Raw genomic sequence first — 57,671 nt, 5'->3', positions numbered from 1 at the left:
TTTATAAGTTCAGCCTTCTGAACTGTAGTATAGCCTTTATAGCTGTATGTCTTTAATAACTTTCTATTTGTTTTAAGTTGGCGATCTACTTCTAAATAGAACACTTCTTTGGATTGTCTTCTTTCGTATTGACAAATTGATTTGCATTTTACAGAGCAAAATATTTTATCAATTCTACCAGCTATAACTGAATCACAAACCGGACAAGTTCTCATAGGCAATCCTTTTAAAAAAGTATATTATACGACTAATATACCTCTTAAAATTTGATTCTATTGTAGTATTGAAACCGTGAGTGCTCTAAAAAATATTACGTTATACAATATCATGATCAACAATCAGAAAATGATAGGGATAAAATTTGCGCCTGATAAAAAAATTCAGGCATTGGTAAAAAATCTTGATTCGCCAAAATGGAGCACTACCTATAACTTAGTATACATAATTAATTCTAAAACTAATCTTGCTCAAATCTATAAAACATTTAATGGTATAGCCTGGATTAATTACAACAGATTTCTAGCGAATAAACCTGTAAATAAGAAAAATGTTATAATTTACGTAGATTATTATCGCAATAGAAACCTTCCAAAAGATTACAAGCGATGCCCCGAAGAGTATCTCCTAAAACTTGAGCTTAAGCGCTATGCACTTAATACTGTGCGTACCTATATTCAATTTTTTGAACATTATATTAATTACTACTTCGATAAAGAAATATCAACTCTTAATGAAATGCACGTACGCAGATACCTTCAAGCATTAATACGTAGTGATAAATCTAATTCATACATAAACCAAGCTATAAATGCTATAAAATTTTATTATGAAAGTGTATTAGGAATGCCTAATCGTTTCTATGAACTAGAAAGACCTAGAAAAGAAAAGAAATTACCTACTGTTATCTCTAAAGAAGAAATACTAAGTCTTATTGACGCTACCACTAACGTGAAGCACAAATGTGTTATACAACTTCTGTATAGTTCTGGGTTGAGGCGTAGCGAGCTTCTTAACTTGAAAATTGCAGATATAGATAGTAAGCGAATGCTTATACGCGTGATTCAAGCTAAGTGTAAAAAAGATCGTTATACATTATTATCACATACTGTATTAAAAAATTTACGCATTTATTATAAATGTCATAAACCACAAAAATTTCTTTTTGAAGGACAAAATGGAAACCAATACAGCAGTACAAGTATTGTGAAAATTATAAACCGCTCTGCAAGCAAAGCAGGGATTTCTCAAAAAATAAGCGCACACACTTTACGTCATAATTTTGCTACGCATCTATTGGAAGCCGGAATAGACTTACGACAAATACAAGTTTTACTAGGTCACCAGAGTACAAAAACTACTGAAATATATACTCATGTAGCAACAAATACTTTTTTAAAGATCAAAAATCCCTTAGATTAGCTACTGAAACTAAAATAAATATATGTGTACATGTACACATATCCAATTGTTAGCCACAATACGAAAAAAACTCACGATTAAAAATTGGAAATTGATTTAAAAACCTTTACTGCGTTAAAAGAATTGCATCTACTCAATTCTGTCCCTGCGACTTTTGAAAGTTTGGAATTACTTGCGAAAGCAAGTACTGAATTAATCCAATCGATATACGATTCAAAACCTGAACTCGGAGAAGGCGAAGTGTTTATTGAAACATTGTCAATAAAGATTTTACTGACTACTAAAAGCATTATTGAACTAGGAAAAGGAACAAAAGTTTCTGCTTTGACTAAAGACAGTAACGTGAAATTATTAGATTTTTCTTCAATCAACATATTAACACGCTCAATAATTGAAGCGTTTTTAACCTTAGAATACTTATTTTTCAATAACTTAAGTATTGAGGAACGAAATTTCAGATTCTATATTTGGCAGATTTCTGGTTATAAAGCAAGACAAGGATTTTTTAATGAAAGAGGTCAATTAAAGGAAAACGTTAACGAGAAACTTCAAACGGAATTAGCTGAGATTAAAAGATTAAAAACAATTATAGAAAAGTCACCTTATTACAAAAATTTGAATAAACAGAATTTGTGGAAATTAGACACTTTCGGACTGCCAAGATTAGTAAGTTGGAGTAAGTTAATTGAGCAAAGTATTTTAAAGACATCAATGTTTGAATTGTCATATAAATTATATTCAAATTATGCTCATTCTAAATTCATTTCTCTAATCCAAATGAACGGAGCGAAAACTCTAAACAAAGGTTCAGAAGAAAACGATTTATCAATTTTAAATTCATTAAGAGTTGTTAAAATGATAAATTGTATTGCAATTGTTGGACTGAAAAATAAATTTGATTTTGCGTCAAAAGTGTTTGAGCAATATGATGAAGAAATAAAGTCAACAATCTTATTCTGGAATGAATTTGGAACGGAATAAGTACTGTAGCTAACAATGTATAAAATTAATTGCTTGGTAATAGCCTACTTACGAAAATCCTCTAGGATTTTCTATTCAGTTTTTATTTGCTAAATTAGTAACTAAACCACGCAACTAATCTTATACGAAACCGTTGGCGGTCATTGCAAGCAAGACAAAGAAGAAATACAAAAAAATAAATATTATGAATAATAATAAAAAACGAAATGTCGGAAACGGAATTGGAATCGGTGCTGCACTTGGAGTAGCATTTGGAGCGGCTTACGGTTATCAAGCTGGAAGTGTTTCACAAAGTATTGCATTAGGACTTGCGATTGGTGTTGCACTTGGAGCAATATTCGACTTTGCAATTAGGAAAAAAAAGAGCTAGGCAAAACAACAACGAACCGCCAACAATGGCTATAAGTAATTGCTTGTTCTCGCCTACTTCTGAAAATCCTGCGGAATTTCCAAGTTGGTGTGTACTTGCAAAGTTTAGTGCTAACCCACGCAACTACTCATAGCCGTAGCCGTTGCCCACAATTAGAAAAAACAGTTCCCTAATTGAAATGAACAGTTCGCTCATTATAGATTTTTACTATTAAAAAAGGAATGTAGTTTTGAATAAACTACCAAACTATGAATAGAATAATTATTGTAATACTTCTTTTTCCGACTTTATTATTAAGTCAAAATAATTGCGAAAAATACGTTGAGAAATATATTCCAACTGATTTGAATGACGCAATTTCCTTTTTTGAATGTAAGTGGTCAGAAGATGACCTTATTGGATTTAAAAACAAAGAAGAACAAAGTGCGACTTCAGAATTACATTTTGGAACAGGAATGTCGTTAAGGAATAATTGGAAACTTTGGGCTGGAACATCTGAAATTTCAAAATTTTTCAGAGATTTAGGAATTCATCATCCAGACGATATGTCAAGTATAATTTTGACTTCGTTACACCGAAAACTGAACGAAAAGCCTATCGAATTAGAAAAGCAAATTAAATATTACAAAGATTATTGGGCAGAATCTGAACGGAAAGAAAACGTACGAAAAAAAGAAGAGTTTAATGAATTTAAAATTGGAGACATTGTTGAATTTCTATATGACTATGATTTCGTATTAAAACGTCAGGAAAGAAAATATATGGACGATAAGTGTTTCGCTACAGGAAAAATAATTGACCTAAATAAAGAAAAATTTGAACTAAAAATCAAACTAATAAAGAGTTGCGACAGAAAAGGAATTATTATTCTTGAATATGATGTTTGGGACAAAGTAGATGGAGAATATAAAAAGATTGAGGAGGATAAAATTGAGATTATGAAAAAAGGAGAAACTCGATGGACTTCATATAATTTATGGGAAATAGTGGAATAATAACTGTGGGCAACACCGTATATAATTTATTGCTGGTTCTAGCCTACTTACGAAAATCCTCGCGGATTTTCTATTCGGTTTTTATTTGCTAAATTAGTTGCTTATACACGCAACGTATCATATACAAAACCGTTGTGTTTAATTTAACAATCGATTACGAAAAACATCATATTATGTCTTCTGACTTTTTTGACATTTCAAGCATTTGGACAAAACGAAGACGATAAAAACGGATTGAAAGACTTAAGTTATGAAGACAAAATAGCAGAAAAAGCCTGCATATATCTTTCTGAACTGGACTCTATTTCTGACCCTCAACAGGCAGTAATAAAATGTATCATTAAAGCAAAAAACAAAGTCCACGAAGAAGACGTTGACAAAAAATATAAACGTGATTTCACGGTAGAAGGAATAAGAGGACTGAATAAAAAAGTGACTGATTTATTGATTGAAAATTGTGAAATAATATCAAAATCTGAATAAAAGAAAAAACTACACACAACACAGTATATAAAAAATTGCTGTTTTGTGCTTAATCAATGTTAGTTGCTTTGTTTGCTAGCTTCTGATTTTCCTTCGGAAAATCCTCGCACACAAACACGCAACTTTCCATATACATAAACGTTGTCAACCATAGCTCCTGACCAAAATTAAAATGAAAAAAATGAAGATCAACAAAGTAGGTTACTATATTTTAAACGCCATCTTATTTATATCGATAATTCTTGGGTTTTACGAAATAATAGATATTCAAACCTTGGTAGGAGTTTTTATAACTCCAGCTTTTATAATATCCGCTTCTTTGCAATATAAAAGTAAAAAAGAGAAACAGTAGATTCCGCTTAAAATGGGATTTTTACTCAGCCGCTTAAACTTAAAAGAAACTGATTTCTCACTCAGCCGCGGATTTTAATTTATCACACTTCCGGACAAAAATTTTAAAAGAGAAAAAAGAACTTTAAAGATTAAATTGAGGAAGCGAGATTATTAACGTTACGGATTTCACTCAGCCGCAAAGAGAATTTTATCACTCTTGCGGATTAAAAGTTGGAACTATAAAAGATAAATAGTTACTCGAAAAGAATTTGGGATACGAAAACGCAGCGGCAAATCTTTAGTTCTCACTCGGCTGTGTCGTTACGGATTGACAACAATGTATAAAAACAATGCTATCTTAGTGTCAAATCGAAAGTCTGTGTGTACTTGCTACGTCTGATTTTCCTGCGGAAAATCAACGCGGGCAATCGTCGCACTGTTTTTATACGAGACGTTAACGGCAATAAGCTCTTAAAAAATTAGAGCAACTTCAACCCAACTCCTTTTTTGCTTTTTACCCTATATTTTCTTCTCAATTCGCAAGTAGTGACGTTTATCAGAAAAGCAAAAAATCTACGGTTTTTGTATTTTAAGCATATCTAAATCGTTTGGTTTGGGCTCAAAAAAAGAGCAGCTTTCGGGGTTTTCCTTTTGCCGCCAGCACGCAATCTCAGCGCAATAGCTATGCAGACGGACTTTTGGTTCGTCATTATTTGTTTAAGTTCAATAACCCTTCTAACCTATATTTATGTCTGCCAAAGTTTGTCGGTGGATTGAAAAAGCGGCAAAACTAAGGGGATTATCCGTTTGGCTTGTCCACAGGGTTTGGCATACGCTGCTTAATGCCGCTAACAATACCTATAAGTAATGCGTGGCTTGGGGTTTTATAAAATGGTTTGGCTATATTTATAAGGTCGCTAAATCTGTTGGATTTAGCTTTGGACAAAAAAAGAAACAAATCAAAACCAAAAGCTTTAACTCGGTGCGTATCCACAAATCCGTCGGATATCCCAAACGCACTACTCATAGCTTTAGCGTTAGCATTAAGCTGAAAAATGAACAATAAGCACGACATTGATACTTATTCTAAACTCGCCTTAGGTGCTTCATTTTACTTGGAAGAATCATTCAGATGTATATATGAATCTCTTGAATACGAATTTGCCGCGATTCTTTTTTCTCAGCTTTTGGAGAATATAGAACCCTCAGTTGAGGATAGAAAAATATTTGCAAAAACATCTTTGCCAAATGACGCAATTGGACTTCTACAATCTGAAATTCCAGATATATTGTCTGAACCGACAACTAAAATGATGTCCGATGCTTGGAAAAATGCTCAACTCCGTTCTAAAACAGAAAATCACAAGTTTGGATTGGACCATAAAATTGATTCCATTGAAATATTAGGCCATTTAAATAATTTTGGCTTTTTCATAGAAACAATAATTAATAGGCATCTTTTATTCCTTAATCAATCAGGTAAAATTGATGACTTTAGTTACTCAAGATTCTCAGTAGCAAAAGTTATGGAACGTATAATTTATATTTTCAAAGAAGATTTAAAGAACAATACTATTCACCTAAATGAAGTGCAGAATCTTTTTAGGTTGAGGAATAAGACAGTTCATTACACACCCGACAATGCAAAGGTTTTGAAGCCCAGAATTTCAGAATTAATAAAAATTTGGACTCAATGTGCTAAACTGATTGGAAAACTTGAAATTCAGGAAAATTTTAATGAAGAGAGTTTTTCGGAAAGAATATTATATCATTCTTTGAGACTCCAAAAAAAGTGGAACTAAAAAAGCCTAATGCTAACAAAACCTATAAACAATACGGGCTTCAGGCTTAATCGTAGGGTTTGTGTATTTTTATGATGTCCGCAAAATCTTATGGATTTTGCTCTGGACAAGAAAAAATAAATCAAAACAATAAGATTTCGCTATCTGCGTAGCGGAAAGCAAACGCTAGTTTGCCCCCGTACTGTTCATAGCTAAACCGTTGGCTACAATTAACAGGAAATGAGCAAAATAAATGAATTTCTGAATGAATTAGATGACTATGAATTAGCCTTTTTTGCAAAATTCAAATTGTCAACATATATGAAAGTAACTCAATCAAAAATAAAAGAATATTTGGTTGAAAGAAATCTGAATGAATCTAAAATTGAAAGATTAATTGCTGAAAATCCTAAATCAAAACTTGAAGATAAACTGAAAAGATGTCCACGCTGTTACTCTGACAAAATTCGGAAAAATAAAGTGGAATGGACAAACACAGATGGTGGAATTGGACTTGAAGATGAAATTGCAATTGCAGATGGAATTGGTGGAGAAGCAACCTATAAAAATGAAGTTGTTTGTGACGTTTGTGAATTTTGGTTAGAAGACCCAAATGAGGAAAAACCAGTTTCTTTTCCAAAAAGGATAATGAAAGGAATTTGGAAAAATATAATTGGAATATAAATTAAATAAAATGAAAGGAATATCAAAATTAATAATTGATTTAGCAAATTTAAAAATGTTTGAAAGTATAGAATCTTTAGATTACAACTCAATTAGCAAAGACCATATTGGAGAAATTCAAGTAATATTTCAAGGTGAAAAAATCCAAGAATCTGTTTACACTTTTGATGACGAATTTACAATCTCGAAAAGAATAATAGAGAAATCAAGTTTAAAATAGGAAAAAAACTGTAGCCAACACCGTACAAAATTAATTGCTTGCTTTTTTCTTACTTACGAAAATCCTCGCGGATTTTCTTTGTCAGTAATTATTTACTAACTTTATGGCTAAACCACGCAACTAACCTTGTACAAACACGTTGTATGCAAGCCGAAAAAACTTCTAGATGAAAGATAGAATAATTGAAATTGAAAAAAATCTAGATAAAAAAGTTGTGGAATTATCTATCTATAAAGAATCATTTCAGTCAATTTACTCAGTTTTATTATTCACGGCAGAAAGCATTGATTTTAAGGGAGATGTTGACACCGCAATGGATTATTTAGGTCGAACATCACTTATTTATCCAATAATCAAAAAGTATGCTCAAAATTGTTGTACAGAAACTACAACACAGTCCATTTTAAAAACAGGAAGTATTGAATATTTAGAAGATATAAATTTTCTTGTTGCCTATGCACATTTCTCTATGCTTATGCCTCAAATTCACAGAGGAACTCTTGAAGTTAAATCGATAAAAGAAAATAAGATAAAAATTGATTTTCCGAATGAATCTGTAAAAGAATCTGAACTTATAGATAAACTATATAGTACCATATCCTTACCAATCACATTTTCATATAAAGAGAATGACAAAATAAGGACTCATACCGACCTGAAAGCAAAAAACAGAGATTATACTATTTGCGATAAAGACTTCCATTTAATCAAAGAAATTTATAATTATCACATAAAATTCTCAATTAATATAGAAGTCCTGCCTGATGAATTGATTGAATCAAAAATAGGATTTTCAAATGTTGAGTTTAGAAATTTCGTTGCAGCTTTAAAATCATTTTCAGAATATTTTATTTTCCTTTCTAGAAGTTATAAAGAACAGATAAACGACAAAAATTCAGCTGAAGAAAATGACAAACTAATGTCTGAATATATGGAATGGTCTGTTTGTTGTCTGAATTATAAAACGTTGGGATGGTTTATCGCAATTTCTGGAATAGAGCAAAACAAGTTTGACTTAATATTATCATATTTCATAGATATATATTCTAATAATACTGGCGTTAATTTTAAATCTAACTCTTTCACGGGCGAAGGGTATCAGCCGCCAATTACTATAATTGATGAATCAATTTTGTTTAGTCCTCACGCTTTAAGGTATTTATTAAGTTTTAATAATGTTTTATACTCTATAAATAAAAATGACAAAAAACTCTTCAATAATGAAATCTCTGACAAACTTGAACCTGTTCTAATTAAACAACTTAAATATCTTTTTTCTCGATTTGACAAATTAGAATTGAAAGAAAACATTAACTATCCAGGAAGTGAAATTGATTTGTTAGTTTTAAGTAAGGAAGAAAAAGTCTGTCTTTCCATACAAGTAAAAACGACAATCGCCCCAGATAGTTCTAGAACCGTTGCTAGAGTTGAAGGCAGAACAAATGAAGCTTTTAAGCAAATAGAAAAATTTGAAAAGCTAACTTCTAAAGAACAGTTAAAGTTAATTAATAACGCTTTTCAAAGTGAACTTGACGAAATAAAAATAATTAGTTTAATACTAGTTCGTTCCTCAGCTGGGTCAGACAAAGGTTGGGAAATTAATAATACGTATCGGATTTTAAATTATTCTATGTTAGCTAGAATACTTTGCAGCAAACTGGAATCTGATGATAGAAAATTTTCAAATTTTGACGACCAGATATTAGAAAAACAAAAGGAATTAATTGATAACTCAAATTGGGGAGTAGATTATGAAACTTTGAAAATAGGAGAGTTTGAAATTGAATTCCCAAATATTCATTTTGAAGACAAGAAAATATTAACCGAACATATTAAAACATTCAAATGTTACCCTAAAATTGAAACAGCGAAACATTAAAAGGCCAGCATACAACAACGTGTATAATTAATTGCTTTGGTCGTTGTCTATTTGGAAAATTCCTTCGGAATTTTCTCGCGTTCGTTTTTGTTTACTAAATTAGTTGCTGAAACACGCAACTAACCATACACAAACAGTTGTGCGTCAGTTTAGAGAAAAATTCCTAAGTAAAAAAATACAATTAAAATAACCTAAAACTTAAAATTATGAAATTAGATTTGTACACTAAAAGTATCCTTACCGTTATTGCAATTTGCTTAACAATTAATGTTTTAAAAGATTTTGATATTATTCCAAAAACATACGCAAAAGAATCTCTAAAAAATGAACCAAATTTACTTCCAAACAAAAATTATGGTTTAATTCCCGTGAACGCTGACGGTACAATTGATGTAAATATCAAATCATCTTCTGAAATGGATGTTAATATAACTGGAGTGTCCACAAGCGATGAATTAGATGTAAATATTGATGAAATTGGTGGAGGCTATGTATCACACGGCGGACCAATAAGTGTTGAAATTGATTAATCAACTTTCCTAAAAACATTTTTGATAAAAACATCAACATAAATCTTAACCAACAGGTCTAAAAAAATTATAAACGTAATGGACATCAATCCTTCCGAAATAATGATTTCTGCGATAGTTGGAGTTGTCGTTGCGGAACTCTGGAATTTTATCAAAAGAAAATATGAAGAAACTCGTCCAATAAAGAAGCTGAAAAAAATTAAAGCTATCAAAGTTTTGTGGTTTATCCTGTCATATATTTTACCATTAGGAACTATTGTGTTTTTAATCATTGATAAAAACACTGAACCGACTTTTAAAAATATTTCTCTATTCATAATAATTTGCATTTCTTTAGTGTATAATCTTTTAATGAGCCATATAATCAACCTTTATAAAATGAATACAAAACTGACTAATATAAGCTCTGAGAAACTGACAAAAATTGACCAAACATTTGATAAGGTTTATCATCACATTGAAAAAACTAAATCGGACAATAACCTGAAATAAAAAACCGAACGCACAACAATGGCTATAAGTAATTGCTTGTTCTCGCCTACTTCTGAAAATCCTCGCGGATTTTCAGTTTGGTGTGTACTTGCAAAGTTAAGTGCTAAACCACGCAACTACTCATAGCCGAGACCGTTAACGGCAATAAGCTCTTAAAAAATTAGAGCAGCTTCAACCCAACTCCTTTTTTGCTTTTTACCCTATATTTTCTTCTCAATTCGCAAGTAGTGACGTTTATCAGAAAAGCAAAAAATCTACGGTTTTGTATTTTAAGCATATCTAAATCGTTTGGTTTGGGTCAAAAAAAGAGCAGCTTTCGGGATTTTTCCTTTTGCCACCAGCACGCAATCTCTGCGCAATCGTTATGCAGACGGACTTTTGGTTCGTCATTATTTGTTTAAGTTCAATAAGCCTTCTAACCTATATTTATGTCTGCCAAAGTTTGTCGGTGGATGGAAAAAGCGGCAAAACTAAGGGAATTGTCCGTTTGGCTTGTCCACAGGGTTAGGAATGCGCTACTTAATGCCGCTAACAATACCTATAAGTAATGCGTGGCTTGGGGTTTTATAAAATGGTTTGGCTATATTTATAAGGTCGCTAAATCTGTTGAATTTAGCTTTGGACAAAAAAAGAAACAAATCAAAACCAAAAGCTTTAGCTCGGTGCGTATCCACAAATCCGTCGGATATCCCAAACACACTACTCATAGCTTTAGCGTTAACGGCAATAAGCTCTTAAAAAATTAGAGCAACTTCAACCCAACTCCTTTTTTGCTTTTTACCCTATATTTTCTTCTCAATTCGCAAGTAGTGACGTTTATCAGAAAAGCAAAAAATCTACGGTTTTTGTATTTTAAGCATATCTAAATCGTTTGGTTTGGGCTCAAAAAAAGAGCAGCTTTCGGGGTTTTTCCTTTTGCCGCCAGCACGCAATCTCTGCGCAATCGTTATGCAGACGGACTTTTGGTTCGTCATTATTTGTTTAAGTTCAATAAGCCTTCTAACCTATATTTATGTCTGCCAAAGTTTGTCGGTGGATGGAAAAAGCGGCAAAACTAAGGGAATTGTCCGTTTGGCTTGTCCACAGGGTTAGGAATGCGCTACTTAATGCCGATAACAATACCTATAAGTAATGCGTGGCTTGGGGTTTTATAAAATGGTTTGGCTATATTTATAAGGTCGCTAAATCTGTTGAATTTAGCTTTGGACAAAAAAAGAAACAAATCAAAACCAAAAGCTTTAGCTCGGTACGTATCCACAAATCCGTCGGATTTCCCAAACGCACTACTCATAGCTTTGGCGTTATAGGACATTTGAGAAACGAACAAATGATAGAATTAATACTTTCGACTTTAGCTGAATTTGGACTCAATCGTTAAGATTATAAACATCAAAAACGAATAACTAAAAAAGAAAAAAAAGACGGAATTAAAAGACCGATTCAAAAATATTTTATGCAACCGAGTGCACTAATGGTAATTGCTTTTTTGGGCGTTGGAAGTTTAAGTGCTATTCTATTTCTTACTTATCAAAGAACGTCAGTTTTTCCTGAAAAAACAAAAAAGGAAATATCTGAAATGAATGACAGAATGAAAATTGGAATGAAAATCTCGGACAATACCCAATGGAACCTGAATGAATAAATCGGAAATACTCCTTTAAGACAAGATTGGAAAAAAGACGCTTGGAATCGAGAATATAAATTTACGATTATAGATAATGCAAACGGATTTTTAATTACATCTGCTGGCTCTGACGGAAAATTTGGAACTGAAAATGATATTAATCGGAATAAAATATTGAAATGAAAAAAAACTCTTTTTGGGATACGATATCAAACTCTATGAGATTTCAAATTATAGTTGCTGGAATAATACTAATTGTAGTAATAATTTTAGTTATTGGAAAAGTAATTTTTAATTAAACTGGAAAATGAAATAAATAAAAGCGTGCTACAACCGTATATAATTTATTGCTAGGTCTCGCCTACTTACGAAAATCCTCGCGGATTTTCTATTTGGTTTGTATTTGCTAAATTAGATACTTAAAACACGCAACAAACCATATACAACAACGTTAACGGCAATAAGCTCTTAAAAAATTAGAGCAACTTCAACCCAACTCCTTTTTTGCTTTTTACCCTATATTTTCTTCTCAATTCGCAAGTAGTGACGTTTATCAGAAAAGCAAAAAATCTACGGTTTTTGTATTTTAAGCATATCTAAATCGTTTGGTTTGGGCTCAAAAAAAGAGCAGCTTTTGGGGTTTTTCCTTTTGCCGCCAGCACGCAATCTCTGCGCAATCGTTATGCAGACGGACTTTTGGTTCGTCATTATTTGTTTAAGTTCAATAAGCATTCTAACCTATATTTATGTCTGCCAAAGTTTGTCGGTGGATTGAAAAATCGGCAAAACTAAGGGAATTGTCCGTTTGGCTTGTCCACAGGGTTTGGCATGCGCTGCTTAATGCCGCTAACAATACCTATAAGTAATGCGTGGCTTGGGGTTTTATAAAATGGTTTGGCTATATTTATAAGGTCGCTAAATCTGTTGGATTTAGCTTTGGACAAAAAAAGAAACAAATCAAAACCAAAAGCTTTAGCTCGGTGCGTATCCACAAATCCGTCGGATATCCCAAACGCACTACTCATAGCTTTGGCGTTAACGGCAATAAGCTCTTAAAAAATTAGAGCAACTTCAACCCATCCTCTTTTTTGCTTTTTACCCTATATTTTCTTCTCAATTCGCAAGTTGTGACGTTTATCAGAAAAGCAAAAAATCTACGGTTTTGTATTTTAAGCATATCTAAATCGTTTGGTTTGGGTCAAAAAAAGAGCAGCTTTCGGGATTTTTCCTTTTGCCGCCAGCACGCAATCTCTGCGCAATCGTTATGCAGACGGACTTTTGGTTCGTCATTATTTGTTTAAGTTCAATAAGCATTCTAACCTATATTTATGTCTGCCAAAGTTTGTCGGTGGATGGAAAAAGCGGCAAAACTATGGGAATTGTTCGTTTGGCTTGTCCAAAGGGTTTGGCATGCGCTGCTTAATGCCGCTAACAATACCTATAAGTAATGCGTGGCTTGGGGTTTTATAAAATGGTTTGGCTATATTTATAAGGTCGCTAAATCTGTTGGATTTAGCTTTGGACAAAAAAGAAACAAATCAAAACCAAAAGCTTTAGCTCGGTGCGTATCCGGAAATCCGTCGGATATCCCAAACGCACTACTCATAGCTTTGGCGTTCTACGCAATTTGACAAACTCACTAAAAATATTAATTCTGCTTATGCTTTTTGTTTCGTGTAGAACAGAAGAGAAACCACAATTGGCTAAATCGAACTTTTCAATACAAAACGATTATACAGAATTGACCAATAAAATAACTGAATTGGATACAATAAAAATTTGGGTTGGCTTAAGTCAATGTTTGTTCCAAGGTGTAGAAAAACTAACAATCACGCGAGAAAAGGACTCACTGAAGGTACAACCGGAATTTGCCGAGTCAATGGTAGTTGGTGCTAAGTTTAAGAAAATTAAACCCGTTTTTATTTCTGTAAATGACACCACTTGGAAATTTAATGAGTTCTTAAAAAGGAATAAAAATAGACTGAATCTAGACAGCCTAAAATATGGTAGATTACAGATTACCTATAAAAAAAAGAGGTTAAACTTTATGACTGATGGATTGGGAGATAATGCAAAATTTCTGATTGATTACTGCAAAACAATGAAAAATATAATGCCTGACAGCGATTATCATATCTACACAGGAATTGAAATAGAAGATCCAGAATTAATAACGCAATAAGAAACTGCGTAGAACAATGGCTATAAACCATAGCTTCTTCCCTGCACTTTTAGAAAATCCTACGGACTTGCTCCCGTCAGTTTCTTTTTGCTATCTTAGTTACAAAACCACGCTAAGGCACATAGCCTAAAACGTTGTAGTGCATTTGAGAGCAACCTAATGAAAATCAAGAAACTGATATTAATAATGGGAATTTTAAGTAGCGTTTTCGGATTTAGTCAAAACAAAAATCTAATTGAACTGACTTCAAATCAAGACGCTGAAGAAGGTTGGCAAGATTTAATTTTCACAATCACTAAAAAGGAAAAAATAGACAATGGATTTTGGAGTTTGACCTGTAAAGCAAAATATGAAAATCAGATTGTTGGACTAAAAATCAATATTGCGGACGGAATTCCAGCCGGAATCGTGAATAATGAGCTTGACAATACAAGATTTGTAGAAAAAGGAATTGAAATACAATCAATCGGAACTGAAAGCGATAAGCTAATAGGTGTAATTTCTAAACTTTACGGACAACCTAAACAAACAAAATTCTCGACTGAAAAACTGACTTTCACAATATTTCCTTTAAACCGAGACAACGCAACTTTAGAAAATGGTCGATATAAATTTAAGCTGTTTTTTGACGACAACAATGAGCAAAATCTATACGCTGAATTCTATATAAATCCTGACTTAAAAAACGGAACTGTCGAATTGAATGAAAAAGATGAGGAATATCGCCAGAATATTGTAAAACTGTTATCTGAAAAATGAAAAAACGCACTACAACAATGTATAACCGCAATTACGGCGGATTCGACTACGTCCAAATCCACTCGTAATTGCTAACGCCAGTTCTAAACCGAAAATTAACGCATATAAACCCGTAACTGACGGTTATACGAGACCGTTGGGCGCAATTATTCACAAAATTTCTGCTGACCTAATTATATTGAAATTTATGAAAAAATATTTAGGATTTATATTCATTTTAATCTGTGCATTAAATTGTAACGCACAAAAATTAAATACTTCTCAAGATAGCACCAAAGTCTTTTATGATGAGCTGTTTTCTATTATGGAAAACGAATATTTATATAAAGACAATGTAAATTGGAAAGAAATAGAACCAAAAGTTCGGAAAAATTTAAAAGAATATATAGATTTCAATAGTTCATTAGAGGAAGTCACAACTTTATTTAATCTTCTAAATGCAGACCATTGTAAAGTTTATTACAATCAAAACACATATTCTGGTAATTTTAAAACACCAACTCAAAAAGATTTTAGTGAACAATGGGTAAAAAAATACTCGACTAAACCAAATTTTGAAGTCAAAGTATTAGATAATGAATATGGATATATTCTGATGCCAGGAATAATGTTTGAGGATGTTAGCTCGAAAAACATTCATAAACTATCACAACCGATGTATGATGAAATTTATAATATCAAGAGTTCAAAAAATATAAAAGGTTGGATTATAGATTTACGATTTAATACGGGTGGGAATATTACACCTATGCTTTTAGCATTATATGATTTTCTAGGTGATAATGATGTTTGGGGTGTACTTGATATTAATAAAAAGAAAGTTACGAACGTAAAATTATCAAAAGGAAAATATATAAATAATTCTAAGAAAAGCTCTTACATAAAGCCAAAAGGAATGTTGCTTGATGAAGCTAAGGTTGCAATCATAACCAATTTAGCTACAGGTAGTTCAGGTGAAGTAACGGCATTAGCTTTTAAAGGAAGAAAAAATGTGAATTTCATAGGAGAAAAAACGAATGGTAAAACAACAACGAATACGCTTGCTAATTTACCATTTGGGGCATATATGGCTTTAACCGTGGGGTATGATTGCGATAGAAATGGGAATTTTTATGAGCAAATCATTCCAGATGTCAAAGTTTCAAAACAAGACAATTTTGAAAATTTACTTCTAGATAGAAATATTCAAGAAGCAATAAAATTTATATCAAAAGGAGAATAACTTCGCCCAACAACGTATAAAAATAATAGCGGTTTAATCGCTAAAACCAAAGTAAGTAAATATAAAACAAGGTCTGTGTTTAACCGAAAAGTTAGTGTGTGTAAATCCGCTACTATTCTTATACTAGACCATTAACGGCAATAAGCTCTTAAAAAATTAGAGCAACTTCAACCCAACTCCTTTTTTGCTTTTTACCCTATATTTTCTTCTCAATTCGCAAGTAGTGACGTTTATCAGAAAAGCAAAAAATCTACGGTTTTGTATTTTAAGCATATCTAAATCGTTTGGTTTGAGCTCAAAAAAAGAGCAGCTTTCGGGGTTTTTCCTTTTGCCGCCAGCACGCAATCTCTGCGCAATCGTTATGCAGACGGACTTTTGGTTCGTCATTATTTGTTTAAGTTCAATAAGCCTTCTAACCTATATTTATGTCTGCCAAAGTTTGTCGGTGGATGGAAAAAGCGGCAAAACTAAGGGAATTGTCCGTTTGGCTTGTCCACAGGGTTAGGAATACGCTACTTAATGCCGCTAACAATACCTATAAGTAATGCGTGGCTTGGGGTTTTATAAAATGGTTTGGCTATATTTATAAGGTCGCTAAATCTGTTGAATTTAGCTTTGGACAAAAAAAGAAACAAATCAAAACCAAAAGCTTTAGCTCGGCGCGTATCCGGATCCGTCGGATTTCCCAAACGCACTACTCATAGCTTTGGCGTTGTGTGCAATATCGAAAATGAAAAATCCTTACAAAGAACATCTTGATATTTTTTTTGAAACTGTTACTGATTTAAAACATACAGCTAACAGACTCAATAAAGTTCTATTAAAAGATGTAGAAAAATATACAAAGGAACAGGCTAAATATTTCTCTGGAACCGCTTTAATTATTGGAGATTGGACAGGACCAACTGATAATGGATGGAAAATTAATTTTCATACAGGAATTTCAAAATCGACATTTAAAGAAAATTATGCTTCAGAAATTGAGAAAGTCTTATCGAGAGAATTCGGAATTGCATTCGCTCAATCTTTCGAAGCATTTGAAAAACTATTAAAAGATTTTGTCTTTATAAAAATACAAACCGACACTACTTTCAAAATGAATTTGAAACCGAATAAAGATTATTCCAGAAACAAACTCAATGGCGGAGACGAAATTTTCAAGTTAATAAAAAAAGCTTGCGGAAAAGAATTTACAAAATGTTCAAAACATAATAATAACAACTTTATGTTCAGTGAATTTTTCAAAATAATTTCAGAAATCCGACATTCTTTTGTTCACTCTCAAGGCGAACTAATGACCTCAAAAATTCCTAAAGACAAATATTACAAATCTCTTTTTGAAAATTTATTACCACTTAATAAACTGGTAAATGAGAGAATAGAATTAAAATTTAATTATAAAATTTTAGATAAACTTTTAATTTACATCTCAGAATTGGGATTTCAATTCTTTAAAATTTTGAGCAAAGCGGACAATTATGAATGGAAAATCTAAAATACTACACACAACAATGTATAACCGCAATTACGGCGGATTCGACTACGCCCGAATCCACTCGGAATTGCTAAAGTCAGTGCCAAACCGAAAATTAACGCATATTAACCCGTAACTGACGGTTATACGAGACCGTTGTGTGCCATATCTCAAATTTGCGAATGGAGAAGGAAAAAATAATTGAATTAATTAATAAAGCTAAAAATCTTACTCCCAAAAAAATGGATAAGGACTTGAGTCCGATGGAGGGATTTCCTGAAGTACCGAATTGGCACAAATACGAAAGGGAAATTTGGGAGATTGGAGAAAAAATCAGACAAATCATTTACACCAAAAAGTCATTGAGAAAGGACAAAGAAATCAATGACCTTGTTATGGAAGTTTGTATTGACAAAAAATCCAAACGAGGTAGACAGTCATTTATTTTGCTTTTAGGTTATAAACATTTATCAAGGTACGCTCCCAAATTAATTACTATGATAAATGACAAATTTGTGAACGGACAAATAATTGATACAATTTATAAAATGCAAGCAACCGGATTTGAAAAAGACATCAAACCTTTTGAAACGGATAAACTCACTTGGATTAGAAAGTTGGCGGAAAAATACGTGAAAAAATACGGCACACAACAAAACCTATAAACAATACGGGTTTCGAGCTTAAACGAAAGGTTTGTGTATTTTTATAAAGTCCGCAAAATCTTTGGGATTTTGCTTTGGACAAAAAAAGAAAAAACAAAACACAAAGATTTCGCTATGTGCGTGGAGGAAAGTAAACGCTAGTTTGCTCCCGTACTGTTCATAGCTAAACCGTTGTAGCACCTTTGAGAAAAACAGAAATCTTAAAAATAAAAGTAAATGAATGAAACAAACACACACGGATACAAATTAGCTTCTAAAGGAAAGAGATTTATAGCCTCATTAATAGAAGGCATAATATTTATTCTCTTAACTATGGGGATTTATTTAATATTAGGAAAATCAATTTCTGAATATTGGAATAGTGATTTTGAATTAATTGAAATTGTTTATTCTGCAATTGCTGGATTAATTGTCGGAGCAATATTTTATCCAATTTTTATTGGGAATTTAGGACATCGAATATTTAATCTAAAAGTGATTTCACAAGAAACAGGAGAAGATTATAATAAAGCGGAAAAAGGAGCAATTAGAGAATGTATAAAATACGTTTTAGGATATTTATTAATTCCAATAATTTGGATATTATGGGATAAAAAAAATCAAAATTTATACGATAAACTGACTAAAACATTGGTGGTTGAAAAAAATACGAACAAATAAAAACGTGCTACAACAATGTATAACCGCAATTACGGCGGATTCGACTACGTCCGAATCCACGCGGAATTGCTAACGTCAGTGCTAAACCGAAAAGTCTGCGTATATTAACCCATAACTGACGGTTATACGAGACCGTTTCCAGTAATTTGAGAAAAGTGAAAATCATAAAACATTTATCAATATTATTAAGTTTAGTTCTCTTTATAAACTGTTCAAAAACGAAAAACACCGTAACTTTAATACCAGAAGGTTATACAGGAACAATAAGAATCTTGTTTGACCAAAAAAACGGAAATGACAAAAAGTACGAAGGAGAAAAAAGAATATATGAAATTCCTGAAAAAGGAATCTTAAAAACTAAATTTAGCCCACAATTCGGATATCATTTTCCAGAATATTATTACGTTTCGAAAAACGGAAAACGGACTAAAATAGAACGGATTTCGGACTTGAATAAAAGCATTCTTGATACTATTGACAAGAACAAAGTTTATGCTTACCGATTTATGTTTGGCGGAGAAGCTGTGAGAGTTGACTCACTTGGAAACGTAACTGAGAAGAAAGAATCTGAAATAATATTCACAGTTGGAAAACCAAGGGAATGAAAAGGATAAAACTACACACAACAATGTATAACCGCAATTACGGCGGATTCGACTACGTCCGAATCCACTCGGAATGGCTAACGTCTGTGCTAAACCGAAAATTAACGCATATTAACCCGTAACTGACGGTTATACGAGACCGTTGCCAAAAACACCGCTGATAAACAGAACGTAAATATTCAATTCAAAATATTATGAAATTTTTGCCTTACTTGAAGTATATATTTTTAGCAGTTAGTATTATAATTTTCACCTTTTACATTTTTGGCAATAATTCTATAAATAAATACACGCTTGTTTTTGGTTTTGTTTTAATTTTCAGTGTACCCATTTTACACAGATATGAAAAGCAGCGGAATTCTCACTCAAGCGAAGAAAAAAAGAAGCATTAAAAATATCATTTTCGAGAGGTAAGAAAATTTAAACTTTCAAAGCAAAACGCAACGGATTGAAAAGCGAAGCGGCTCACTCCGGCGGGCGGTGCATTTTCTTCAACAATGTATAAAAACAATGCTATCTTAGCATCGAATCGAAAGTCTATAGATATTTGCTGCATTTGATATTACACTGGATGTTGTAACCAATTATGAAAGAAACTTCAGAACATATTATTTTACCTATCGAATCAATCCAAGAAAGAGATGTGGATTTAATTTTGTTGGAGGAATTATCGACTGAAAATTCATTTTGTAATTGGTTTATTAAGAAACTGAATTTACCTGAATTTTCTTCCTCAAATGGAGCTTGGAGAAGTATAACCGATTTTGGATTAGGAGAAACTGATTTACTTTTTTCTTACAACTCGAATAGCGAAAAAATATTCGTGCTGATTGAAAATAAGCTTGACGCAATATTTCAAGAAGAACAGTTTATTCGTTACGAAAAAAGAGCAAATGAATATATAAATAAAGTCCATTGCAATAGAGCATATTGTGTTTTAGTTGCACCAATTCTATATTGTGAAAATCAAAATGACTTTGAGAATTTCATTTCATACGAAACTCTTTCAGAGTTATTTAAGAAACAAAATACAAAAAGAGGATTCTTTAAGAGCCAATTAATGCAAATCGCAACCGAAAAATTACGCAGAGGTTATCAACCTGTGAATTCTGAACCTGTTCAAAGATTTTGGTACAACTATTGGAATTTTAAAAACGACAAAATTCCGAGTTTGACAATGAAAAAACCGCGTATTGTTCCACATAATAGCGATTGGCCAATGCTTTATGACAGCGAATTAAAAGGCATCATTTTTTATCACAAATTAGCTCAAGGAAATTCAGATGCAACATTTCAAAGTCCGACAGAAGATATTGAGTTAAAAGTTAAAGAAAATTTACCGAAGGATTTTAAGTTTGTAAAACACAGTAAAACTTTTTCAGTACGGATTTCATCAGAAAAAATTGACCGAACAAAAGATTTTAACGAACAAATAAACAAAGTAGAAATCGGAATAAAAAATCTTGAAAAAATAAGAGATTGGATAAAAGAAATCGGAATAAATAACTGGTTAGAACAACGTGTGTAATTAATTGCTAGTTCACTGCCGACTTACGAAAATTCCGCTGGAATTTTCTATCTGTGATTTCTTTGCTAAATTAGTTGCTAATCCCGCAACTAACCATACACAACAATATTGTACACCATTTGAAAAATGAAAAAACTATTTTTAGATGATATTAGAACTATTGAAATGATATATGATAAATCAAGAGAATCTGAATTTGATATTGTTCGCACCTACTCTCATTTTGTCGATTACATTAAAACTAATGGTCTTCCGAACTACATAAGTTTTGACAATGACCTTGGACTTGGAGAAGATGGAAAAGTAGCGCCTGATGGATTGGCTGCTGCTAAATGGTTAGTTTATGAATCTGGACTTGATTTACGAAATTTAGAATTTAAAGTTCATTCTGCTAATCCTGTTGCTGCTGAACAAATAAGAGGACTTTTAAATAATTATATAAAACATTTAAAAACAACCGAATAAAAAACTGTAGCCAACAATGCATAACCGCATTTACGGCGGATTCTACTACGTCCTAATCCACTCAGAATTGCTTAACCGAAAAATTATTGAGCTTTAATTCTCCTCTGCTACGTCGAGAAGTTATTACGCATCTCAATTAGATTTCCTTAATAAACTGTGAAAGTTATTTATCTCTTATATTACTCAAGAGTCATAATTACCAATAATAAATAAAAATTACGATATTACACATTTTATAAAATTTGAAATTACTTAGGATACCCCTTATTAGTGAAAATTGGTATTAAGATGTAATTAAAAAAACTTTTAAAAATGTTGAAAAGTACTTCTCCTGCACTGTTACTAGTATTGTTACTTGCAATAAACGTAAACGCTCAGTTTACAAAATGTAGTGATTATAATGACACAGATGCAATCAATTCTTCACTTTGTACCTCAGTAAAAGTTCCATTAAATCATAATGCACCAGACAACGATTCCATTGATATATTTATCAGGAAATTTCCAGCATTAAAAAAAAGAGCTGGTTCCATTTGGTTAATTCCAGGAGGTCCTGGGGAATCTGGAGCTAGTTTATATCCGTTAATCATGTTATTTTCAGAAACTTTTCCTCATTTAGATATTTATATTCCAGATCATAGGGGTACTGGACTTTCGGGAAAAATTTGCCCTAAAGAAGAATCTGTAGATTCACCTAATGGTATCGCCCTTGCAAATGATGAATGGGGATCGTGCTTTAACCACATGTATACAAATACTCCTTATGTACAAGCCTTCTCGATCACAAATGCAGCAAAAGATCTGAGCTTTTTAATCAATGATCTAAGTGGCAGTGGCAAGCGCTATGTATACGGCGTATCGTACGGAACACAACTTATAATGCGTTTACTTCAACTGGACAATACGAGCTTAGATGGTGTAATATTAGATTCTTTTGTGCCCTTGCAGGATGATACCAATTATGATTTGAGCCACAGATCGTTTATTGTAAATGAGGTAGGAAATTCTGTTTTGAAACGTTTTGATACGCTGATTTCTCAAGATGACAACTCATTAACTTCCCAATTAAATAGCATAATTGAGAAATCTAAAACTGAACCTGATTTTGCCGAAAAATTACCAAAACAAGAACTGTCTATACTTTTTGGGATGATGCTCGATATCCCAAAAGTCAGAAATAAAATTCCTTTAATTATTGATGCTTTGAGTCATGAAAATTTTGAACCTCTAAATGATGCATTAAAAGAAATCGAAGAATTTTATAAAGACTATAGCAACAATTACAAATCGTCTCCCAGCTCTATACCACTTGTTCAAATAATATCTTCTTCAGAAAATAATTTGAGACCAACATTAAAACCAAATGAGGTTGTTGCAGAATCAGAAAATCTTCTGTTTACAAGTATATTGCCTAAAATTATGGCAGATAATGCAATGCCTACCTATCAGAAAGACAATTACTTCGCAAATGTGCCCAAGAGCATGCCACCCACTTTAATTTTACACGGAACGCTAGATCCAAAAACTCCTATTTATGGAGCTATCAATCACTTTAATAAACTACCAAAGGATAATCCTTTATATTTAATCAAAATTAAAGATGCTCCACACTTCATTGCGTTGTTTGCTCCTGAAAGCTTCAGCTCTTTAGCTTCTAAATTTGTAAATGGAGAATCGATTAAAAGCACTTTAATAAGCGATAAAGACACACTTTTAAAATAATTAATAATTGAAACTATGGAAAATCAGAAAAACAAATCATCCAATATGTACACTAAATTTTTATTAATGTTAGGCTGCTCATTCGTTGCGATGTACATAACAATGTATCTTAACACGTATGATATAAATCACGTTTACTTTAGTCTTACACGCTTTTATATGACGTGCCTTGGAGTTTCTACAATGGCTGTAATTATGTGGTTTTTTATGCGCGGTATGTACACCGATAAAAAGAAAAATATCGCAATTATTGCTGGTAGCTTTTTATTATTCGTATCTGCCTTATTTCTCGTAAGAACTCAAAAACCCATCGTAGGAGATAAATTATGGATGGAAGCTATGATACCACATCATTCTATCGCTATTTTGACTAGTGAAAGAGCTAACCTAACTGATCCTGAAGTAAAGGAACTATCTGAAGATATTATAAAAACTCAAAAGGAGGAAATTCAGAAAATGAAAGATATGCTTGAACGATTAAAGAACGAATAGTCAATATCTATATATTTTTTAGGTATAGTTATAAATAATAAATTGATGCTAAATATATCTTAAAATTATTATTAGTTATATTCAGCCGAATTATATTCATTAACTTTTCGGGATCAAAAAGCCCCAAATGATGATGAATTCTGAACGCCTAGATAATATTGAAAAACGCATAGAATCTATTGAAAGAAAACTTGAAACTATAAATAGGAAATACAGAGAAATGTTACAGTTTTTAAAAGAACTAATTTCAGATAAAAATTAGAATCAACTTAACCTTATGTATTTTTAGCTATTAATCACTAATCAATTTATTTAATAGTATTAAGCCATTCCACAATTAACCTTTACTTGCTATCTTGTCAAATAAGTTTCATTAATGATTTCTTATACTAGTTTAGTTACTAGATCATTTGAAGAAAATACAATAATGACAAGCGTTAAAGAATCCTTTGAAAATAGAACTAATGACAACGTTAAGAGAGCAAACAGATGCAAAAATAGCTGCAGGTAGAAAGGCTAAGCCAGAATTTATGGAAGGTGTTGATGAAATCATCAATGAAGCCAAGGCAAAAGATCTGGGCAATAAGGCAATACAAATTAATCAACAAGCTCCTCATTTTGAACTGCCAAATCAGGAAGGAAAACAAATACTTCTAGATGATCTGCTAGCTAAAGGACCTGTGGTTATAACATTTTATCGCGGTGACTGGTGCCCCTATTGCAATTTGCAACTTAGAGCGCTTCAAGCACGATTAAATGATATTCATCAGTTAGGTGCTACGTTAGTTGCCATTAGTCCGCAAGTGCCGGATGGCTCTTTAACAGAAAGTGAAATTGCTAAAATGGAATTTATGGTATTGTCAGATCAGGATGCAAAAATTGCTTCAGAATATGGCGTCACTTGGAAGGTCCCAGAATTTTTACTCGATCATATGCGCATAGATCGACAACTCGATTTAGTACAAATTAATAATGGAAACGGCCTCATATTATCTATACCTGCTACTTTTGTAATTGGGAAAGACGGACTCGTAAAATGGAGTTATGTAAATGTTGATTACAGAACGCGTTCCGAACCAGATGATATTATAAAAGCTTTAGAAGCTATATCTTAAATCACGTATTTAGTTGACTCGTAAGATTGTCTAAGACTTAAATATTTCTGTAAATTTCAAATTATTAAATAAATAGAATCTAATTTATATGAGTAAGCTTTCAAATATTTTGCTAGAAATAGAAAAATATAAATCTGAATCTAATCTCACGGAATATCAAATTATTGATAAACTGAAAGATTATTACTTTAATAAAGATGTAAATGAAAATCTTAAGCTCTATAAAAAAGGGAAGAAAAAGGTAAGTGATATAACAAAAGATTTAAAAATTTCACCACGGAAATTCTATGCGATTTTAGAGAAGAAAAAAATTCAGCATAAAAAATATAAAAAGGATCAACCTGAAAGTAATTAACATCTAGAAATACGTTTATGAATACACTACAACTAAAAGGGATATCCATTATAGTTCTATCCATAATTGGTTATTTTCTATTAGATAACAATCTTATGCAAACTGTAGCTGGAATATTATGTGCGCTAGGAGTTGCATATGTTTTCAAGTGGCTTCCTCTAAAAAGGAAACCCTATAATTACAAATTCTGGATCATAAAAAAAGGCCCTTATTTAAAATAAGGACCTTTTTACTATATACTTAAATACTAGAATTGCTTAATTGCATCTTCTATTCGCTCTTCACCTTCAGTCATCTCAAACACTGCATTTTGAGCAATGTCATCATTGAGTACATGAACTAGAGTATATGCGACATCGTCTCTGGTAATTTTACCGTGTTCGACTTTATGAGCGGCATTTATTTTTCGCGTTCCTTCTTCATCCTTTAACGTTCCGGGTCTAACAATACTGTATAATAATGCGCTTTGCTTTAAATGATCATCGGCATTTTTCTTAGCTTCTAGATAATGCTGTAGCTCTCCTCCACTCTCTGGCTTATCTGCATTAATAGAACTTAACATTACAAACTTTTTAATGCCTGCATTTTTAGAAACGTCTATTAAACTTTTAGCTCCTTCCTGATCTACAGCTGTCGTTTTTTCTGGACCTGTTTTGCCGCCAGAACCTGCAGCAAAAATTACTTTATCTATACCTTCTACAACATGTGAAAGATCTTCTTCTAAATCGCCTAAAACCGTATCTATATCCTGTATTTTAAATTGCTCACGTTGCTCTTCTTTGCGCACCATTGCAACCGGATTATAATATTGTGATTCCTTTAGATAACTCACAATTTTCTTACCCGTGGTACCATTTGCTCCTGCTACTAATATATTTTCTTTACTTGTATTCATTATAGGTATAATTATTTAAAGTCTCTAAGAGACATTTATTTAGATTATTCATTTGCAAATTACCTTAAATGCTTAGGCATCAAAACTTTCTTAACGCCCTTTAACGCTAGCTTTAGGATAGTATTAAGATGTAGTTAAAGCATTTTGTGAATTAAAATAAACTCCTAGCTTTGCAAGTATGAAAACAACCTTTGGTAACTTAACCGAATCATCAACGCCTGTTTTGATTGATTTTTATGCAACGTGGTGTGGCCCTTGCCAGACCCTTGCTCCTATTCTTGAAGATGTGAAAAAAGATCTTGGTGAAAAAGTTAAGATCATAAAAGTAGATGTAGATAAGAATCAAGCACTTGCCCAAAAATTTCAAGTACGAGGTGTTCCTACGCTTATGTTATTTAAAAACGGAAAACAACTTTGGCGACAAAGTGGTGTTTTAAGCAGATCTGATTTAAAACGTGTGATCGAAAACCACTAATCCAGTGCCGTCGCATAAGCGAATAAAATTGCAGTCTATTAAAAATAATTAAGTCTGCTCATTACAGATTAGTAAAAACAAAAAAGGAGTTTCTTAAATGAAACTCCTTTTTTGTTTTACTTATTACTGGTTTACTTGCTCTTTAATTCACCAAAACCTATTTGCAACGATTTCTCATAACCTCTCAAAATTCGCAGTTCTTTAGTAGTTACTAAAGCAAGTGAAAGACCTTCTTTGCCGGCTCTTGCAGTTCTTCCGCTACGGTGTGTATAATATTCCTCCTGATCGGGCATTTGATAATGAACCACAAAAGTCAAATCCTGAACGTCAAGACCACGAGCTGCAATATCTGTAGCTACCAATAAACGTAAACTTTCGTTTTTAAAGGCGCGCATAACTTTATCGCGCTCTTTTTGAAGCATATCTCCCTGAAGCGCTTCCGCAGCAATATTTTTTGCTATCAACTGTTTAGAAAGTTTAGTAGCAGCTGCTTTCGTTTTGCAAAAAATGATTCCTCGCTCCTCTTGTCTTGACCTTAAAAAGTCTAACAGAATTGGCAATTTATCGGTTTCCTCACACTGTAAAAATTTGTGATCTATATTTTTATTTACAACGTCTTTGCTTATTTGAATACGGTGTGCCTCAGCAGACATATGCTCATTTACAATTTGTCGTATTCCGTGTGGCATAGTAGCAGAAAACAACCACTTATTATCTACATTTTTTACCGTGTTAAGTATCTCATCTAATTGCTGTTTGAAACCCATACTCAGCATCTCATCTGCCTCATCCAGAACAACTGTATTTACGCTAGAAAGATCAATTACTTTTCGATTTAAAAGATCGATAAGTCTTCCTGGGGTAGCAACAATTATATGTGTGGGTCGCATTAAATTTTTTATCTGAATATCTATTTTCTCGCCTCCATAAATAGCTTCAGTAAAAATTTTATCTGTGTATTTTGTGTATCTAAACAACTGTTTTGCTACTTGTTGACACAGTTCACGTGTAGGACAAAGTATGAGTGCCTGGATATATTTTTTCTTGGGATTTACCTGTTGAAGTATTGGCAATCCATAGGCTGCAGTTTTTCCGGTTCCTGTTTGTGCCTGTCCTACAAGATGTGTTTTTTCCTGTAACAAAATAGGAATAACTTCTTGCTGAATAGGTGTAGGAATTACAATACCTAATTCTGAAAGCCCTTTAACTATATCGGCTTTGATGCCTAACTCTTTAAACGTGTTTACCATGGTAAAAATTTGAAACGCAAATATAGTCAACCCTAAGTCTAAAAACTTCAATTAGAAATTAAGATTGAAAAGGAATAACACATATTTAATTCATATATTTTTAACTTAAAAAATTACAATGCGTATTTTATTAATTCTCTCTCTGATTTCTATTTTTTTAAGCTCCTCTTCTCAAGCTCAGCACAAACCTGCATACGCTCTTTTTGATGCCACGGGTAATCAAGTTGAGTACTCAACTATGATAGACTCACTAATCACAAACGAAATTGTACTATTTGGAGAATTGCACGATAACCCTATCATACATTGGTTAGAACTTGAGATAACAAAAGATCTTGGCCTCAGAAAAAGTCTTACGCTAGGTGCAGAAATGATTGAGGCAGATAATCAGGAGGTGCTTCAAGCATATTTAAAGGATAGTATTACTATAAAAGAATTTACAAGTTCAGCTAGACTGTGGGTAAATCATAAAACCGATTATCAACCGCTTATAGATTACGCAAAATCTCAAAATTTTGATTTTATAGCAACCAATATTCCGCGTAAATATGCCTCGCTTGTTTATAAAAATGGATTTGAAGTTCTAGATACTCTTTCAGTTTCTGAAAAGAATTTTATTGCACCGCTACCTATCCTCTTCAAACCTGAATTACCGCGATATCAAGAAATTTTAAAAATGATGGGAGATCACGGAAGTCCAAAGTTAGTTATGGCGCAAGCGATTAAAGATGCTACAATGGCGCACTTTATTATTAAAAATCGCAAAAATCAAAACCTCTTTATACACTATAATGGTTCTTTTCATAGTGATTTTCACGAAGGTATCGGCTGGTATTTAAAACAACTTGATAGCACACTTAAATGGGTAACGATATCCAGTGTTTCACAAAAGGAATTAGACTCCCTCGAAAATCAATACATCAATCAAGCCGATTTTATAATCGTAGTCGATGATGATATGACGACCACATATTAATTAAGCTGTTTTCTTAACTTAAAAACCTAAATCAAATAGCACGAACTGTTTAGGAGTTAAATAAGTGTGAAACATTCTAAATTAATAGTATTACTATTATATTTGCAATCAAAATAATTTTTATGAATGAGTTGCTTAAGAATATAAAGATCACCATTAACGAAGGTATCTATCTCAAGGATCCGGAATCTTCAAATCTGGGTAAGCGTATAATTCAAGATGGTATTATTCTTATTGACGAACTAGGGTTTGATAATTTTACATTTAAAAAGCTCGGAGAACGTATAGGTTCTAACGAAAGTTCTATATATAGATATTTTGAAAATAAGCATAAGCTGCTGGTTTATTTGACCTCTTGGTATTGGGGCTGGAAAGAATATCAACTGGTATTTGCCACAATCAATATGAAAGACACTTCAGAAAAATTGAATAAAGCAATCGAAATTCTTACCCGTGAAGTAGAACAAGATCAATTATTCTCCCATATTAATGAGGTTGCTCTGAATAAAATTGTGGTTAATGAATATTCAAAATCCTATCTCACTAAAGAGGTTGATGATGAAAATAAGGAAGGATATTTTGTAATTTATAAACGTTTATCTGGAAGATTAAAAGAGCTTATAAGTGCTGTAAATTCAGACTATCAATATCCCGCAAGTTTGGCAAGTACCATACTTTCTGGCTCTTTGCACCAGCATTTTTTAAAAGATCATTTTAAATCTTTGACAGATTGTAGCGCAAGCACAACTCCTACTCAATACTTTATACATCTTACCACAAAACTTTTAAATTCATAATTCCCTACCTATGGATAAGAATACATACACGCCCTGGCAACGCTTTATAGGGCTATTAAAATTAGAGCGTAAAGATTTTTTACAAATCCTATATTATGCAATCTTCGCAGGGATTGTGAGCCTCTCGTTACCATTAGGAATTCAAGCGATTGTAAACCTAATACAAGGTGCACAGATAAGTACTTCCTGGATTGTTCTTGTAGTATTAGTAACATTAGGTGTTGCTTTTGTAGGAGCCTTACAGTTGATGCAAATACGAATTGTTGAAAATATTCAGCAAAAAATATTTACACGTGCTTCATTTGAATTTACATACCGCTTTCCTAAGATTAAAATGAGCGAGCTAAGAGATTATTATCCGCCTGAATTAGCTAATCGGTTTTTTGACGTGCTTACCATTCAGAAAGGTTTGTACAAGCTTGTGCTCGATTTTCCGGCAGCGATGGTTCAGATCATATTTGGGTTAATTCTCTTATCATTTTATCATCCTTTTTTTATTTTCTACGGAATTTTACTCGTACTTCTTATTTATCTGGTTTTTAAATTTACAGGAAATACAGGATTACAAACCAGCCTCTCGGAGTCTAAGTATAAATACAAAATTGCTCACTGGATTCAGGAAATTGCCCGCACCTTGTTAAGCTTCAAGCTTTCAGGAAAATCAAGTCTGGCTTTGAATAAAAATGACACGTTAGTAAGTGATTATATTGATTCGCGTGAGAGTCACTTTAGAATTTTACGCATTCAGTTTATTCAAATGATAGGTTTTAAGGTTCTGGTAACTGCCGGTTTATTACTTATAGGTGGGATTCTCGTTCTTAATCAACAAATGAATATAGGCCAGTTTGTAGCTGCCGAAATCATTATTCTTCTCATTATTAACTCCGTTGAAAAATTAATACTTGGTCTTGAAAATTTTTATGATTTACTTACTGCTTTAGAAAAAATAGGCCAGGTTGTAGATAAAGAATTAGAGCCTCAGGATTTAGCAACTCCCTTTAATGATGATACCGCACTTACCCTAGAACTCAATAAAATAAGTTATATAGATAATCGCGATAATATCTCCATTTTAAAAGACATCTCGTTCACTTTAAAACCTGGAGAGCATTTGCTAATTAACGGACCCAATGGGTCTGGAAAATCGACTTTATTAAAAATTATTGCAGGAATTTTAGAGCCTACCGGCGGTGATTTATATGTGAATAACAAATCTCTAAAAGGTATAAATCTCAATCATTATCGCGCACTATTGGGACAATCATTTCCAGATGAGACTCCGTTTGAAGGTACACTTTTAGAAAATCTCACTTTTGGAGATACAACCATTCCGCAAGAAGATATTGATTGGGCAATAACTAATGTGGGCTTATCAGATTATATCAAGAATCAACCATTGGGAATAAATACCGCTTTAAAGCCTGAAGGAAAATTCTTGTCAGAAACAATCTCAAATAAAATTGTACTCGCCCGAAGTATTGTTCGTAAGCCTAAGGTGCTCATTTTGAAAGAACCCTTGACGCGTTTTTCCACAGAGGAGAAAACACGTATAATAGAGTTTCTCTTTGATAAATCTAATAGCTGGTCCATTATCATTTCTAGTCAAAATCCACTCTGGAAAGAATACTGTGAACGTGTTATATGGCTTGAAAATGGAACATCTTCAACTTCAAATTAAACTGCTATGCTCAATATATCACACAATAAATTAAATAAAAAGGTGGATCTCTCGAGCTATAAATCTTCGAAAAAGGTTTTAGAGAAAGAGCACTACGCTTACTTTAATAGATTTTTAGCTGTTTTTGCAATTATACTTATTGTTATCGTATTCCTTCCGTGGACACAGACGATCTCATCTGTGGGTTATGTCACAACTTTAACCCCAGAACAACGTCCTCAAACTATACAATCCCCTATTCCCGGCAAGGTCGAAAAATGGTATGTACGTGAAGGTGATTTTGTAGAAAAAGGAGATACCATACTTTTTATTTCAGAAATTAAAAATGAATATTTTGACCCCGATTTGGTTGCCCGTACAGATTTACAAGTTCGAGCTAAAGCAAATTCTGTCGAGTCTTACAGTCAAAAAGTGGCAGCCCTAGGCAATCAAATTGCGGCTCTTAATAATGAACGGATTTTAAAATTAAAACAGGCAGAGAATAAACGTATTCAAGCCGGTTTAAAAATTAAAAGTGACAGTATAGATTATGAAGCCTCGAAAACTAATTTAAGTATTGTGCAACGTCAATATGAGCGTACACTAAGCTTACAACAAGAAGGCTTAAAAGCAGTCACAGATGTAGAAGAAAAACGACTTAAATTACAGGAAACAGAAGCAAAACTAATCTCGCAAGAAAATAAACTATTGGCTTCCAGAAATGAGTTACTTAACGCACAAATTGAGTTGAGTCGACTCGAAGCTACTTATGCAGATAAAATATCAAAAGCGCAAAGTGATAGAGCAACAGCACAATCTGCACAGTACGATTCTGAGGCTGCAGTAAGCAAACTTGAGAATAGCCGTACTAATTATGAAATACGTAATGATATGTATTACATACGCGCTCCTCAAGCCGGTTACATTAATAAAGCGATTATTGGAGGTATTGGAGAGACTTTTAAAGAAGGTCAAAAACTAGTAGGTATAACACCTTCAAACTATGACATAGCTGTAGAAACTTACGTAAAACCTATAGACTTACCTCTTATACACCTAGATGAAAAGGTTAGAGTTCAGTTTGATGGATGGCCTTCAATTGTATTTAGCGGTTGGCCAAATAATTCTCTTGGTACCTTTGGAGCGCGCGTGGTAGCAATAGAAAATTATATTAGCCCTAACGGAAAATATAGAATTTTACTTGCTCCAGATAAAGATGAGCAGTCCTGGCCGGAGGCTTTGCGCGTGGGCTCTGGAGCAAATACAATGGCACTATTAGAAGATGTTCCTATCTGGTATGAGCTTTGGAGAAAACTTAATGGATTTCCTCCAGATTATTACACCCCAGAAGCTGATGCCGAAACTACTAAGAAATGATGAAGAGATTTATACCCTACTTATTTATTTTTCTGGGGATGGCAGTAAATGCTCAGGAAGATTCTCTGGAAACGTTGACATTTAGAGATTTTCTAATTCTTGTAAAAGAAAATCATCCCATCGTAAAACAAGCTAATCTCCTAACTGAAACCGGGGCGGCTAAATTATTAAAAGCGCGGGGCGGTTTTGACCCTAAAATTGAAGTTGACTTTGACCAAAAGGTGTTTAAAGAGACCGAATATTACAATTTGCTTAATGCCACCTTTAAAATACCCACGTGGTATGGCATCGATTTAAAAGCGCAGTTTGAAGATAATGACGGATATTATCTAAATCCGCAAAATACGGTGCCTGAAAATGGTTTATATACTGCCGGAATATCTGCATCATTAGGTCAAGGTTTGTGGATAAACGATCGTATGACTACTTTAAGACAAGCAAAAATTTATAGTCGTCAAGCTGAAGCTGATTTACAGATTGCAGTAAATACGGTTCTTTATCAAGCATCTATAACTTATTTTGAATGGCTTCAGGCTTATAAAAAAACGAAGCTTTATGAGCGTTTTCTTGAAAATTCTCAAGTACGGTTTAGGGGGATCAAAAGTAGCGCACTAGCTGGCGACAAACCGCTTATAGATACAACGGAAGCAACAATAAGTGTGCAAAGTAGAGCACTCAATCTGAGAGAAGCTCAATTAGATTATTTAAAAAGCAAACTAGAGCTTTCTAATTTTTTATGGGTAGGAAATAATATTCCTGTCGAACTTCAAGATGGTATTTTTCCGCAGGACGATTTAGATCTTATTATTGATGAAGTTTTAAATACAACAGGTTTTGATTTGCAAAATTTTCAACTCGAAGAGCATCCTAAAATACGCAGTCTTAATTATAAAATTGAAGCCCTTCAACTTGAGAGACAGTTAAAAGCCAATAGTCTTCTACCGGTAATTGACCTTAATTACAACTTTATAACCTCTGAGGCAGATAATTTAGATTCCTTTTACACACAAAATTATAAAGCCGGTCTTCGTTTTAAAATGCCGCTATTTCTTAGAAAAGAACGCGGTGATTTAAAGCTTGCAAAATTAAAAGTGCAAAATTCAGAATTTGATTTTGCAAACTCAAAATTAGAACTTCAGAATAAATTAAAAGCGGTCACCACAGAGCTTCAGGTTCTTAAAGAACAAAATGAGTTAGCCGCTGATTTGGTAAATAATTATGAAACGATGTTATATGCTGAAGAGCGTAAATATCAAGTAGGAGAAAGTTCGATTTTTTTAATAAATACCAGAGAGTTAAAACTTATCGATTCTCAATTAAAACAAATTGAAATCACAAACAAATATTATAAAGCAAAGGCAAATCTATTTAAAACACTAGTTACTAATCCTGATTCAATTTAAGCACGATTTGTTCCTCATAATGACCTTGAATCATTCTGAATATTTGTTTTAACTAAAATAGGTATTCTTTGTACCTTTGCGCCTGTAAAATAGACACACATGATTATAGCAAAAACCAGAGAAGAAATAGAGCTAATGCGAGAAAGCGCCCTTATAGTTTCTAAAACTCTGGGAGCTCTCGCATCTGAAGTTAAGCCGGGTGTAACCACATTACATTTAGATAAAATTGCTGAGACTTGCATTAGAGATCACGGAGCTATCCCTGGTTTCTTAGGCTTATATGATTTCCCAAATTCGTTATGTATGAGTCCCAATGAGCAGGTGGTTCATGGTATTCCTAACTCAAAGCCTTTGCAAGAAGGAGATATAATATCAATAGACTGCGGAGCGTTAAAAAATGGATTTTATGGAGATCAAGCTTATACCTTTGAAGTAGGTGAAGTAGATCCTAGAACAAAAAAATTACTTGAAGTAACAAAAGAGTCGCTCTATAAAGGTATAGCCGAATTTAAACACGGAAATCGCGTAGGCGACGTAGGTTACGCAATTCAGAAATATTGTGAAGATCACGGTTATGGCATCGTACGAGAATTAGTAGGGCACGGTCTGGGAGCAAAAATGCACGAAGATCCAGAAATGCCTAACTATGGTAAGCGTGGTCGTGGTAAAAAATTTATTGAAGGAATGGTTGTAGCCATAGAGCCAATGGTAAACCGAGGTACGCATCGCATAAAACAGCATAATGATGGCTGGACTATAACTACTCGTGATGGAGAGCCAAGTGCTCATTTTGAGCACGATGTAGCATTAGTAGATGGTAAACCAGAACTTCTTTCAACTTTTAAGTATATTTATGATGCCTTGGGCATAACAAGTGACGAAGAAGATGCTTTTAGAGCACAGGCTATTACAAATTAGCATATTAATAACACCCCCTACATACAATGCAATTAGAAACATGGATCAAATACCGTGAAGATAATTGGGAAGAAAATTATACTATAGGACTTTCTAATTATGGTCGCATACGTAGTTACAACAAAAGCCCGGAAGGAACTCTCATAAAGGGAGGACATATTCATGGCTATGTAACTGTGAGCGCAAAACTGGCAAATGGTAAACGTAAGAATTACTACTTACATAAATTATTAGCCAAAGCTTTTTTAAAGGCAACAGATGAAGAGACCGCTGTTCTTCATCTTAACCACGATAAAAAAGACAATAGAATTGAAAATCTAAAATGGGCCACGCATCAAGAGCGCTATGCACATCAGAAAACAAGTCCGCTTGACATTAAAAGGCGTACTTCTGGTGAGCGGCACTATACGAAGTTAACGTATGCTGAAGCTACCATTTTAAAAAAGAAATTGCTAGATCCTAATCGTCGTACGCGTCTTAAGGTATTAGCCAAACAATTTGGAGTTTCAGAGATGCAATTACATCGAATTAAAACCGGAGAAAACTGGGGTGATCTAAAAGTATGATTGCACAACTCTTTAAGGGTATCCTCAACGTGGTCCCACGTCCACTTCTTATAAGATTAAGCTATATAGCTCGACCTATTCTTGCTTTAGGCTTAAAGGGGGAGCGTTATGAAGATCCTATAGATGGAAAAACATTTCGAAAGTTTTTACCTTATGGTTATGGCAAACAACGGGAAAATGTACTCTCTCCCTCTACATTATCTCTAGAACGGCACAGACTCCTGTGGTTATACCTTATTCAAGAGACCCATTTCTTTTCAGCAAAATCAAAGGTGTTGCATTTTGCGCCTGAACAAGCTTTTTATAAACGCTTCAGAAATATGGAGAACTTAGATTACACAACTACAGATCTAAATTCTCCCCTTGCCGACGTGAAAGCGGATATTTGTGATTTGCCTTTTGATGATAATACGTATGACATTATCTTCTGTAATCATGTTTTAGAACATATACCCAATGATAAAAAGGCAATGCTTGAGCTCTATCGAGTTTTAAAACCTGGTGGAATGGCTATTTTACAAATACCTCAAGATTTAAGCCGTGCAACTACTTTTGAGGATAATAGTATCACAGATCCTAAAAAACGTGCTGAAATTTTTGGTCAGTACGATCACGTGCGTGTTTATGGTCGTGATTATTTTGATAAATTAAGATCTATAGGTTTTAAAGTAGAAGAGGTTGATTATACAAACCAATTAACTCCAGAAAAAACTGATAGATATCGCCTTGCTCCAGGTGAAATTTTACCTGTGTGCTATAAGTAGATTTATTTAACTATGAAATTTGAGAAGCCTTTAGATTTAAAAATCGCGGTACTATCCTTATTGGCGTATATAAAATAGGCTTCAATATCCTGATGCCTATTTAAAACTTGTTTTGACTTCTCTAATCCCAATGCCATAAAGGCTGTAGCAAAACCATCTGCTTCAGCACAAGTTGTTGCGATAACTGTAGCGCTCAAAATGTCGCTTTTTTCGGCTTTACCCGTTAGCGGATTAATTGTATGCACATAACGTTTTCCTGTAGTCGAGTCAATTCTAAATTTCCTGTAATTACCAGAACCTGCCATTCCTCTATTCTGCAATTCAACAGCTTCAGTAAAATCACGGTCATTTAAAGGAGAATCGATATTTTCAATACCCACACGCCACGTCTGATTTTTATCTAAATTTTTCCCTTTTGCAAGTAATTCTCCTCCTAATTCAATGAGGTAATTTTCAACACCGTTATTTTCAAGCATTTTCCCTAACCTATCAATGCTGTATCCTTTAGCAATGCTATTAAAATCGAGATATACCGCTTTATTCTCTTTTATAATTCTTCCTTCCCTTGACAGCTTAATTTTATCTAATCCCACGTAAGCCCTTAAAGAATCTAATACCACGCTATCAAGCACATTTATTTGTTTCTCTGGACCAAAACCATATGCATTAACTAATATGCCTACTGTGGGATCAAAATAGCCATCCGTTGCATTATAGATTTTGCGCGAGAGTGCAAGAACATCTCTAAACATAGGTTCGATAACAATGGTCGTATCGCCATCATTTATTTTTGAAATATCAGAATCTTCGAGATACGTACTCATCGATTTATTTATTGCTGCAATTGTAGAATCAAACTTCTCAACAACTTCAAAACGTTCTGAGCTATAAAATTGAACGCGATAGCCAGTACCTAAAGCCTCACCTGTTAACTCGACCAATTGAGGTTCTGAATCACAGCTTATAAGAAAGCTAAAAATAAACCCTAATAAAACTAATCTCATCATTTAATTTCTTGAAGTCCGTTGTATATAACTGTATATGAAGTCCCTTTCTCTACTGGCTTACCATAATCGTCTGCACTGCCTAAACCTACTCCGGCATAAAAAGTTTTAGCATTAAACTTATCTGCGTGTTGTTTAATCTCATTCATAAAAAAAGGATCATAATCATTAGCGTCCTCAGGATAACTGACAGCTCTAACGATGACAAAATGTAATTTCTTATCTCTTAGGGCAACAAATTGCGGATTCCGCTTTAGCTGAGAATTCACACCCAAAAACTCAAAACCTTGCTCTTCCAGATCTTTACCTACGATGTTCATCGCAAGATTATGAAGCTCCTGTTTATCTAATAATTCTGCCATAAAACAAAGATAGCATGTCTAAATTTATAAGTGAAAAATCCTTTGCAAAACAATGAATATATCACATAAAAAAGCCGCTACATAGGTAGCGGCTTTTTTTATAGTTTGAAGTTTGAAGATTAACCTCCGAAATCATCAAAACGAATATTCTCGTCTGGAATTCCAAAGTCTTCACCCATTTTCTGAACAGCTTTGTTCATAAGTGGAGGTCCACAGAAATACAATTCAATTTCTTCTGGCTCCTCGTGCTTACTTAAATATTGTTCTATTACTGCATTATGCACAAATCCTACAAAACCATCTCCTTCTCCATGGATATCTGATTTTTCTTTCCAGTTATCTTCTTCTAAAGGTTCAGATAAAACTAAATAGAATTTAAAGTTATCAAACTCTTCTTCAAGATCACGGAAGTGTTTCAGGTAGAAAAGCTCACGCTTAGAACGACCACCATACCAATAAGTTACTTTACGACCTGTCTTTAAGGTTTTAAATAAATGATATAAGTGCGAACGCATTGGCGCCATACCTGCTCCACCACCTACGTATAGCATTTCTGCTTCAGACTCGTTGATGAAGAATTCTCCATAAGGACCAGAAATCGTAACCTTATCACCTTCTTTTCTACTGAAAATATAAGAAGAAGCAACACCAGGATTAACATCCATCCATCCACCTTTTGCACGGTCAAATGGAGGCGTTGCAATACGTACATTCAACATAATCTCACGACCTTCAGCCGGGTAAGATGCCATGGAATACGCACGCTCTACAACTTCGGTATTTTTCATTACTAGTGGCCAAAGTTTAAACTTCTCCCACTCATCTTTAAATTTATCTGGATCGCTGTGCTCTTCTGGATGCGCGGTAATATCCATATCTGAAAACTTAACAGTAGTTTCAGGAATTTCAATTTGAATATATCCACCGGCTTTGTAATCCATATCTTCAGGAATCTCAACAACGAATTCCTTAATAAATGAAGCCACATTATAGTTTCTAACAACAGTTGCTTCCCATTTTTTAATACCAAAAACTTCTTCTGGTATTGTAATGTTCATATCCTGCTTTACCTTCACCTGGCAAGCTAGACGTGCTCCTGATGCTAATTCTTTACGCGTAAAATGCGGAGTCTCTGTAGGCAATGCTTCTCCACCACCTTCAAGTACGTGGCATTCACATTGAATACAAGTACCACCACCACCACAAGCTGATGGTAAGAATACCTTTTTACCTCCTAATGTAGAAAGTAGTGAACTACCAGAATCTACTTCAATTTTCTTTTCTCCGTTTATAGTAATAGTAACGGGACCTGATGGAGAAAGCTTCTCTTTTGCAAAAAGTAGTAAACCTACTAATACAATAGTCAACACTAAAAAGGCTACTACGGTTGCCGCTACTACTCCTCCTGTACTTGCTGCTAAAAACATATTATTTAGTATTTATTTCTTTAGAAACTTCGGCTAAAGGCACTTCTGTTTCAGAATCAGTAACTGTATTTTGAACTTGAGATTTTGCTAGTTCGTCTGTTTCTTCAGTAGTTTCATCACCACCTGTAAGCATTCCACCAAAACTCATAAACCCAATCGCCATTAAACCTGTGATAATAAATGTAATTCCTAAACCTCTTAATGGAGCAGGTACATTTGAATATCTAATTTTTTCGCGAATAGCTGCAATAGCAAGGATAGCCAGAAACCAGCCAATACCTGAAGAAAGGCCATAGTTAAAGGCTAAACCAAGGGTCTGAATATCTCTTGATTGCATAAATAGTGAACCTCCAAGAATAGCACAGTTTACAGCAATAAGAGGTAAAAATATACCTAGTGATGTGTATAAAGCCGGCGCAAATTTCTCAACTACGATCTCTACTAATTGAACCATTGTAGCAATAGTGGCAATAAAGAGAATAAATGATAAGAAACTTAAATCAAAGTCTGCATACTCAGCACCTAACCATTTAAGAGCCCCAGGACGCAATACATATTGATCTAGCAACCAGTTCATAGGTACGGTTACCGCTAGTACAAATATTACAGCAGCTCCAAGTCCTACAGCTGTAGTAACTTTCTTAGATACCGCAAGATAAGAACACATTCCTAAGAACGTTGCAAATACCATATTGTCAATAAAAATTGACTTAAAAAATAACTCTACGTGTTCCATTTTTTTTATTTAAGAAGTTAGAAAGGAGTATTAACTCCAATCAGAATCTTTAATTTTCTTCAATTAGTGCGCTATTTCTAGAACGCTGTATCCAAATGATAATTCCCACCACAATAAGAGCCATTGGAGAAAGAAGCATAAAGCCATTATTCTCATAACCTATAGCGTACAAACCAGTTTTAGTAATAGGGTCTCCCAGAACTTTAAATCCTAATAAAGTACCAGAACCTAATAGTTCTCTAAAGAAGCCTACAATAATTAAGATCAACGCATAACCGGCAGCATTTCCTATACCATCAAGAAATGATCTCCAAGGCTTATTTCCTAAAGCAAAAGCTTCAAAACGCCCCATAATGATACAGTTAGTAATTATAAGTCCCACAAATACCGAAAGCGTTTTACTTAACTCGTAAGCAAAGGCTTTTAACACTTGATCTACAATAATTACCAAAGCAGCTACAACAACAAGCTGTACAATAATTCTAATCTTAGAAGGAATAATATTTCGCATAAGCGAAATAACCACGTTACCCATTGCCAATACAAACACCACAGAAAGTCCCATTACAATAGAAGCTTTTAGCTGTGCAGTAATTGCTAATGCTGAACATATACCCAATACTTGAATTGTAATAGGGTTGTTATCTGCAAGAGGATCTAAAAGTAATCCTCTATCTTTTTTAGATAATAATGCCATAATTATATTTTTAAATCTTTAAGGTATGGGATATATAATTTCACCGTACTATTGATCATAGCGGTAACTCCGTTTCCAGTAATTGTTGCACCAGCAAGAGCATCAACTTTTCCGTCATCTTTACGATCGTTAAGTGGATCATTATTACCTTTTGCTACACTGATACCTTCAAACTGAGTTCCAGACATAATCTCTTCACCAGTAAAATCATCCATAAAATAGCGCTCTTTAATATTTGCACCTAACCCTGGAGTTTCTCCTTTATGGTCAAAATAAACACCTTGAACTACAAAGTTTTTATCTAATGATACAAACCCCCAGATAGCATCCCAAAGACCTTTACCGTATAAAGGAATTATATAGTAGCTCTCACCTTCTTTTTCACCAATGAATAAAGGAAGTTTACGATCTTCTTTATCTTCCGCAAGCTGACCTTTAAGATCTATTAAATATGCAGCAGTATCCTTAGAAATTTTACCGTTCTGAATTACTAATTGTTCCTTTATGTATTTGCTGAATTCTGCTTCTACCTTATCTGTAGGAATAAAATTCACTGCACCTTCAACATTCTCATTTATGCCCATTGCATAAAGAATGTTTTGTTGCTTTTCAAAACGCTCGTTTTCTGTAATTGCAGGTTTTAAACTAGATGCTGTAAAAGCAAGTAGCGATCCTACCACAAGCACCATCACAACTGCGAAGATGATTGTGTAACTATTTTTATCTGTATTTGCCATGATTAAGCAGTTTTAAGTTTTAGACGTTTCATACGCTTCTTCACATTTGCCTGAACAACATAATGATCTATCGTAGGAGCAAAAACATTCATTAACAAAATTGCTAAGAATACACCTTCAGGAAACGCCGGATTGAATACACGAATCATAATAGAAAAGAAACCTATTAAAAATCCGTACCAGTATTTACCTGTATTGGTTTGCGATCCAGACACTGGGTCTGTTGCCATATAAACAATTCCAAATGCAATACCACCTATTACTAGATGCTCCCAGAATGGAGTGCTCATAAGACCATAAAATGTATTTCCTTCACCTATCCAACCTTGATCAACAACACCATTGAAAATTAATCCCATTACTGCTGCACCTACGATGGCACTTAAAATTATTCTCCAGCTTGCAATTTTTGTAAACATTAAAAACAAACCTCCTAGAATAATTAGAAATGTTGAAGTCTCACCAATTGATCCTGGTATAAAACCAAAGAATTTATCTGAGAAATCATATACTACCGAAGAGTTCTGAGCATAAGCCCCTAAGATTGTTTCTCCAGATATTGCATCTGCTCCACCTTCTGCTGCTTTAGCACCGTGAACCCATACTTTATCTCCACTCATCCAAGTAGGATATGCAAAGAATAAAAATGCTCTAATAGTCAAAGCAGGATTTAGGATATTCATCCCTGTACCTCCAAAAACTTCTTTACCTATAACAACTCCAAAAATAACTGCTACAGCAAGCATCCATAATGGAATATCTACCGGTACAATCAAAGGAACAAGCATCCCGGTCACTAAGTAACCTTCTTCAACCTCATGTCCTTTAATAACGGCAAATATAAATTCTACTCCCAGACCTACAGCATAAGATATTATTACAAGAGGAAGAACTGTCCAAGCTCCCATTATAAAATTATCCCAAGTAAAAAAGTTGCCAAATAAACTAGCTTCTCTAATAACCCCTTGCGCTGCATCTACAGCTGCATAATGCTGATAACCTGTATTAAAAATACCCCATATAAGCACTGGTATAAGTGCCATAATAACCGTATTCATAGTACGCTTAAGATCATCAACCGCTCTTACGTGACCACCACTATGCGTAGTTTCATCAGGCGTATATAAAAATGTATGCAACGCATTAAATGCAGGAGCCATTTTCTTGCCTTTGAAATCTTCTTTAATTCCGTGTAATTTTTCTTTTAATCCCATTGCTCTTATCCTATTTCTTCGTGCATTAAGTCAAGTCCTTTACGAATGATTGCTTGGTGTGGTTGTTTTGAAACACATACAAACTCGGTCAACGCAAAATCTTCTGGAGCAACCTCATACATACCCAAAGCTTCCATTGCATCAAGATCTTGAACCATACAAGCCTTAAGTAATTGAAGTGGATAAATATCTAGAGGAAAAACTTCCTCGTAGTTTCCGGTTACCACAAATGCTCTGTGCTCACCATTTGTATTTGTATCTAAATCGTACTTTTTATTTGGAAATAACCAAGAGAAGGTTAACGCTCTTGATGAAGAAATTTTATTAAAAACTGGTTTATTCCAGCCAAAAAATTCATAATCATTTCCTTCAGGAATGGCTACAAATTCATTATGATAATATCCTAAGTGACCTTCTGCAGAAACTTGATTTCCAGTAAGAACATTACCAGATATCACACGCACATTATCACCCTCGATTCCTGCTGAATAAGCAAATGTTGAAACCTCAGCTCCTATCTTAGTTCTATAATATTTTGGCGCTTTAACACGTGATCCAGAAACTGATATGATACGCTCAGAATTGAATTTACCTGTAACAAACAACTCCCCTATTATTGCTAAATTTTCTGGAGTAATTGTCCACACAGTTTCTCCTTTATTAATAGGAGACACTTTATTAATAAGTGTACCTACATTTCCACTAGGATGTGGACCGGCAACTGTATGCATTTCAACGTTACTCAACTTAGAGAAAACAGAATTTGCAACTTGCGCTACTCCTAAATGAATTCTACCCGAAGTTAATTTACTTAACGCAGTAATACCCGCCTGTAAAGCAGCTTCTTTACCCTGAAGAATAAAATTGTAGTCTGGCGCTAGAGGTGCACTATTATGACCCGAGATATAAATTGCAGATGGTTCTGTTTTAGTACTAGCAATAACATCATATGGACGTTGCTTAATAAATGGCCACAGACCAGATTCTAAAATACGCTCCTTAATAGTTGCTGCATCTGCAGTATTCACATCAAGCATAGGAAATTCTACCGTAGCATCTCTACCATCTGCTTCAATTACAATACTTACAATAACTCGTTTTGCACCGCGTTTAATCTCTCTAAGAATTCCACTTACGGGAGAAACAAATTTGATACTAGGGTCTTTCTTTGCGTAGAAAAGCGGTTCTCCTGCTTTAATAGTAGCTCCTTCTTTAAAAAGCATCTTAGGAGTTACAAGATGAAAATCTGAAGGCTTGATCACATAGGTTCTTGACCGGGGCGCATCTGAGATAATATGCTCAGCCTCACCCACTAACTTAATATCAAGACCCCTTTTGATCTTAATGTCTTTTGACATAGGAAGTATATGTTAAAGTTCTTGTTAAACTCAACCCATTATATGCTGGAATTGAGGAGTGCGAATTTACAAATTTTACATGCTCATAACACAAAGTACAGGTTAAAAATATTTATTATTAATGCGTATTTCTTAAACTTTACGTGACAAAGGCTTACAAGATGCATATTTACCCCTTATTGAGATTGTTTACAAATAAGCAATATAATTCGCTACATTTGACATATAATTTCACCTTGCACGTATGAAAACGTTTTCGTTACTAATTGCCTTATTTTCATTCTGTACAATTCATAGTCAAAAAGCTCAAGAAGTTCCTGCTCCGCCCTACATAAAATCTGTACAGTTTTATGGTAATACAGCTCAAAGTCAATTACCGCTAATTCAACTGGGCCAACCCTTAAATTTGAGTTTTGATGATATAATAGGTGATGAAGCTAATTACTATTATAGAATCACGCATCATAATTATGACTGGACGCCTTCAGTGCTGGTTAAGACCGAATATTTAAGAGGCATTGATGACGTGCGTATTTTCAATTACACAAATTCGGTAAGTACACTTCAACTATATACTCATTATGAGTTGCAAATTCCCAATAGCAATACCACCGCATTATTAAAGAGCGGCAATTACCTTTTGGAAATTTATAATGAAGAAGATGAGATTGTATTTTCAAGAAAATTTATGATCTACAACCCCCTAGTTTCAGTAGGCGTAGAAGTTTTAAGAACGAGAGATCTTGAATTTATAGAAAATAAACAAGCGATAGCCATCACAGTAGATCTTGGTGAGAACATTATTGTTAATCCCGATCGAACTATCAATACACTCATTCTTCAGAATAACAATTTAAATACGAGCATCTCTAATATAAAACCTCAATACAGTTTAGGAAATCAATTGCAATACCGCTACGATGAGGAAACGTCCTTTTACGCCGGCAATGAGTTTTTTGACTTTGATAACAAAGACATTAGGGCTGCGACAAATAGGATTCAATTTGTAGAACTCTTAGATCTCTACCATAATTATCTCTACGGAAATAGTACAAGAGCAGAAACTACTTATACATATAATCCAGATTTAAACGGAAACTTTGCCATACGCACATTACAAGGCGCAGACCCCAAAGTAAACGCCGAGTATGCTTGGATTCATTTTAGTCTTCAACATCCTAAACGCCCCGCAGGAGAATCCATTTATGTCTACGGAAATTTTAATAATTATACGCTTGAAGAATCTACAAAAATGATTTACAATGAAGAAACTCAATTGTACGAGTTGCCACTTCTACTAAAACAAGGTTATTATAATTATCGATATGTTGTAGCAAAAGATGGAATTAAGTTAAATCACAATCCAATAAGTGGAGATTTCTGGCAAACTGAAAATGAGTACACCGTACTTATTTATTATAGGGCGCCTGGTGCTCGTTTTGATGAATTAATAGGTACTGGCAACGCACTATCGACTTCAATTTCTAATGTGCGCCGCAACTAAATATAAAAATTCAGTTTATATTTAAAACTTGAAATTAAAACCATCCGTTTCTTCACAAAATAAGCTCCAGCACAGATCTAATATCTGCTTAAACTGTGAGCGAACACTTAAAATAACTCATAAATATTGTCCGTATTGCGGACAAATTAATTCGACTAAAAAACTTTCTTTAGGTAACTATTTTAATGAGTTTATTGTAAGTCTTATAAATTACGATTCGCGTATTTATTACACGCTTAAGGATATATTATTTAAACCGGGTAAAATCACACTGCGTTATGTAAATGGCAAGCGACTCACTTATGCCAATCCATTTCGGTTTTACTTAAGCATCAGTATAATTTACTTTTTATTGAGTGGATTTTTAGATTTTGTATTACCAAAGAAATCATCTACAGAACTGGAGGGTTTTCAGGAAGTATTTTCAGAATTTACCACAGAAGACTCAAAAATACCGCTAGATTCAATTAAATACTACCGAGAAAACTATAAAGAGATCAATAAAACCGACTCTATAAAAACACCCTTCTCTTATTTACCTGAAGAAAAAATTAATCAAAACACCTTCTATAGTAGAACAAAAAACAAACTAGCGCTCTTTAAAGATTTTGCCACGAGCACAGATATCAAAAATGCTCCACAAGCACTTGATAGTTTGGCGTACGATAAAAGTCGTATTAATCTATGGCTCTACGACCGCAGCACAACATACAATCGTATATTAGAAGAGCCGCTTCTATTTGCGTCGTATTTATCTAAAAAGATTCCGCTATTTCTATTCTTCTTCACTCCTATATTTGCATTATTTTTTATGCTCATATACTTTAAAAGGGAATCGTATAAAACAGCAAAATCTACCCTACTAAATACCGATAGCAAAACCCTTAGAAAAATTTTTCTCATCCCATATATCGGCCCCATCATTCTATCGATACTAGGTCTTATAAGAAAAATCTTTGTTATTCATAGAAAACGCACATATATAGAACATGTGATTTTTATATTTCACGTTTTTACCTTTCTATTTTTGGTTCTTTTATTAGCATTAATACCAGATAGCTTAATAGGTAATGCTGTTGTAGCAACCATTTTATTTATGATTGTTGCGCCAATATATTTTTACATAGCTCTTAAAAATTTCTATACTGAAGGACATATTAAGACACTTTTAAAATTTTTATTTTTAAATATTGTATTTTTAGTTCTCACATCATTTACAGGCATTTTATTTCTTATTATAACTGCCGCAACCTACTAAGACGATGGTAGAACAAATCACAAAAGGCATCCGAGTTTCTGTAGACACTCATTTTGAAGGTTCATTTATGAAAAATAATGAAACCTATTATGCATATGGTTATCAAATATCGATTACAAATAATAGCAGAGACACAGTACAACTCTTAAGCAGATCTTGGTTTATTTTTGATGCCCTTAACAATCCCGAACGGGTTGTAGGTGAAGGTGTCATTGGCAAGAAACCAGTTCTAAAAACCGGAGAAACTCATACGTATTCATCAGGGTGTTTATTAAAATCTCCTTTCGGTTCAATGCGAGGCTATTATATAATGATAAATTTTGCTACTTCAGAACAATTTAAAGTCGAGATACCCTCATTTAATCTCAATGCAATTCATACACTTAATTAATTGAGTTTACTCACTTAGAATTTATAGTCCTATTTTACTAAAATTAGCACGTAAAACGGCATAGGGCATCCCTCTAATATTTTGTATCTTTCAATCCTAAAAAATTGAATTCGAATAAAATATTTAAGCATGTCAAAAGGATTTTTTGAAGTACCAGTAGCCATAAATGAACCGGTAAAATCATACGCACCGGGATCTCCAGAACGCGAAGAAGTTCTTAATTCTTATAAAGAGTTATACAATAGCAAAATAAATGTTCCTATTTATATCAATGGAGAAAAAATAGAAACCGGTAATACAAAACCGATGTCTCCTCCACACGATCACCAGCATACATTAGGAGAATATCATCTTGCTGAAAAATCTCATATTGATTCTGCCATTTCCACTGCTTTAGAAGCTCGCAAAAAATGGTCTAAAATGCCTTGGGAGCATCGCGCTGCAATATTTTTAAAAGCTGCAGAGCTTATACAAGGTCCTTACAGATCAAAAATTAATGCTGCAACTATGCTTGCACAGTCAAAAAATATCTTTCAAGCCGAAATTGATGCTGCTTGCGAGCTCATAGACTTCTTGCGATTTAACGTTCAGTATATGAGTGAAATTTATGCAGAACAGCCAGAATCATCTTCTGCAGCCTGGAACCGTGTAGAGTATCGCCCGTTAGAAGGATTTGTTTATGCAATTACTCCATTTAATTTTACAGCAATTGCCGGTAATTTACCAGCTTCAGCTGCATTAATGGGTAATGTAGTAGTATGGAAACCTAGTGATAGCCAAGTTTACTCGGCTAAAGTTATAATGGATGTTTTTGAAGAAGCAGGAGTTCCCGCAGGTGTAATTAATATGGTAATGGGAGATCCTGTAATGATTACAGACACTGTTTTAGCTAGTCCAGATTTTGCAGGAATACATTTTACAGGTTCTACTCACGTTTTTAAAGATATTTGGGCAAAAATAGGTGCTAATATCCACAACTATAAAACGTATCCGCGTATCGTGGGTGAGACTGGAGGTAAAGATTTTATTGTTGCGCATCATACTGCAAACCCACAACAAGTTTCTACTGCAATTGCACGTGGAGCTTTTGAGTTTCAAGGACAAAAATGTAGTGCGGCAAGCCGTATTTATGTAGCTAAATCTATCTGGCCCGAGGTTAAAGATTCTCTTCTTGCAGACATCAAGTCTTTTAAAATGGGATCCCCAGAAGATATGAGCAACTTTATCACTGCAGTTATTCACGAAGCCTCTTTTGATAAACTCGCAAAATATATCGATCAAGCAAAATCTGATGAAAATGCAGAGATAATTGCTGGAGGTAACTACGACAAGTCAAAGGGCTACTTTGTAGAACCTACGGTTATCTTAACTACAGATCCTAAATACACCACTATGGAAACAGAACTTTTTGGACCTGTTGTTACCATTTATGTATATGAAGATGAAAAGTGGTCAGAAACTTTAAAATTGGTTGACGGTACGAGTGAGTACGCATTGACTGGTGCTGTACTAGCAACAGATCGCTATGCGATCACCGAAGCTACAGATGCACTTCAAAATGCAGCAGGTAATTTTTACATTAACGATAAATGTACGGGTGCAGTTGTAGGACAACAACCTTTTGGTGGTGCTCGAGCTTCTGGAACCAATGACAAAGCAGGAAGTGCACTTAACTTATTGCGATGGGCATCTCCTAGACTTATTAAGGAAACTTTTGTGACTCCAGTGGACTATAGATATCCATTTTTAGGAGAATAATACAGGTTTAATTACTTCTAAAAGCTGCTAGAATTTCTAGCAGCTTTTTTATTAAACATATTCTGAATGTTACCTAAATGTTAACTGAACATAAATTTAAGGTTAATTGAAAGCTATTTTTTATCTTTACCAATCAAAATATTAGGACTATGACGACAGAAGAAAACAAAATGTATGTTTTGAAGGTAAATTACTCGGTAATTGATGTTTCAAAAAAGAAGAGTAAACGTAAAATCACTCGAAAAAAAGAAAAGTTATATTTAGTTAAAGATCCTGAGACGATCGAAGAAAAATTAAGAGATCTAGAGTACACACTTTTAGAAATTCAATCTGATCAGAAAACAACTTTAATAGAAAAAGCTCAAGATCTTTTAAGAAGATTTGGTAGTCGTTGCAATACAACTTATTACAATATGCTACGTACCTAAATAAAAAAAAGCGACTTATTATAGTCGCTTTTTTTATTATCCTTTAAACTTAAGTGGTAGATGGACTACTTTTTTTGTGTCGAAGAAATCTTCTTCAAAATAATCCTTTAGATCATATACTTTAGCTGTCGTATATAGCTTTAATTCTTCAGAAAGGTCTCCTCCTTTTAAATATAAGATCCCGTTTTTCAGTTCGTGCTCACTTTTCTTGGCAATTTTACCCTTTACCCAATGAACAAATGTTTCCATTTGAGCTACTGCTCTACTTACAATAAAATCATATTGACCATCTACATTCTCAACACGATCATTTGTGATCTTCACATTTTTAAGACCTAAACCCTCACTTACCTCTTCTACAACCTTAATTTTCTTTCCTATACTATCTACTAGATGAAATTGTGTTTCAGGAAATAATATAGCTAATGGAATCCCAGGAAATCCACCACCGGTACCTACATCTAAAATCGAAGCACCCGGATTAAACTTTTGAATTTTAGCAATACCTAGAGAATGCAAGACATGTCTAAGGTAAATTTCATCAATATCTTTGCGAGAAACTACATTGATTTTCAGGTTCCAATCCTGATACAATTCATTTAATTTTTTAAACTGAAGGATCTGATTTTCATCAAGATCTGTAAAATATTTGTCTATTAGAATCATAATCAACTTTTATCGCAACAAAATTAGGTTTTACAGCGTTAAATTACGGTATTAATATGCCTTAAAAAGATATAAATCTTATTTTTGAGGTTGCGTTGTAAAGTGCTTTTTAAGCGCTTTTATATTAAGCAGAAAGTATATGACAAATCAAAAGACAATTAAGTTTTCACGCGTAGATTCAGCTAATTTTTTTAGAACCTTGAACAAACGCGTAAATAGCTATTTCAAAGAAAATAATGTAGAACGCACCGGTAACTGGAAGTTATTTATAAAAACTGCAGTTATGTTTTCAATATTTCTAGCGCCTTATTTTTTATTATTAACTCTGGATTTACCAGGTTGGTCTCAATTGCTACTTACTATCGTGATGGGTATAGGTATGGCTGGCGTGGGAATGAACGTGATGCATGACGGTAATCACGGTTCATTTTCTAAGAAAAAATGGGTTAATAAAATAATGGGAGGCAGTATTTATATACTGGCAGGTAATGTTTACAACTGGCAGGTTCAACATAATGTGTTGCACCACACGTATACAAATATACACGGTCACGATGAAGATCTCGAAGCGGGTAGAATACTTCGTTTCTCAAAACATTCACCGTGGTACAAACACCACCGTTTTCAGCATTATTATTCTATTCTGCTATATGGTTTGTTGACCTTTAACTGGGCCATAACCACAGATTTTCTTCAAATGAAGCGATATCTAAAACGTAAACTTTCTTACGGTGAGTTTCCGAATCCAAAAGTAGAATGGACAAAACTAGTTATTACAAAAATCATCTATGTTAGTATCTGGATAGTTCTACCACTATTAATTTTAGACATAGCTTGGTGGAAAGTGCTTATAGGATTTTTTGTAATGCATTATACTGCTGGTGTGATCTTAAGTATGGTTTTTCAACTTGCACACGTGATTGATGAGGCAGATATGCCGCTACCAGACCACTCAGGTACAATGAAAAATACGTGGGCTATTCACCAGTTATTTACGACGGTTAATTTTTCTACTAAAAATAGAATCGTAAACTGGTTTACGGGAGGCCTTAATCACCAGGTCGAACACCATATTTTCCCTCACATTAGTCATATTCATTACACTAACATCTCTAAAATAGTTAGAGAAACGGCTAAGGAATTTAACTTGCCTTATAACGAGTACAAAACCACACGTAAAGCAATAATTGCTCATTTCAAATATTTAAAAGAGATGGGTATGCAACCCGCTCTACAATCAGCCTAAATCATAAGTTATTTAATGGAAACAACTACCAATCAACTCTCTGATCGTATAAACAACCTGGCAACTTCTGCTACTCTTGCAATGGCGGCAAAAGCTCGTGAGCTTAAAGCTGAAGGCAAAGACATTATAGGTTTAAGCCTTGGTGAGCCAGACTTTAATACACCAGATTTTATTAAAGATGCTGCGATACAAGCCGTAAACGACAATTACAACAGCTATTCTCCAGTAGATGGCTATGTTGAATTAAAAGATGCTATTATCACAAAATTTAAACGTGATAACAATCTTATTTACGATCGTACACAAATAGTTGTTTCTACCGGAGCCAAACAATCTCTTTATAATATTGCACAGGTTTGCCTAAACCCTGGAGACGAAGTTATATTACCTTGTCCTTATTGGGTAAGTTATGCAGACATTATACAACTTGCGGAAGGTGTTCCTGTTGAAGTGCAAACTTCTTTGGATACCGATTTTAAAATGACTCCAGAGCAATTAGAGGCAGCTATAACTCCTAAGACAAAAATGCTTTGGTATAGCTCGCCGTGTAATCCAAGTGGATCTATTTATAGTGAAGCAGAATTACGCGCTCTTGCAGACGTGCTTCAAAAATATCCCGAAATTATAGTTGTAAGTGACGAGATCTATGAGCACATTAACTATGTAGGTGATCACGCAAGTATGGCGCAGTTTGAGGATATGTTTGATCGCACAGTTACAGTAAACGGTGTTGCAAAAGCATTTGCTATGACAGGCTGGAGAATAGGTTACATTGGAGCTCCTTCTTATATCGCAAGAGCTTGTAATAAAATACAAGGTCAGGTAACCAGTGGTGCAAACTGTATCGCTCAACGTGCTGTGATCACTGCATTAGAAGCTCCAGTTAGCAAAATTCAATTTATGGTTGATGAGTTTAAAGAACGTAGAAAATTGATTCTCGGTTTATTAAGCGATATTCCCGGTTTTGAATGTAATGAACCTGAAGGTGCGTTTTATGTTTTTCCAAATGTATCCTATTATTTAGGCAAGACTCTTAATGGTACTGAAATTAAAAATGCTTCAGACTTCGCGCTTTTCTTATTAGAGGAAGCTAACGTTGCTACGGTTACAGGAGAGGCTTTTGGTAATCCTAACTGCATACGTATATCTTATGCTGCAAGCAAAGAACAAATTATTGAGGCAATGTCTCGCATTAAAAAGGCAGTTTCATAATCTGAATCTCCAAAATACTTCATAAAAAAAGCGACCATTTCTGGTCGCTTTTTTATTTTATATATGGACGTTCTTACATCTTTGGAAGTAGAACCGTGTCAATTACGTGAATAACACCATTTGATTGATTAACATCAGCGATTGTTACAGTTGCAACATTCCCAGCTTGATCTTTAATTTTCACTTTTCCATCAGCAACCATACCCGTTAATAATTGACCATTAACTGTAGTCCATTCTGCAGTACCATTCCCAGCTTCAATATCTTTCATGATATCTTCAGCAGTATGCTTACCTGCAATTACGTGATAGGTTAATACGCCTTGAAGAGCAGTTTTATTTTCAGGCTTTAAAAGTGTTTCAACAGTACCTTCAGGTAACTTATTAAACGCATCATTAACTGGAGCTAATACCGTAAAAGGACCTTCACTCTGTAGGGTTTCTACTAATTCTGCAGCAGTAACTGCAGCAACTAACGTAGTGTGATCTTTAGAATTAACTGCATTTTCAACAATATTCTTTGTAGGATACATTTCTGCACCACCTACCATTTTAGTTTCTTGAGCAGTGGCTAAAGCTCCTACAGCCATAAAAGCAATCATAAAAACTTTTGTAATTGAGTTCATCTTTTTCATATGTGTAATTTTTTTAGTTACACTACACATACGACCGAGATGCACAAAGAGGTTTTTTCAAGAATAGACCTTTATGAAAACATTAACCATTTACGCTAACTGACTAAGTTCTTTTTTTAGGTGCGTTATAATCATATCAGCATGTACTCTGGTGTTCTCTATAAATAATTTACTGGTATTTAAACCGCTGTTGATAACCCCAGCAACATATACATTTTGAAGAGGCGTCTCCAGCGTTTCTGGATCGTGTATGGGTTTCTTTAAATTAGTTTCATCCACTGGAAGTCCTAATCGAGAAAACAGACTGTAATCTGGAGTATAACCTATCATCGCCAAAACAAAATCATTTTCGATCTCAATTTCTCCATCGGGAGTATTAAGGATAACACTTTGAGATTTAATTTCTTTAACTGAAGTTTCAAAATAGGCTTTAATAGAACCTTCCTTAATTCGGTTTTCTATATTTGGCTTTATCCAGTATTTGGTTTTTGGATAGATTTCATTACTGCGTATTGCCATCGTTACCTCAGCTCCCTTATAAAAAGTTTCTAAAGCTACATCACAAGCAGAATTAGCTGCACCTACAACGAGTACTTTTTGATTGACGTAGGGGTGCGGACTATCATAAAAGTGTCTAACCTTTGGCAGATCTTCTCCGGGGATATTCAATTTGCGCGGTGTATCATAAAATCCAGTTGATACAATTACAGATTTTGTAGAAAATTCACCTTTAGGAGTCTCTAAAATATACCCGTCATCAGATTTATTCATACTCATTACCGGTGTATAAAGCTGCACCTTTAGTTTCCAGCTGTCATATACTCTTCGATAATATTCTAAAGCTTCCTTACGTGTAGGTTTATCATTATGCGCAACAAAAGGCACATCCCCTATTTCTAATAAATTTGAGGTAGAGAAAAAAGTCATATTCTCTGGGAAATTGTATAACGAATTAACGAGAACTCCTTTTTCTAAAATAACATAATCAAGTCCGGCTTTTGTAGCTGCAATACCACAGGCTAAGCCTATAGGACCACCTCCTACTATAATAAGATCGTAATTTTTCACAGTTCTTTTTTTTTACTGAATTAAAGATTTTTTTAATTCAATCGTTCACTCACATAGGGTTCTCATGTTAGACAACATGCTCACTAAAACCTTACGCTCTTGTAAATTTAACTGTTACTAGCGATTACGCCAAAAGAAGGGTGTAAAGAGAATAAGAACCGTAAATAGCTCTAATCTACCTATCATCATTAAAAATGCACACCACCATTTACCAATTGCAGGAAGCGCATCATAATTATTCACCGGACTTAACATCCCAAAGGCTGGCCCAACGTTTCCTAATGAAGACGCAGAACCTCCTAAAGCTGTGGGGAAGTCTAATCCCATAGATGCTAATCCGCAAGCTCCTATTATCCAAGCCAAAAGATAAAGAATGAAGAATCCGAGGATATTAAATACAATCTCTTTAGAAACCGATTTTCCATTATGACGCACCGGTAAAATAGCGTTAGGGTGTAATGTTCGCTTAAATTCTAGAATACCATTACGTATAATCATCAAATGCCGCACAACCTTAATTCCTCCAGAGGTTGATCCCGCTGAACCGCCTAAGAACATCAGACCAAAGAAAATCATTGTTGCAAATGGCGCCCACATCGTAAAGTCTGCCGATACAAAACCGGTCGTAGTGATTACTGAAATTACCTGAAAAAGACCATGTCTTATAGCACTTTCATACTCTCCTAACACCATAGGATGATTTATGGAAGAAATAGAAACGTCTGCTTTTAATATGATTATAAATACTACTAATATGGTAAATCCTACAGTAAAGGCCGTATAAAGTTTGAACTCTTCATCTTTCCAAACATTGCGGAGTTTACCCTTAAATGCAAAATAACTCAAGACAAAGTTTGTCCCCGCGAGAAACATAAAGATGATAATAATATACTGCACTGCTGGATTATCATTCCAATATGCGACACTAGCATTCTTAGTACTAAATCCACCAGTAGACAGGGTGCTCATTGCGTGATTTATGGCATCTAAAAAAGACATGCCGGCAAGTTTGAGTAGTATAGTTTCGGCAACTGTATATCCAAAATATATTAGCCATAGTCGCTTTGCCGTATCTGTAATACGTGGATGCAGTTTATCTGCATTGGGACCGGGTGCTTCAGCTGCAAAAAGCTGCATTCCGCCAATACCTAATAAGGGTAAAATGGCAATTGCTAAAACAATTATCCCCATCCCTCCTATCCAATGTGTAGTACTTCGCCAAAATAGAATTCCATTTGGGATAGCTTCAATATCATTTAGTATCGAAGCTCCGGTAGTGGTATAACCACTCATCGTTTCAAAAAAGGCATTAGTAAATGAAGGAATACTCCCCGTTAGTAAATAAGGCAAGCATCCACTCAAGGACATAAATATCCATCCAAACGTAACAACTATATATCCTTCCCGCTTTTGAATTACTTTTTTATGATCTCGCGTAAAGAACATAAACATTAATCCGGTAAATAGCGTGATTAATCCAGAAGATATAATTCCTAAAGCTATAGATATATCATCATAGAAATAACCAATTATGGCTGAGATAAGCATAAAACCACCATTAAATAGCAGTAATACACCCATTAGGTGAAATATGATCTTGTAATTAAGTCTTGGTCTGTTTGGCATCTTATTAGATAAACATACGTTCTACTTTATTAATAGAGCGTAATAAGCAACATACTACAATACGGTCTCCCACTTTAATCTTATGATCTCCTAAAGCTATTATACCGCGACCCTCACGTACAATTCCACCTATAGTTGCTGAGCGTGGAAAATCTAAATCACGTATGCGCTTGCCTATAACTTGAGAATTGGGTTTTGCTATAAATTCCAGAAGCTCTGCATTCATATTGTTGAGCTTCGTCATTGCGACTACATCTCCTTTGCGTATATATCTAAATATATTATTTGCTGCGAGAAGTTTTTTATTTATTAATGTATCAATACCTATGCTATGAGAAAGCTGAAAATAATCCATATTCTCAACTAAGGCTATTGTCTTTTTAACACTCTTTGACTTAGCGACTAAGCAAGACATTATATTGGTTTCACTATTTCCGGTGACTGCTATAAAAGCATCCATATCATAGATATTCTCCTCTTCTAACAGTTCTACATTGCGACCATCACCTTGTATAACAAGAGTTTTAGGTAACTTTTCAGCAAGATCAAAGGCTTTATCACTGTCCTTCTCTACTAACTTGACGTGAAAATTGTGAGTACAAAGGTCGCGTGCTGTCTTGTAACCAATTTTACTTCCGCCCAAAATCATCACATTTTTGATGCGTTGTTTTGCTTTACCGGTAAGCTTATATAACTCATCTACTCCCCCTTTAACAGTCATAAAATACACCTGATCTCCTTCTTTAAAGATCGTATCTCCACGAGGGATGAGTGTGTATTGTGTACCTTCCCGCTGAATAGCGATAGGCATAAAATGCAATTCTGGAAATATAAGTGCTGCCTCCTTAACACTCTTACCTACAAATGAAGCTGTACGGCTTAAAGAGGTACCTACCATTGTTAAAGCTCCGTTTTCAAACTCATAGCTATCGTTAAAAGCAGACTGATTTAATAACAGTTCGATTTCTGAAGCAGCTAAGCTCTCGGGAGATATGAGTTCGTCTATCCCAAATTTCTTGAAACCGGCGACCTCTTGATTTTCGATAAATTCAGTATTCGATATTCTTGCAATAGTACGCTTAGCTCCCATCTGTTTTGCGAGTACACAAACTGTAATGTTTGTCGTTTCACTTGCGGTCACCGCAATAATAAGATCTGTATTTTCGATACGCGCTTCTTTTAAGGTGGCAATAGAAGTCGTGTCTCCACGAATTGTGCGTATGTCAAGATGAGTATCTGCATAGGCGATACTGTCCTTATCTATATCAATGAGGGTGATATCTTGTGATTCAAAAGAAAGAAGTTTAGCTAAATGAAAACCAACTTCTCCTGCACCGGCAATAACAATCTTCATACTTTAATTTAAGGTAAAACCTTGCAAAGGTACACGTTTTAATAGAGATATATTTAAAATAACTGCCAACTAAAAGAGAACAGGTGCATCTCATAACAAATACTATATTTGCCAATAAAAAAAGTTATGAGCGGTAACATTAATCCATATAAGAACTCTGACCAGTCAAAACGTGTTCAAGTTGAAAAAATGTTTGACACTATTTCTAATGAATATGATGGCTTAAACCGCGTAATATCATTTGGGATAGATATTAAATGGCGTAAAAAAGTAGTCGCGATGATCGCAGCTACAAATCCGCAAAATGTTCTTGATGTAGCTACAGGCACAGGGGATCTAGCCATAAATCTTGCTGAAACTGGTGCCAATAAAATAATAGGATTAGACATCTCTGCCGGAATGCTTTCGGTAGGAAAGAAAAAAATAAAAGAAAAAAATCTTGATCAAACCATCGAAATGGTTCAGGCAGATTCTGAAAATCTTCCGTTTGAGGATAATCACTTTGATGCAATTACAGTAGCATTTGGTATTCGCAATTTTGAAACATTAGAAAAAGGATTAGCCGAAATTTTAAGAGTTCTTAAACCGGGCGGCCTTTTTGTTATTCTAGAAACTTCTGTTCCTACTAAAACTCCATTTAAACAAGGATATACCTTTTATTCAAATCAAATTTTACCTCTTATAGGTCGTTTGTTTTCAAAAGATAAAGATGCCTATGCATATCTTAGTGAGAGTGCATCTGTTTTTCCGTATGGTGAGAAGCTCAACAATATTTTGCGCAAAATAGGGTTTACTACAGTTGAAGATCATCCTCAGACATTTGGGGTTGCAACTATCTATACAGCATCAAAGTAGTACTATGCACAAAATTATAGCTT

General features: G+C 34.0%; 61 protein-coding genes (2 of these 61 cut by a window edge). 44 read left to right on the top strand and 17 right to left on the bottom strand.

The features are described 5' to 3' along the window. Nucleotides 1-104: the 5' end (the start) of a hypothetical protein gene (locus ABVM53_RS11370; protein WP_405326130.1), read on the bottom strand. Its footprint begins 121 nt before the window's first position; 104 of the gene's 225 nt are visible here — the first part of the coding sequence; it begins with the start codon at nt 102-104; the stop codon falls past the left edge of the window. A 241-nt stretch (nt 105-345) separates the two neighbouring features. Here ABVM53_RS11370 and ABVM53_RS11365 point away from each other — a divergent pair, with 241 nt between their 5' ends. The 5 genes from ABVM53_RS11365 (at nt 346) to ABVM53_RS11345 (ending at nt 4,248) form a co-directional block, all read left to right on the top strand. Next, on the top strand, nt 346-1,419 hold the full coding sequence (locus tag ABVM53_RS11365; RefSeq protein WP_405326128.1) for a tyrosine-type recombinase/integrase: 1,074 nt from the start codon (nt 346-348) through the stop codon (nt 1,417-1,419). Nucleotides 1,420-1,503: 84 nt separating this feature from the next. Then, nucleotides 1,504-2,400 (top strand): DUF5677 domain-containing protein, encoded by an 897-nt coding sequence (locus ABVM53_RS11360; RefSeq protein WP_405326127.1) that lies wholly within the window; start codon nt 1,504-1,506, stop codon nt 2,398-2,400. A gap of 184 nt (nt 2,401-2,584) precedes the next feature. Then, nucleotides 2,585-2,770 carry a hypothetical protein gene (locus tag ABVM53_RS11355; RefSeq protein ID WP_405326125.1) on the top strand — a complete coding sequence of 62 codons (186 nt, stop codon included), beginning with the start codon at nt 2,585-2,587 and terminating at the stop codon, nt 2,768-2,770. A 248-nt stretch (nt 2,771-3,018) separates the two neighbouring features. Further along, a complete protein-coding gene (locus ABVM53_RS11350) occupies nt 3,019-3,765 on the top strand; it encodes a DUF6794 domain-containing protein (protein WP_405326123.1) in 747 nt (248 codons plus the stop codon). A gap of 189 nt (nt 3,766-3,954) precedes the next feature. Next, the gene (locus ABVM53_RS11345; protein ID WP_405326121.1) at nt 3,955-4,248 is read left to right on the top strand and encodes a hypothetical protein; all 294 of its coding nucleotides are present in this window, start codon (nt 3,955-3,957) and stop codon (nt 4,246-4,248) included. 1,132 nt (nt 4,249-5,380) lie between these two features. On the opposite strand, the gene ABVM53_RS11340 is transcribed toward ABVM53_RS11345, so the two are convergent. Further along, on the bottom strand, nt 5,381-5,608 hold the full coding sequence (locus tag ABVM53_RS11340; RefSeq protein WP_405326119.1) for a hypothetical protein: 228 nt from the start codon (nt 5,606-5,608) through the stop codon (nt 5,381-5,383). A gap of 28 nt (nt 5,609-5,636) precedes the next feature. Here ABVM53_RS11340 and ABVM53_RS11335 point away from each other — a divergent pair, with 28 nt between their 5' ends. From ABVM53_RS11335 to ABVM53_RS11235, 21 genes are all read left to right on the top strand, one after another. Further along, entirely contained in the window at nt 5,637-6,383 is a 747-nt protein-coding gene (locus tag ABVM53_RS11335; RefSeq protein ID WP_405326117.1) for a hypothetical protein, read from the top strand. Nucleotides 6,384-6,602: 219 nt separating this feature from the next. Beyond that, nucleotides 6,603-7,046, top strand: a complete 444-nt coding sequence (locus ABVM53_RS11330; RefSeq protein ID WP_405326115.1) for a hypothetical protein — start codon at nt 6,603-6,605, stop codon at nt 7,044-7,046. Between the two features lie 10 nt (nt 7,047-7,056). Then, complete coding sequence (locus tag ABVM53_RS11325; RefSeq protein WP_405326113.1) at nt 7,057-7,266, top strand: hypothetical protein; 210 nt, start codon at nt 7,057-7,059, stop codon at nt 7,264-7,266. A gap of 166 nt (nt 7,267-7,432) precedes the next feature. Then, nucleotides 7,433-9,145: a hypothetical protein gene (locus ABVM53_RS11320; protein WP_405326111.1), complete on the top strand. Its 1,713-nt coding sequence runs from the start codon at nt 7,433-7,435 to the stop codon at nt 9,143-9,145. Nucleotides 9,146-9,351: 206 nt separating this feature from the next. Next, nucleotides 9,352-9,675 carry a hypothetical protein gene (locus tag ABVM53_RS11315; RefSeq protein ID WP_013185843.1) on the top strand — a complete coding sequence of 108 codons (324 nt, stop codon included), beginning with the start codon at nt 9,352-9,354 and terminating at the stop codon, nt 9,673-9,675. A gap of 78 nt (nt 9,676-9,753) precedes the next feature. Further along, nucleotides 9,754-10,167 (top strand): hypothetical protein, encoded by a 414-nt coding sequence (locus tag ABVM53_RS11310; RefSeq protein WP_013185844.1) that lies wholly within the window; start codon nt 9,754-9,756, stop codon nt 10,165-10,167. 1,642 nt (nt 10,168-11,809) lie between these two features. Continuing rightward, nucleotides 11,810-11,974, top strand: a complete 165-nt coding sequence (locus ABVM53_RS11305; protein ID WP_405330865.1) for a type II secretion system protein GspG — start codon at nt 11,810-11,812, stop codon at nt 11,972-11,974. Between the two features lie 1,579 nt (nt 11,975-13,553). Then, on the top strand, nt 13,554-13,973 hold the full coding sequence (locus ABVM53_RS11300) for a hypothetical protein (protein WP_405326108.1): 420 nt from the start codon (nt 13,554-13,556) through the stop codon (nt 13,971-13,973). 159 nt (nt 13,974-14,132) lie between these two features. Continuing rightward, nucleotides 14,133-14,732: a hypothetical protein gene (locus ABVM53_RS11295; RefSeq protein WP_405326106.1), complete on the top strand. Its 600-nt coding sequence runs from the start codon at nt 14,133-14,135 to the stop codon at nt 14,730-14,732. Nucleotides 14,733-14,919: 187 nt separating this feature from the next. Next, a complete protein-coding gene (locus ABVM53_RS11290; RefSeq protein ID WP_405326104.1) occupies nt 14,920-15,954 on the top strand; it encodes a S41 family peptidase in 1,035 nt (344 codons plus the stop codon). Between the two features lie 730 nt (nt 15,955-16,684). Further along, nucleotides 16,685-17,449, top strand: coding sequence for a hypothetical protein (locus ABVM53_RS11285; protein WP_405326102.1), 765 nt, complete (start codon nt 16,685-16,687; stop codon nt 17,447-17,449). A 161-nt stretch (nt 17,450-17,610) separates the two neighbouring features. Then, entirely contained in the window at nt 17,611-18,093 is a 483-nt protein-coding gene (locus ABVM53_RS11280) for a hypothetical protein (RefSeq protein WP_405326100.1), read from the top strand. A gap of 216 nt (nt 18,094-18,309) precedes the next feature. Beyond that, on the top strand, nt 18,310-18,753 hold the full coding sequence (locus ABVM53_RS11275; protein ID WP_371456806.1) for an RDD family protein: 444 nt from the start codon (nt 18,310-18,312) through the stop codon (nt 18,751-18,753). Between the two features lie 155 nt (nt 18,754-18,908). Then, nucleotides 18,909-19,358, top strand: coding sequence for a DUF6843 domain-containing protein (locus ABVM53_RS11270; RefSeq protein WP_405326098.1), 450 nt, complete (start codon nt 18,909-18,911; stop codon nt 19,356-19,358). 586 nt (nt 19,359-19,944) lie between these two features. Further along, nucleotides 19,945-20,886, top strand: a complete 942-nt coding sequence (locus tag ABVM53_RS11265; protein WP_405326096.1) for a PD-(D/E)XK nuclease family protein — start codon at nt 19,945-19,947, stop codon at nt 20,884-20,886. A gap of 126 nt (nt 20,887-21,012) precedes the next feature. Then, on the top strand, nt 21,013-21,351 hold the full coding sequence (locus ABVM53_RS11260) for a cyclic-phosphate processing receiver domain-containing protein (protein WP_405326094.1): 339 nt from the start codon (nt 21,013-21,015) through the stop codon (nt 21,349-21,351). Between the two features lie 312 nt (nt 21,352-21,663). Continuing rightward, entirely contained in the window at nt 21,664-23,073 is a 1,410-nt protein-coding gene (locus tag ABVM53_RS11255; protein WP_405326092.1) for an alpha/beta fold hydrolase, read from the top strand. A 15-nt stretch (nt 23,074-23,088) separates the two neighbouring features. Next, entirely contained in the window at nt 23,089-23,565 is a 477-nt protein-coding gene (locus ABVM53_RS11250) for a DUF305 domain-containing protein (RefSeq protein ID WP_405326090.1), read from the top strand. Between the two features lie 127 nt (nt 23,566-23,692). Further along, the gene (locus ABVM53_RS11245; RefSeq protein ID WP_405326088.1) at nt 23,693-23,827 is read left to right on the top strand and encodes a hypothetical protein; all 135 of its coding nucleotides are present in this window, start codon (nt 23,693-23,695) and stop codon (nt 23,825-23,827) included. A gap of 202 nt (nt 23,828-24,029) precedes the next feature. Continuing rightward, a complete protein-coding gene (locus ABVM53_RS11240; protein ID WP_405326086.1) occupies nt 24,030-24,680 on the top strand; it encodes a peroxiredoxin-like family protein in 651 nt (216 codons plus the stop codon). 88 nt (nt 24,681-24,768) lie between these two features. Then, nucleotides 24,769-25,035 (top strand): hypothetical protein, encoded by a 267-nt coding sequence (locus ABVM53_RS11235; protein ID WP_371455986.1) that lies wholly within the window; start codon nt 24,769-24,771, stop codon nt 25,033-25,035. 247 nt (nt 25,036-25,282) lie between these two features. Here ABVM53_RS11235 and ABVM53_RS11230 read toward each other — a convergent pair whose 3' ends face one another. Then, nucleotides 25,283-25,930 carry an SDR family oxidoreductase gene (locus tag ABVM53_RS11230; RefSeq protein WP_405326084.1) on the bottom strand — a complete coding sequence of 216 codons (648 nt, stop codon included), beginning with the start codon at nt 25,928-25,930 and terminating at the stop codon, nt 25,283-25,285. 178 nt (nt 25,931-26,108) lie between these two features. Here ABVM53_RS11230 and trxA point away from each other — a divergent pair, with 178 nt between their 5' ends. Beyond that, nucleotides 26,109-26,405: a thioredoxin gene (trxA, locus tag ABVM53_RS11225; protein WP_371455984.1), complete on the top strand. Its 297-nt coding sequence runs from the start codon at nt 26,109-26,111 to the stop codon at nt 26,403-26,405. 131 nt (nt 26,406-26,536) lie between these two features. Here the strand turns inward: trxA and ABVM53_RS11220 are convergent, their stop codons facing one another. Continuing rightward, entirely contained in the window at nt 26,537-27,655 is a 1,119-nt protein-coding gene (locus tag ABVM53_RS11220) for a DEAD/DEAH box helicase (protein WP_405326081.1), read from the bottom strand. Nucleotides 27,656-27,773: 118 nt separating this feature from the next. Between ABVM53_RS11220 and ABVM53_RS11215 the strand changes: the two genes are divergently transcribed. The 8 genes from ABVM53_RS11215 (at nt 27,774) to ABVM53_RS11180 (ending at nt 36,113) form a co-directional block, all read left to right on the top strand. Continuing rightward, nucleotides 27,774-28,631: a ChaN family lipoprotein gene (locus ABVM53_RS11215; protein WP_405326079.1), complete on the top strand. Its 858-nt coding sequence runs from the start codon at nt 27,774-27,776 to the stop codon at nt 28,629-28,631. Between the two features lie 122 nt (nt 28,632-28,753). Next, on the top strand, nt 28,754-29,428 hold the full coding sequence (locus ABVM53_RS11210) for a TetR/AcrR family transcriptional regulator (RefSeq protein ID WP_405326077.1): 675 nt from the start codon (nt 28,754-28,756) through the stop codon (nt 29,426-29,428). A gap of 10 nt (nt 29,429-29,438) precedes the next feature. Further along, nucleotides 29,439-31,106, top strand: a complete 1,668-nt coding sequence (locus tag ABVM53_RS11205) for a peptidase domain-containing ABC transporter (RefSeq protein WP_405326075.1) — start codon at nt 29,439-29,441, stop codon at nt 31,104-31,106. A 6-nt stretch (nt 31,107-31,112) separates the two neighbouring features. Continuing rightward, a complete protein-coding gene (locus ABVM53_RS11200) occupies nt 31,113-32,462 on the top strand; it encodes an HlyD family secretion protein (protein WP_405326073.1) in 1,350 nt (449 codons plus the stop codon). Beyond that, nucleotides 32,459-33,865 (top strand): TolC family protein, encoded by a 1,407-nt coding sequence (locus tag ABVM53_RS11195; protein WP_405326071.1) that lies wholly within the window; start codon nt 32,459-32,461, stop codon nt 33,863-33,865. The genes ABVM53_RS11200 and ABVM53_RS11195 overlap by 4 nt, the downstream gene beginning before the upstream one ends. Nucleotides 33,866-33,964: 99 nt before the next feature. Beyond that, a complete protein-coding gene (gene map / locus ABVM53_RS11190) occupies nt 33,965-34,783 on the top strand; it encodes a type I methionyl aminopeptidase (protein WP_405326069.1) in 819 nt (272 codons plus the stop codon). Between the two features lie 26 nt (nt 34,784-34,809). Further along, nucleotides 34,810-35,349 carry an HNH endonuclease gene (locus ABVM53_RS11185; RefSeq protein ID WP_128758826.1) on the top strand — a complete coding sequence of 180 codons (540 nt, stop codon included), beginning with the start codon at nt 34,810-34,812 and terminating at the stop codon, nt 35,347-35,349. Next, nucleotides 35,349-36,113 (top strand): class I SAM-dependent methyltransferase, encoded by a 765-nt coding sequence (locus ABVM53_RS11180; RefSeq protein ID WP_405330864.1) that lies wholly within the window; start codon nt 35,349-35,351, stop codon nt 36,111-36,113. Before ABVM53_RS11185 ends, ABVM53_RS11180 begins: the two co-directional genes overlap by 1 nt. Nucleotides 36,114-36,115: 2 nt before the next feature. On the opposite strand, the gene ABVM53_RS11175 is transcribed toward ABVM53_RS11180, so the two are convergent. From ABVM53_RS11175 to ABVM53_RS11140, 8 genes are all read right to left on the bottom strand, one after another. After that, nucleotides 36,116-37,117, bottom strand: coding sequence for an FAD:protein FMN transferase (locus ABVM53_RS11175; protein WP_405326067.1), 1,002 nt, complete (start codon nt 37,115-37,117; stop codon nt 36,116-36,118). After that, nucleotides 37,117-37,479: a Na(+)-translocating NADH-quinone reductase subunit F gene (locus ABVM53_RS11170; RefSeq protein ID WP_405326065.1), complete on the bottom strand. Its 363-nt coding sequence runs from the start codon at nt 37,477-37,479 to the stop codon at nt 37,117-37,119. The genes ABVM53_RS11175 and ABVM53_RS11170 overlap by 1 nt, the downstream gene beginning before the upstream one ends. A gap of 119 nt (nt 37,480-37,598) precedes the next feature. Further along, on the bottom strand, nt 37,599-38,906 hold the full coding sequence (nqrF, locus tag ABVM53_RS11165; protein WP_128758828.1) for an NADH:ubiquinone reductase (Na(+)-transporting) subunit F: 1,308 nt from the start codon (nt 38,904-38,906) through the stop codon (nt 37,599-37,601). A gap of 1 nt (nt 38,907) precedes the next feature. Continuing rightward, nucleotides 38,908-39,642, bottom strand: coding sequence for an NADH:ubiquinone reductase (Na(+)-transporting) subunit E (gene nqrE, locus ABVM53_RS11160; protein WP_128758829.1), 735 nt, complete (start codon nt 39,640-39,642; stop codon nt 38,908-38,910). Nucleotides 39,643-39,691: 49 nt separating this feature from the next. Further along, nucleotides 39,692-40,339, bottom strand: a complete 648-nt coding sequence (locus ABVM53_RS11155; RefSeq protein WP_128758830.1) for an NADH:ubiquinone reductase (Na(+)-transporting) subunit D — start codon at nt 40,337-40,339, stop codon at nt 39,692-39,694. Between the two features lie 2 nt (nt 40,340-40,341). Continuing rightward, nucleotides 40,342-41,079 (bottom strand): Na(+)-translocating NADH-quinone reductase subunit C, encoded by a 738-nt coding sequence (locus tag ABVM53_RS11150; RefSeq protein WP_371456814.1) that lies wholly within the window; start codon nt 41,077-41,079, stop codon nt 40,342-40,344. Then, complete coding sequence (locus tag ABVM53_RS11145) at nt 41,079-42,290, bottom strand: NADH:ubiquinone reductase (Na(+)-transporting) subunit B (RefSeq protein WP_371455972.1); 1,212 nt, start codon at nt 42,288-42,290, stop codon at nt 41,079-41,081. The genes ABVM53_RS11150 and ABVM53_RS11145 overlap by 1 nt, the downstream gene beginning before the upstream one ends. A 5-nt stretch (nt 42,291-42,295) precedes the next feature. Continuing rightward, nucleotides 42,296-43,648 carry a Na(+)-translocating NADH-quinone reductase subunit A gene (locus ABVM53_RS11140; RefSeq protein WP_405326061.1) on the bottom strand — a complete coding sequence of 451 codons (1,353 nt, stop codon included), beginning with the start codon at nt 43,646-43,648 and terminating at the stop codon, nt 42,296-42,298. Nucleotides 43,649-43,892: 244 nt separating this feature from the next. Here ABVM53_RS11140 and ABVM53_RS11135 point away from each other — a divergent pair, with 244 nt between their 5' ends. The 5 genes from ABVM53_RS11135 (at nt 43,893) to ABVM53_RS11115 (ending at nt 48,987) form a co-directional block, all read left to right on the top strand. Next, on the top strand, nt 43,893-45,152 hold the full coding sequence (locus tag ABVM53_RS11135) for a DUF5103 domain-containing protein (RefSeq protein WP_405326059.1): 1,260 nt from the start codon (nt 43,893-43,895) through the stop codon (nt 45,150-45,152). Between the two features lie 28 nt (nt 45,153-45,180). Further along, entirely contained in the window at nt 45,181-46,410 is a 1,230-nt protein-coding gene (locus ABVM53_RS11130) for a DUF3667 domain-containing protein (RefSeq protein ID WP_405326057.1), read from the top strand. 4 nt (nt 46,411-46,414) lie between these two features. Then, complete coding sequence (gene apaG / locus ABVM53_RS11125) at nt 46,415-46,801, top strand: Co2+/Mg2+ efflux protein ApaG (RefSeq protein WP_128758836.1); 387 nt, start codon at nt 46,415-46,417, stop codon at nt 46,799-46,801. A 129-nt stretch (nt 46,802-46,930) separates the two neighbouring features. After that, the gene (gene pruA / locus ABVM53_RS11120) at nt 46,931-48,559 is read left to right on the top strand and encodes an L-glutamate gamma-semialdehyde dehydrogenase (RefSeq protein ID WP_405326055.1); all 1,629 of its coding nucleotides are present in this window, start codon (nt 46,931-46,933) and stop codon (nt 48,557-48,559) included. A gap of 149 nt (nt 48,560-48,708) precedes the next feature. Further along, nucleotides 48,709-48,987 (top strand): hypothetical protein, encoded by a 279-nt coding sequence (locus ABVM53_RS11115; RefSeq protein WP_128758838.1) that lies wholly within the window; start codon nt 48,709-48,711, stop codon nt 48,985-48,987. 36 nt (nt 48,988-49,023) lie between these two features. Here the strand turns inward: ABVM53_RS11115 and rsmG are convergent, their stop codons facing one another. Next, complete coding sequence (rsmG, locus tag ABVM53_RS11110; protein WP_405326052.1) at nt 49,024-49,653, bottom strand: 16S rRNA (guanine(527)-N(7))-methyltransferase RsmG; 630 nt, start codon at nt 49,651-49,653, stop codon at nt 49,024-49,026. Between the two features lie 139 nt (nt 49,654-49,792). On the opposite strand from rsmG, the gene ABVM53_RS11105 reads away from it, so the two are divergent. Together ABVM53_RS11105 and ABVM53_RS11100 are read left to right on the top strand one after the other, a co-directional pair. Beyond that, nucleotides 49,793-50,899, top strand: a complete 1,107-nt coding sequence (locus tag ABVM53_RS11105; protein WP_371455966.1) for a fatty acid desaturase — start codon at nt 49,793-49,795, stop codon at nt 50,897-50,899. Between the two features lie 15 nt (nt 50,900-50,914). Next, complete coding sequence (locus ABVM53_RS11100) at nt 50,915-52,111, top strand: pyridoxal phosphate-dependent aminotransferase (RefSeq protein WP_405326049.1); 1,197 nt, start codon at nt 50,915-50,917, stop codon at nt 52,109-52,111. A gap of 73 nt (nt 52,112-52,184) precedes the next feature. On the opposite strand, the gene ABVM53_RS11095 is transcribed toward ABVM53_RS11100, so the two are convergent. From ABVM53_RS11095 to trkA, 4 genes are all read right to left on the bottom strand, one after another. Continuing rightward, entirely contained in the window at nt 52,185-52,712 is a 528-nt protein-coding gene (locus ABVM53_RS11095; protein ID WP_405330863.1) for a fasciclin domain-containing protein, read from the bottom strand. A gap of 123 nt (nt 52,713-52,835) precedes the next feature. After that, nucleotides 52,836-53,813 carry a YpdA family putative bacillithiol disulfide reductase gene (locus ABVM53_RS11090; RefSeq protein ID WP_405326047.1) on the bottom strand — a complete coding sequence of 326 codons (978 nt, stop codon included), beginning with the start codon at nt 53,811-53,813 and terminating at the stop codon, nt 52,836-52,838. Between the two features lie 117 nt (nt 53,814-53,930). Further along, nucleotides 53,931-55,394 (bottom strand): TrkH family potassium uptake protein, encoded by a 1,464-nt coding sequence (locus ABVM53_RS11085; protein WP_371455963.1) that lies wholly within the window; start codon nt 55,392-55,394, stop codon nt 53,931-53,933. A gap of 49 nt (nt 55,395-55,443) precedes the next feature. Continuing rightward, nucleotides 55,444-56,793 (bottom strand): Trk system potassium transporter TrkA, encoded by a 1,350-nt coding sequence (gene trkA, locus ABVM53_RS11080; RefSeq protein ID WP_128758844.1) that lies wholly within the window; start codon nt 56,791-56,793, stop codon nt 55,444-55,446. 126 nt (nt 56,794-56,919) lie between these two features. Here trkA and ubiE point away from each other — a divergent pair, with 126 nt between their 5' ends. Together ubiE and ABVM53_RS11070 are read left to right on the top strand one after the other, a co-directional pair. Then, nucleotides 56,920-57,648 (top strand): bifunctional demethylmenaquinone methyltransferase/2-methoxy-6-polyprenyl-1,4-benzoquinol methylase UbiE, encoded by a 729-nt coding sequence (gene ubiE, locus ABVM53_RS11075; protein WP_128758845.1) that lies wholly within the window; start codon nt 56,920-56,922, stop codon nt 57,646-57,648. 4 nt (nt 57,649-57,652) lie between these two features. Further along, nucleotides 57,653-57,671: the beginning of a porin family protein gene (locus ABVM53_RS11070; protein WP_405326044.1), read on the top strand. Its footprint extends 683 nt past the window's final position; only the first 19 of its 702 coding nucleotides appear in the window; its start codon is at nt 57,653-57,655; its stop codon lies beyond the right edge, outside the window.

The organism is Leeuwenhoekiella sp. LLG6367-2.1 (genome assembly GCF_045055775.1).
Lineage (GTDB): Bacteria > Bacteroidota > Bacteroidia > Flavobacteriales > Flavobacteriaceae > Leeuwenhoekiella > Leeuwenhoekiella aequorea.
Note: the sequence above shows the minus strand (reverse complement) of the source record. Positions and strands in the feature narration are given on the sequence as shown.

Excerpts from the sequence above, each read along its gene's own strand:
- ABVM53_RS11155 (WP_128758830.1), bottom strand. The coding sequence starts at position 40,339 with ATGGCATTATTATCTAAAAAAGATAGAGGATTACTTTTAGATCCTCTT.
- ABVM53_RS11365 (WP_405326128.1), top strand. The coding sequence starts at position 346 with ATGATAGGGATAAAATTTGCGCCTGATAAAAAAATTCAGGCATTGGTA.
- ABVM53_RS11250 (WP_405326090.1), top strand. The coding sequence starts at position 23,089 with ATGGAAAATCAGAAAAACAAATCATCCAATATGTACACTAAATTTTTA.
- ABVM53_RS11285 (WP_405326102.1), top strand. The coding sequence starts at position 16,685 with ATGAAAAATCCTTACAAAGAACATCTTGATATTTTTTTTGAAACTGTT.
- apaG (WP_128758836.1), top strand. The coding sequence starts at position 46,415 with ATGGTAGAACAAATCACAAAAGGCATCCGAGTTTCTGTAGACACTCAT.
- ABVM53_RS11200 (WP_405326073.1), top strand. The coding sequence starts at position 31,113 with ATGCTCAATATATCACACAATAAATTAAATAAAAAGGTGGATCTCTCG.
- rsmG (WP_405326052.1), bottom strand. The coding sequence starts at position 49,653 with ATGATTCTAATAGACAAATATTTTACAGATCTTGATGAAAATCAGATC.
- pruA (WP_405326055.1), top strand. The coding sequence starts at position 46,931 with ATGTCAAAAGGATTTTTTGAAGTACCAGTAGCCATAAATGAACCGGTA.
- ABVM53_RS11290 (WP_405326104.1), top strand. The coding sequence starts at position 14,920 with ATGAAAAAATATTTAGGATTTATATTCATTTTAATCTGTGCATTAAAT.
- ABVM53_RS11335 (WP_405326117.1), top strand. The coding sequence starts at position 5,637 with ATGAACAATAAGCACGACATTGATACTTATTCTAAACTCGCCTTAGGT.
- ubiE (WP_128758845.1), top strand. The coding sequence starts at position 56,920 with ATGAGCGGTAACATTAATCCATATAAGAACTCTGACCAGTCAAAACGT.
- ABVM53_RS11145 (WP_371455972.1), bottom strand. The coding sequence starts at position 42,290 with ATGGGATTAAAAGAAAAATTACACGGAATTAAAGAAGATTTCAAAGGC.
- ABVM53_RS11355 (WP_405326125.1), top strand. The coding sequence starts at position 2,585 with ATGAATAATAATAAAAAACGAAATGTCGGAAACGGAATTGGAATCGGT.
- trxA (WP_371455984.1), top strand. The coding sequence starts at position 26,109 with ATGAAAACAACCTTTGGTAACTTAACCGAATCATCAACGCCTGTTTTG.
- ABVM53_RS11085 (WP_371455963.1), bottom strand. The coding sequence starts at position 55,394 with ATGGGTGTATTACTGCTATTTAATGGTGGTTTTATGCTTATCTCAGCC.
- ABVM53_RS11350 (WP_405326123.1), top strand. The coding sequence starts at position 3,019 with ATGAATAGAATAATTATTGTAATACTTCTTTTTCCGACTTTATTATTA.
- ABVM53_RS11295 (WP_405326106.1), top strand. The coding sequence starts at position 14,133 with ATGAAAATCAAGAAACTGATATTAATAATGGGAATTTTAAGTAGCGTT.
- ABVM53_RS11330 (WP_405326115.1), top strand. The coding sequence starts at position 6,603 with ATGAGCAAAATAAATGAATTTCTGAATGAATTAGATGACTATGAATTA.
- ABVM53_RS11215 (WP_405326079.1), top strand. The coding sequence starts at position 27,774 with ATGCGTATTTTATTAATTCTCTCTCTGATTTCTATTTTTTTAAGCTCC.
- ABVM53_RS11205 (WP_405326075.1), top strand. The coding sequence starts at position 29,439 with ATGGATAAGAATACATACACGCCCTGGCAACGCTTTATAGGGCTATTA.
- nqrF (WP_128758828.1), bottom strand. The coding sequence starts at position 38,906 with ATGTTTTTAGCAGCAAGTACAGGAGGAGTAGTAGCGGCAACCGTAGTA.
- nqrE (WP_128758829.1), bottom strand. The coding sequence starts at position 39,642 with ATGGAACACGTAGAGTTATTTTTTAAGTCAATTTTTATTGACAATATG.
- ABVM53_RS11275 (WP_371456806.1), top strand. The coding sequence starts at position 18,310 with ATGAATGAAACAAACACACACGGATACAAATTAGCTTCTAAAGGAAAG.
- ABVM53_RS11100 (WP_405326049.1), top strand. The coding sequence starts at position 50,915 with ATGGAAACAACTACCAATCAACTCTCTGATCGTATAAACAACCTGGCA.
- ABVM53_RS11195 (WP_405326071.1), top strand. The coding sequence starts at position 32,459 with ATGATGAAGAGATTTATACCCTACTTATTTATTTTTCTGGGGATGGCA.
- ABVM53_RS11140 (WP_405326061.1), bottom strand. The coding sequence starts at position 43,648 with ATGTCAAAAGACATTAAGATCAAAAGGGGTCTTGATATTAAGTTAGTG.
- ABVM53_RS11115 (WP_128758838.1), top strand. The coding sequence starts at position 48,709 with ATGACGACAGAAGAAAACAAAATGTATGTTTTGAAGGTAAATTACTCG.
- ABVM53_RS11135 (WP_405326059.1), top strand. The coding sequence starts at position 43,893 with ATGAAAACGTTTTCGTTACTAATTGCCTTATTTTCATTCTGTACAATT.
- ABVM53_RS11220 (WP_405326081.1), bottom strand. The coding sequence starts at position 27,655 with ATGGTAAACACGTTTAAAGAGTTAGGCATCAAAGCCGATATAGTTAAA.
- ABVM53_RS11260 (WP_405326094.1), top strand. The coding sequence starts at position 21,013 with ATGAAAAAACTATTTTTAGATGATATTAGAACTATTGAAATGATATAT.
- ABVM53_RS11095 (WP_405330863.1), bottom strand. The coding sequence starts at position 52,712 with ATGATTGCTTTTATGGCTGTAGGAGCTTTAGCCACTGCTCAAGAAACT.
- ABVM53_RS11170 (WP_405326065.1), bottom strand. The coding sequence starts at position 37,479 with ATGGCAGAATTATTAGATAAACAGGAGCTTCATAATCTTGCGATGAAC.
- ABVM53_RS11255 (WP_405326092.1), top strand. The coding sequence starts at position 21,664 with ATGTTGAAAAGTACTTCTCCTGCACTGTTACTAGTATTGTTACTTGCA.
- ABVM53_RS11280 (WP_405326100.1), top strand. The coding sequence starts at position 17,611 with ATGGAGAAGGAAAAAATAATTGAATTAATTAATAAAGCTAAAAATCTT.
- ABVM53_RS11235 (WP_371455986.1), top strand. The coding sequence starts at position 24,769 with ATGAGTAAGCTTTCAAATATTTTGCTAGAAATAGAAAAATATAAATCT.
- ABVM53_RS11315 (WP_013185843.1), top strand. The coding sequence starts at position 9,352 with ATGAAATTAGATTTGTACACTAAAAGTATCCTTACCGTTATTGCAATT.
- ABVM53_RS11245 (WP_405326088.1), top strand. The coding sequence starts at position 23,693 with ATGATGATGAATTCTGAACGCCTAGATAATATTGAAAAACGCATAGAA.
- ABVM53_RS11105 (WP_371455966.1), top strand. The coding sequence starts at position 49,793 with ATGACAAATCAAAAGACAATTAAGTTTTCACGCGTAGATTCAGCTAAT.
- ABVM53_RS11325 (WP_405326113.1), top strand. The coding sequence starts at position 7,057 with ATGAAAGGAATATCAAAATTAATAATTGATTTAGCAAATTTAAAAATG.
- ABVM53_RS11340 (WP_405326119.1), bottom strand. The coding sequence starts at position 5,608 with ATGAGTAGTGCGTTTGGGATATCCGACGGATTTGTGGATACGCACCGA.
- ABVM53_RS11210 (WP_405326077.1), top strand. The coding sequence starts at position 28,754 with ATGAATGAGTTGCTTAAGAATATAAAGATCACCATTAACGAAGGTATC.
- ABVM53_RS11265 (WP_405326096.1), top strand. The coding sequence starts at position 19,945 with ATGAAAGAAACTTCAGAACATATTATTTTACCTATCGAATCAATCCAA.
- ABVM53_RS11175 (WP_405326067.1), bottom strand. The coding sequence starts at position 37,117 with ATGAGATTAGTTTTATTAGGGTTTATTTTTAGCTTTCTTATAAGCTGT.
- map (WP_405326069.1), top strand. The coding sequence starts at position 33,965 with ATGATTATAGCAAAAACCAGAGAAGAAATAGAGCTAATGCGAGAAAGC.
- ABVM53_RS11230 (WP_405326084.1), bottom strand. The coding sequence starts at position 25,930 with ATGAATACAAGTAAAGAAAATATATTAGTAGCAGGAGCAAATGGTACC.
- ABVM53_RS11240 (WP_405326086.1), top strand. The coding sequence starts at position 24,030 with ATGACAACGTTAAGAGAGCAAACAGATGCAAAAATAGCTGCAGGTAGA.
- ABVM53_RS11320 (WP_405326111.1), top strand. The coding sequence starts at position 7,433 with ATGAAAGATAGAATAATTGAAATTGAAAAAAATCTAGATAAAAAAGTT.
- trkA (WP_128758844.1), bottom strand. The coding sequence starts at position 56,793 with ATGAAGATTGTTATTGCCGGTGCAGGAGAAGTTGGTTTTCATTTAGCT.
- ABVM53_RS11310 (WP_013185844.1), top strand. The coding sequence starts at position 9,754 with ATGGACATCAATCCTTCCGAAATAATGATTTCTGCGATAGTTGGAGTT.
- ABVM53_RS11185 (WP_128758826.1), top strand. The coding sequence starts at position 34,810 with ATGCAATTAGAAACATGGATCAAATACCGTGAAGATAATTGGGAAGAA.